Annotated in this window: 51 protein-coding genes (2 of these 51 cut by a window edge); 8 read left to right on the top strand and 43 right to left on the bottom strand. The window is 52.2% G+C overall.

The features are described from left to right. The 5 genes from AC0YNV_RS04320 to AC0YNV_RS04300 all read right to left on the bottom strand — a co-directional run. Nucleotides 1-291, bottom strand: the beginning of a protein-coding gene (locus AC0YNV_RS04320) for a carbohydrate ABC transporter permease (RefSeq protein ID WP_475766131.1). 591 nt of this gene lie to the left of the window's left edge; only the first 291 of its 882 coding nucleotides appear in the window; the start codon lies at nucleotides 289-291; the stop codon falls past the left edge of the window. A gap of 112 nt (nucleotides 292-403) precedes the next feature. Continuing rightward, a complete protein-coding gene (locus tag AC0YNV_RS04315; RefSeq protein WP_475766129.1) occupies nucleotides 404-1,834 on the bottom strand; it encodes an ABC transporter substrate-binding protein in 1,431 nt (476 codons plus the stop codon). A 254-nt stretch (nucleotides 1,835-2,088) separates the two neighbouring features. Beyond that, nucleotides 2,089-3,084, bottom strand: coding sequence for an acrylyl-CoA reductase family protein (locus AC0YNV_RS04310; RefSeq protein ID WP_475766127.1), 996 nt, complete (start codon nucleotides 3,082-3,084; stop codon nucleotides 2,089-2,091). Nucleotides 3,085-3,296: 212 nt separating this feature from the next. After that, nucleotides 3,297-4,145, bottom strand: coding sequence for an oxidoreductase (locus tag AC0YNV_RS04305; protein WP_475766125.1), 849 nt, complete (start codon nucleotides 4,143-4,145; stop codon nucleotides 3,297-3,299). Nucleotides 4,146-4,613: 468 nt separating this feature from the next. Continuing rightward, entirely contained in the window at nucleotides 4,614-4,976 is a 363-nt protein-coding gene (locus AC0YNV_RS04300; RefSeq protein WP_475766123.1) for a winged helix-turn-helix transcriptional regulator, read from the bottom strand. 220 nt (nucleotides 4,977-5,196) lie between these two features. Between AC0YNV_RS04300 and AC0YNV_RS04295 the strand changes: the two genes are divergently transcribed. The 3 genes from AC0YNV_RS04295 to AC0YNV_RS04285 are packed head-to-tail and all read left to right on the top strand — an operon-like array spanning nucleotide 5,197 to nucleotide 6,858. Further along, nucleotides 5,197-5,640 (top strand): MFS transporter, encoded by a 444-nt coding sequence (locus AC0YNV_RS04295; RefSeq protein WP_475766121.1) that lies wholly within the window; start codon nucleotides 5,197-5,199, stop codon nucleotides 5,638-5,640. Then, on the top strand, nucleotides 5,625-6,158 hold the full coding sequence (locus AC0YNV_RS04290) for an efflux MFS transporter permease (RefSeq protein WP_475766119.1): 534 nt from the start codon (nucleotides 5,625-5,627) through the stop codon (nucleotides 6,156-6,158). Before AC0YNV_RS04295 ends, AC0YNV_RS04290 begins: the two co-directional genes overlap by 16 nt. 37 nt (nucleotides 6,159-6,195) lie before the next feature. Continuing rightward, nucleotides 6,196-6,858 (top strand): NAD(P)H-dependent oxidoreductase, encoded by a 663-nt coding sequence (locus tag AC0YNV_RS04285; RefSeq protein WP_475766117.1) that lies wholly within the window; start codon nucleotides 6,196-6,198, stop codon nucleotides 6,856-6,858. A gap of 12 nt (nucleotides 6,859-6,870) precedes the next feature. Here the strand turns inward: AC0YNV_RS04285 and AC0YNV_RS04280 are convergent, their stop codons facing one another. From AC0YNV_RS04280 to AC0YNV_RS04255, 6 genes are all read right to left on the bottom strand, one after another. After that, nucleotides 6,871-7,071 carry a CLC_0170 family protein gene (locus AC0YNV_RS04280; protein ID WP_475766115.1) on the bottom strand — a complete coding sequence of 67 codons (201 nt, stop codon included), beginning with the start codon at nucleotides 7,069-7,071 and terminating at the stop codon, nucleotides 6,871-6,873. 10 nt (nucleotides 7,072-7,081) lie between these two features. Further along, a complete protein-coding gene (locus AC0YNV_RS04275) occupies nucleotides 7,082-8,320 on the bottom strand; it encodes a Ger(x)C family spore germination protein (RefSeq protein ID WP_475766113.1) in 1,239 nt (412 codons plus the stop codon). Then, the gene (locus AC0YNV_RS04270; RefSeq protein ID WP_475766111.1) at nucleotides 8,317-9,411 is read right to left on the bottom strand and encodes a GerAB/ArcD/ProY family transporter; all 1,095 of its coding nucleotides are present in this window, start codon (nucleotides 9,409-9,411) and stop codon (nucleotides 8,317-8,319) included. Before AC0YNV_RS04270 ends, AC0YNV_RS04275 begins: the two co-directional genes overlap by 4 nt. Further along, nucleotides 9,404-11,041, bottom strand: a complete 1,638-nt coding sequence (locus tag AC0YNV_RS04265; protein ID WP_475766109.1) for a spore germination protein — start codon at nucleotides 11,039-11,041, stop codon at nucleotides 9,404-9,406. Before AC0YNV_RS04265 ends, AC0YNV_RS04270 begins: the two co-directional genes overlap by 8 nt. 303 nt (nucleotides 11,042-11,344) lie before the next feature. Continuing rightward, complete coding sequence (locus AC0YNV_RS04260; RefSeq protein WP_475766107.1) at nucleotides 11,345-11,554, bottom strand: hypothetical protein; 210 nt, start codon at nucleotides 11,552-11,554, stop codon at nucleotides 11,345-11,347. Between the two features lie 46 nt (nucleotides 11,555-11,600). After that, entirely contained in the window at nucleotides 11,601-12,404 is an 804-nt protein-coding gene (locus AC0YNV_RS04255; RefSeq protein ID WP_475767294.1) for an SDR family oxidoreductase, read from the bottom strand. Between the two features lie 166 nt (nucleotides 12,405-12,570). Between AC0YNV_RS04255 and AC0YNV_RS04250 the strand changes: the two genes are divergently transcribed. Continuing rightward, complete coding sequence (locus AC0YNV_RS04250) at nucleotides 12,571-13,452, top strand: LysR family transcriptional regulator (protein ID WP_475766105.1); 882 nt, start codon at nucleotides 12,571-12,573, stop codon at nucleotides 13,450-13,452. 41 nt (nucleotides 13,453-13,493) lie between these two features. Here the strand turns inward: AC0YNV_RS04250 and AC0YNV_RS04245 are convergent, their stop codons facing one another. The 3 genes from AC0YNV_RS04245 to ilvB form a co-directional block, all read right to left on the bottom strand. After that, complete coding sequence (locus AC0YNV_RS04245) at nucleotides 13,494-14,726, bottom strand: MFS transporter (RefSeq protein ID WP_475766103.1); 1,233 nt, start codon at nucleotides 14,724-14,726, stop codon at nucleotides 13,494-13,496. A gap of 194 nt (nucleotides 14,727-14,920) precedes the next feature. Then, the gene (gene ilvN / locus AC0YNV_RS04240; RefSeq protein ID WP_475766101.1) at nucleotides 14,921-15,451 is read right to left on the bottom strand and encodes an acetolactate synthase small subunit; all 531 of its coding nucleotides are present in this window, start codon (nucleotides 15,449-15,451) and stop codon (nucleotides 14,921-14,923) included. Next, complete coding sequence (gene ilvB / locus AC0YNV_RS04235; RefSeq protein WP_475767292.1) at nucleotides 15,448-17,163, bottom strand: biosynthetic-type acetolactate synthase large subunit; 1,716 nt, start codon at nucleotides 17,161-17,163, stop codon at nucleotides 15,448-15,450. Before ilvB ends, ilvN begins: the two co-directional genes overlap by 4 nt. A 791-nt stretch (nucleotides 17,164-17,954) precedes the next feature. Between ilvB and AC0YNV_RS04230 the strand changes: the two genes are divergently transcribed. Beyond that, the gene (locus AC0YNV_RS04230; protein WP_475766099.1) at nucleotides 17,955-18,752 is read left to right on the top strand and encodes a polysaccharide deacetylase family protein; all 798 of its coding nucleotides are present in this window, start codon (nucleotides 17,955-17,957) and stop codon (nucleotides 18,750-18,752) included. Between the two features lie 117 nt (nucleotides 18,753-18,869). Here AC0YNV_RS04230 and AC0YNV_RS04225 read toward each other — a convergent pair whose 3' ends face one another. The 6 genes from AC0YNV_RS04225 to AC0YNV_RS04200 all read right to left on the bottom strand — a co-directional run bounded on the left by AC0YNV_RS04225 (nucleotide 18,870) and on the right by AC0YNV_RS04200 (nucleotide 23,165). Continuing rightward, entirely contained in the window at nucleotides 18,870-19,352 is a 483-nt protein-coding gene (locus tag AC0YNV_RS04225) for an SRPBCC family protein (protein WP_475766097.1), read from the bottom strand. Next, nucleotides 19,353-19,667, bottom strand: coding sequence for an ArsR/SmtB family transcription factor (locus tag AC0YNV_RS04220; RefSeq protein WP_475766095.1), 315 nt, complete (start codon nucleotides 19,665-19,667; stop codon nucleotides 19,353-19,355). A 111-nt stretch (nucleotides 19,668-19,778) separates the two neighbouring features. Continuing rightward, nucleotides 19,779-20,756: a peptide-methionine (S)-S-oxide reductase MsrA gene (gene msrA / locus AC0YNV_RS04215; RefSeq protein WP_475766093.1), complete on the bottom strand. Its 978-nt coding sequence runs from the start codon at nucleotides 20,754-20,756 to the stop codon at nucleotides 19,779-19,781. A gap of 253 nt (nucleotides 20,757-21,009) precedes the next feature. Next, nucleotides 21,010-21,822, bottom strand: coding sequence for a TolB family protein (locus tag AC0YNV_RS04210; protein ID WP_475766091.1), 813 nt, complete (start codon nucleotides 21,820-21,822; stop codon nucleotides 21,010-21,012). Between the two features lie 333 nt (nucleotides 21,823-22,155). Then, entirely contained in the window at nucleotides 22,156-22,728 is a 573-nt protein-coding gene (locus AC0YNV_RS04205; RefSeq protein ID WP_475766089.1) for an EamA family transporter, read from the bottom strand. Next, nucleotides 22,668-23,165, bottom strand: coding sequence for a DMT family transporter (locus AC0YNV_RS04200; protein ID WP_475766087.1), 498 nt, complete (start codon nucleotides 23,163-23,165; stop codon nucleotides 22,668-22,670). Before AC0YNV_RS04200 ends, AC0YNV_RS04205 begins: the two co-directional genes overlap by 61 nt. A gap of 78 nt (nucleotides 23,166-23,243) precedes the next feature. Here AC0YNV_RS04200 and AC0YNV_RS04195 point away from each other — a divergent pair, with 78 nt between their 5' ends. Next, entirely contained in the window at nucleotides 23,244-24,599 is a 1,356-nt protein-coding gene (locus tag AC0YNV_RS04195) for an aminotransferase-like domain-containing protein (RefSeq protein WP_475766084.1), read from the top strand. A 51-nt stretch (nucleotides 24,600-24,650) separates the two neighbouring features. Here the strand turns inward: AC0YNV_RS04195 and AC0YNV_RS04190 are convergent, their stop codons facing one another. The 20 genes from AC0YNV_RS04190 to AC0YNV_RS04095 all read right to left on the bottom strand — a co-directional run bounded on the left by AC0YNV_RS04190 (nucleotide 24,651) and on the right by AC0YNV_RS04095 (nucleotide 48,525). After that, the gene (locus AC0YNV_RS04190) at nucleotides 24,651-25,727 is read right to left on the bottom strand and encodes an NAD(P)H-dependent flavin oxidoreductase (protein ID WP_475766082.1); all 1,077 of its coding nucleotides are present in this window, start codon (nucleotides 25,725-25,727) and stop codon (nucleotides 24,651-24,653) included. 221 nt (nucleotides 25,728-25,948) lie between these two features. After that, complete coding sequence (gene nagA, locus AC0YNV_RS04185; protein ID WP_475766080.1) at nucleotides 25,949-27,154, bottom strand: N-acetylglucosamine-6-phosphate deacetylase; 1,206 nt, start codon at nucleotides 27,152-27,154, stop codon at nucleotides 25,949-25,951. A gap of 96 nt (nucleotides 27,155-27,250) precedes the next feature. After that, nucleotides 27,251-29,428 (bottom strand): Sip1-related alpha-galactosidase, encoded by a 2,178-nt coding sequence (locus tag AC0YNV_RS04180; RefSeq protein WP_475766077.1) that lies wholly within the window; start codon nucleotides 29,426-29,428, stop codon nucleotides 27,251-27,253. A 263-nt stretch (nucleotides 29,429-29,691) separates the two neighbouring features. Next, nucleotides 29,692-30,483, bottom strand: coding sequence for a DeoR/GlpR family DNA-binding transcription regulator (locus AC0YNV_RS04175; protein WP_210043946.1), 792 nt, complete (start codon nucleotides 30,481-30,483; stop codon nucleotides 29,692-29,694). 80 nt (nucleotides 30,484-30,563) lie between these two features. Further along, on the bottom strand, nucleotides 30,564-31,859 hold the full coding sequence (locus AC0YNV_RS04170) for a four-carbon acid sugar kinase family protein (RefSeq protein ID WP_475766074.1): 1,296 nt from the start codon (nucleotides 31,857-31,859) through the stop codon (nucleotides 30,564-30,566). After that, on the bottom strand, nucleotides 31,859-32,518 hold the full coding sequence (locus tag AC0YNV_RS04165; protein ID WP_475766072.1) for a class II aldolase/adducin family protein: 660 nt from the start codon (nucleotides 32,516-32,518) through the stop codon (nucleotides 31,859-31,861). The genes AC0YNV_RS04170 and AC0YNV_RS04165 overlap by 1 nt, the downstream gene beginning before the upstream one ends. Before the next feature lie 63 nt (nucleotides 32,519-32,581). Continuing rightward, nucleotides 32,582-35,020: an alpha-mannosidase gene (locus tag AC0YNV_RS04160; RefSeq protein WP_475766070.1), complete on the bottom strand. Its 2,439-nt coding sequence runs from the start codon at nucleotides 35,018-35,020 to the stop codon at nucleotides 32,582-32,584. 55 nt (nucleotides 35,021-35,075) lie between these two features. After that, nucleotides 35,076-36,008, bottom strand: a complete 933-nt coding sequence (locus AC0YNV_RS04155; protein WP_475766067.1) for a class II fructose-bisphosphate aldolase — start codon at nucleotides 36,006-36,008, stop codon at nucleotides 35,076-35,078. Then, on the bottom strand, nucleotides 35,986-37,566 hold the full coding sequence (locus AC0YNV_RS04150) for an FGGY-family carbohydrate kinase (protein ID WP_475766064.1): 1,581 nt from the start codon (nucleotides 37,564-37,566) through the stop codon (nucleotides 35,986-35,988). Before AC0YNV_RS04150 ends, AC0YNV_RS04155 begins: the two co-directional genes overlap by 23 nt. Further along, on the bottom strand, nucleotides 37,563-38,228 hold the full coding sequence (locus AC0YNV_RS04145; RefSeq protein WP_475766062.1) for an aspartate/glutamate racemase family protein: 666 nt from the start codon (nucleotides 38,226-38,228) through the stop codon (nucleotides 37,563-37,565). The genes AC0YNV_RS04150 and AC0YNV_RS04145 overlap by 4 nt, the downstream gene beginning before the upstream one ends. 78 nt (nucleotides 38,229-38,306) lie before the next feature. Then, on the bottom strand, nucleotides 38,307-39,185 hold the full coding sequence (locus AC0YNV_RS04140; protein WP_210043953.1) for a carbohydrate ABC transporter permease: 879 nt from the start codon (nucleotides 39,183-39,185) through the stop codon (nucleotides 38,307-38,309). Further along, on the bottom strand, nucleotides 39,182-40,123 hold the full coding sequence (locus AC0YNV_RS04135; protein WP_475766060.1) for a carbohydrate ABC transporter permease: 942 nt from the start codon (nucleotides 40,121-40,123) through the stop codon (nucleotides 39,182-39,184). Before AC0YNV_RS04135 ends, AC0YNV_RS04140 begins: the two co-directional genes overlap by 4 nt. Nucleotides 40,124-40,199: 76 nt before the next feature. Further along, nucleotides 40,200-41,534 (bottom strand): ABC transporter substrate-binding protein, encoded by a 1,335-nt coding sequence (locus AC0YNV_RS04130; RefSeq protein ID WP_475766058.1) that lies wholly within the window; start codon nucleotides 41,532-41,534, stop codon nucleotides 40,200-40,202. A 638-nt stretch (nucleotides 41,535-42,172) separates the two neighbouring features. Continuing rightward, nucleotides 42,173-43,270, bottom strand: coding sequence for an NlpC/P60 family protein (locus AC0YNV_RS04125; protein ID WP_475766055.1), 1,098 nt, complete (start codon nucleotides 43,268-43,270; stop codon nucleotides 42,173-42,175). 536 nt (nucleotides 43,271-43,806) lie between these two features. Then, nucleotides 43,807-44,589 carry a sugar phosphate isomerase/epimerase family protein gene (locus AC0YNV_RS04120; RefSeq protein WP_475766053.1) on the bottom strand — a complete coding sequence of 261 codons (783 nt, stop codon included), beginning with the start codon at nucleotides 44,587-44,589 and terminating at the stop codon, nucleotides 43,807-43,809. 177 nt (nucleotides 44,590-44,766) lie between these two features. Then, nucleotides 44,767-45,318, bottom strand: a complete 552-nt coding sequence (locus tag AC0YNV_RS04115) for an NAD(P)H-dependent oxidoreductase (protein ID WP_475766051.1) — start codon at nucleotides 45,316-45,318, stop codon at nucleotides 44,767-44,769. A 106-nt stretch (nucleotides 45,319-45,424) separates the two neighbouring features. Next, nucleotides 45,425-45,853 carry a MarR family winged helix-turn-helix transcriptional regulator gene (locus AC0YNV_RS04110; protein WP_475766048.1) on the bottom strand — a complete coding sequence of 143 codons (429 nt, stop codon included), beginning with the start codon at nucleotides 45,851-45,853 and terminating at the stop codon, nucleotides 45,425-45,427. A 289-nt stretch (nucleotides 45,854-46,142) separates the two neighbouring features. Then, on the bottom strand, nucleotides 46,143-47,129 hold the full coding sequence (locus AC0YNV_RS04105) for an aldo/keto reductase (RefSeq protein WP_475766046.1): 987 nt from the start codon (nucleotides 47,127-47,129) through the stop codon (nucleotides 46,143-46,145). 75 nt (nucleotides 47,130-47,204) lie between these two features. Beyond that, nucleotides 47,205-48,044: a phytanoyl-CoA dioxygenase family protein gene (locus AC0YNV_RS04100; protein ID WP_210043960.1), complete on the bottom strand. Its 840-nt coding sequence runs from the start codon at nucleotides 48,042-48,044 to the stop codon at nucleotides 47,205-47,207. Nucleotides 48,045-48,246: 202 nt separating this feature from the next. Continuing rightward, nucleotides 48,247-48,525: a hypothetical protein gene (locus AC0YNV_RS04095; protein WP_475766044.1), complete on the bottom strand. Its 279-nt coding sequence runs from the start codon at nucleotides 48,523-48,525 to the stop codon at nucleotides 48,247-48,249. A 68-nt stretch (nucleotides 48,526-48,593) separates the two neighbouring features. On the opposite strand from AC0YNV_RS04095, the gene AC0YNV_RS04090 reads away from it, so the two are divergent. Together AC0YNV_RS04090 and AC0YNV_RS04085 are read left to right on the top strand one after the other, a co-directional pair. Then, a complete protein-coding gene (locus tag AC0YNV_RS04090) occupies nucleotides 48,594-48,821 on the top strand; it encodes a hypothetical protein (protein ID WP_475766042.1) in 228 nt (75 codons plus the stop codon). Between the two features lie 38 nt (nucleotides 48,822-48,859). Next, nucleotides 48,860-49,471 (top strand): hypothetical protein, encoded by a 612-nt coding sequence (locus AC0YNV_RS04085; protein ID WP_475766040.1) that lies wholly within the window; start codon nucleotides 48,860-48,862, stop codon nucleotides 49,469-49,471. A 90-nt stretch (nucleotides 49,472-49,561) separates the two neighbouring features. Here the strand turns inward: AC0YNV_RS04085 and AC0YNV_RS04080 are convergent, their stop codons facing one another. The 3 genes from AC0YNV_RS04080 to AC0YNV_RS04070 all read right to left on the bottom strand — a co-directional run. Then, nucleotides 49,562-55,747 (bottom strand): X2-like carbohydrate binding domain-containing protein, encoded by a 6,186-nt coding sequence (locus AC0YNV_RS04080; protein ID WP_475766038.1) that lies wholly within the window; start codon nucleotides 55,745-55,747, stop codon nucleotides 49,562-49,564. Between the two features lie 518 nt (nucleotides 55,748-56,265). Then, the gene (locus AC0YNV_RS04075) at nucleotides 56,266-56,685 is read right to left on the bottom strand and encodes a PaaI family thioesterase (protein WP_475766036.1); all 420 of its coding nucleotides are present in this window, start codon (nucleotides 56,683-56,685) and stop codon (nucleotides 56,266-56,268) included. Nucleotides 56,686-56,741: 56 nt separating this feature from the next. After that, nucleotides 56,742-57,671, bottom strand: partial view of an AMP-binding protein gene (locus AC0YNV_RS04070; RefSeq protein ID WP_475766033.1) — the 3' portion only. 753 nt of this gene lie beyond the right edge of the window; the window shows 930 of its 1,683 coding nt (coding positions 754-1,683); its start codon lies beyond the right edge, outside the window; it ends in the stop codon at nucleotides 56,742-56,744.

Below are 57,671 nucleotides of genomic sequence, written 5' to 3'. Positions count from 1 at the left end.
GAGCAGCACAGCCAGAATCAGGGACAGCGCGAGGAGAAGCGGAACGCTCACGCCGGTGAATAGAAGCGTATTGCCCGCCGCTTTACGGAACGAGCCGCTGGCGAGCAGCTCTTTGTAGTTGTCGAAGCCGACAAAAGAACCGCCGATCGTCTGATCTGTGAACGAATAATAGATGCCAATGGCGAACGGGATCACGAAGAATACGGCAAACCCGGCCAGGCTGGGAGCCAGAAACAGAAGCGCGGCCATCCCGTCCCTGCGCAGCAAACGGGGAAGCCGAAGCCTATTCATCGGGCTCCCCATCCGACACCGCAGCCGCGCTGGCAGCAGTGATGAACTTCTTGATGCTCGCTTTCTTCATAGTGTAGCTTTCCTCCTTATTGTACATGTTGCAGCATGCAGCTTATTCATTCAGATACAGCATAACCTTGTGCTGAATCAGCTTGGCGACATCCTCCGCCGGCTTCTGACCGCTGAAGAAGGCTTGGCATTCTTCTGTGACAATCTCATCGATCCTGGATGGTTTGCCAAGGGAGTGAACCGCCTCCGTCACACTGGCTTTCAACTCATCAAGCTGATCAACCATCGTGCTGTCGGGCTTGATCGCAGAACTTTTCGCCGGGCCATTGTTGTAGGCTTGAATCCCCTCGTCCCGAAGCTGCTTGATTTGTTTGTCGTATGCGCTTTTGTTGATGGGGAAACCACTGCTGCCCGAGGCATTGCCGGAAATCGAATTGGCCTCCTCGGACAAGAGGAAATGGATGAAATCCCAGGCTTCCTTCTTGACGGGCGAGCTTCCGCTGATACCGAGAGTCTGGCGGGCCCCAAAATAGCCTCCATCTCCCATTTCCTGCGCATGCGGCTTGGTATAAAACTTCGCCTGTGAGGCATAGGCCTCCAATACGTACAGATAATCCACCGGTGACTGAATCTGAGCTTCTTCGAAGTATGTTTTTTTACTATTTTTACGGCCGCCGGCAAGCGCATCATAGACCACGCCTTCGTCGAACATGGCCTTGACCTGCTTCATCAATCCGGTAAACGATGCCGAATCGAAGCTCGCCCGGCCATTCGCTTCATCCACGAACAGACCGTAGTTCTCGGAAACCATCTCGGTCAGCATATAATCGTGGGAACTGCCGAATGCATGCTCATACCCGCCTTTTTGGGATAATTGCTTCGCCATTTCGGCAAATTCGCTCCATGACCAGTTCTGGTCGTTCACCTGCTCGCCGGCCTTCACCAGCGCGCCCTCATCCCCGATCAATCCGCTGAGATAGAAAGATAACGGCATGGCGTAAAGCCCTCCATTAATCTGCGAGTTATCGAGGATATTGGTGAAATAGTCTTCCTTCTTGAACGTTGGATCCTGCTGCATCAAGTCGCTCAGATTCACCAGTAGGTTCCGGTTCACATATTTCTCTGTGGGCAGCGAATCCATTTCAATCAGGTCAGGTCCTTTGCCGGCAAGCATGGCCGTGTTCGCAGCGGCAACGAATTTCTCTTGATCTGCCAGCTGCTTATCGGGATCATTGACATCGGTTTGGGCGACCTGCAGATCAATCTCGATATTGGGATGGAGCGCTTCATATTTCTTCACGGCTGTTTGGATCTGCTCATTCCGGCTGTAGGTTGAGATCACAAGCTTCGCCTTTCCACTGTGCTCCGCCATTGACGGATCGTCCGCTTCCCGCTTCGTCTGTTCGCTCACAACCGTCAGTGTCCCCGTTCCCTGAGGCGGAGTTGGCCCCTCTATACCGGAATTTCCGCTGCTGCAGGCAGCTGGAATGAATAGAACAAGGCAGCTTACGATCCATAATCCTTTTATGTTCATACGCCCCTCTCCTCCTTGTCCAGATCAAGGCTTTCTCTTGCGACCTGCTAAATGTAAAACATAGATGTTAAAATAACTTCTCCGATTTATGTACAAATTGTATCCAAACTCAAATGCTCAGGAATAAGGGAAGCCCGGGGTGGATTCTCCGCGGACAGCAAAAAATCCGAAAGACGCCACTTCACGAGCAAAGCGGCATTCTTCCGGATTCATGACGGATTTCGTTTGTAAATGAGTTTAGGAACAGCCAGGCATCAGGATATCCGAACGAGCACCCTTCCCCTGGTTTGCGATTTCAGAATATCCGTCAGCGCTTGAGGCAGCTCGTTCAGCGTTATTTCCCGGTCCACGAGCTGCTCGAGCACGGCGGGCTTCAAATCCGTCCCCATCCGCTCCCAGAGCTTCTCACGAATGTCCGCGGGGCACAATACCGAATCTATTCCGAGCAAATTCACGCCCCGCAGAATAAAAGGGAGCACAGTGGTCGGAACAGCCGTCCCTCCCGTCAGTCCGCTAGCGGCGACCGAACCACCGTAAGCAATATGGCTCAAAACAGCGGCCAGCGAACTTCCCCCCACCGGGTCTACGGCAGCCTGCCACAGCTGCTTGTCCATCGGCTTGATGCTGCCTCCGCTGTACACCGCATCCCTGTGAATAACCTCGCTTGCGCCAATGGATTTCAAATAATCCGTCTCGGCAGTCTTGCCGGAGCTTGCGGCAACCTGATAGCCCAAAGCGCTCAGCATGGCAATAGCCGAGCCGCCGACTCCGCCGGTCGCGCCGGTTACCAGCACCTTGCCCTTCTCCGGGGACATGCCATTCTCCTCCAGCCGCTGAATGGATAACGCCGCTGTGAAGCCGGCGGTCCCATAGATCATGGCCTCCCGTAAAGAAAGGCCCTCCGGCAGCGGAACGGCCCATTCTGCCGGGATACGCGCGTATTCGCTGAATCCGCCATAATGGGAAACGCCGATCCCGTAACCGGTTGCCAGCACAGGCTGTCCCTCATGAAACCTCTCATCACCAGAGGACACAACATGCCCAGCCAAATCAATGCCGGGAATAAAAGGATACGATTTTACGACTTTTCCATCCGGGGTACCGGCAAGGCCGTCTTTATAATTCACACTGGAATAAGATACCCTGATCAGAACATCCCCTGGAGGCAAATCCTCTATTGATACCTGCTTTACCGCGACTGTGAAGGCTGCCTCATACTCCACAAGCAGTGCCTGAAACCGTTCCGACATCCTAAAGCCCTCCTAGCTTGATCATGCGACCATGCAATCGCAATCATCCGTTATGGACCACAGGACCAGTATAGTCGATAAATGACATCTTTCACATGCTGTATGGCGCTTTCTTTTACCTTCTGCTCGAATACCCGTTCCACCTCATGAAGTTTTTGCCTGACCTAATTGAACAGGCCGCCGATCTTGCCGGCAGCCTGGTTCGTTCTGCGTTAGTTGGTTGGGAAGTCCGTACTGCGAGATATACTTTCCCATGCGCTGTACTCGGCCTTCATTGCATCGAGCTTCTGCACGAGCTGTTCATAGGCAGCATTGCCCAGGATAAGCCGATGAGGCTTGTCCTCCTGCTCGACCAGCTTGATTATCACCTGCGCTATTCGCTCTGGATCGCCAGTCAAAAATGATTCCCCTTGTTTTTCCAACAAATCCTTCACGGCGCCGGATGTTTTGTCATACGCCGGATTTCGGACGCTTTGACGATTTTTTTGCATGATTCCGGTTTTCATTCCACCTGGTTCTAAAAGTAAAACCTTAATACCAAGTGGCTCTACTTCTTGCCAGAGCGCTTCCGTCAATCCTACAAGAGCGTGCTTACTTGCGCTGTAATAGCCAAGCGACGGCATAGCGACTACTCCGTTGAGAGAAGAGACGTTCACGATCGTTCCTTGTTTTCTTTCGCGCATCCCCGGGAGGACGGCGCGTATGATCGAAGCAACTCCGAAAAAGTTCGTTTCGAATACGGACCGAATAGCATCGTCTTCTCCCTCTTCGATAGCGGAGCTGTATCCGATCCCTGCATTGTTTACGAGAACATCGATCTTCCCGTATTTTTTCTCTGCTTCCTCAACGACTTCCAGGACCTGTTTAGAGTTGGTAACATCAAGTGCAGCGACATGGGCTGTATTCGGAAAACGATCCGCAAGCTCCTTAAGAAATTCGGGATTCCGGGCCGTCATCACGACGCGATGGCCATGATTCAGAACGGCCTCCGCCAAAACCCTTCCAACGCCGCTCGAAGTACCCGTAATAAGCCAAACGGGATTGTTAGACTGTACCTGCATATTTGAACAACCTCTTTTCAATACGTTATATTGAGGTTCGAATGGCCTCGGTGTCCACTATAGCAGGTATGATTCCCTCCCAGAAGAAGGCTATTTTTTTAAATATGCTGTAGAAAAGTAAAGTCACGCATATTATGCCAACTCCGTATGATTGTTATTTCCTACCAATGGAGGATCTACAAATTCATTGGCACCTAATCATCAGTACGAAAAGAAAAACGCCATTCCTTTCGTGGAATAGGCGTTTTTTTGACGGCCGTTCTTCTGTTTCGGTTCAACAACTTTATACGGTTTGAGGCCAGGAGCATGACTTTACTTTTATAAAGCATATATAAAAAAATCGCGTCCTTATGAAAAAGTTTGATCCCTGATATAGTGGACTCCAAGGCAATCGAATCTTCGGTCGCCATCATAAACGAGAAGAGGTCATTCAGATATGTAGGAACAGGATTGCAAGCCGCTTCCCTATTATTGAACAGGAGAATCCCATTCCTTTTTCCAGCGATTTATTTCTAGAAAAACTTCCGAAAAAGCTTTTCCCTTTTCGGTAATCGAATATTCGACTGTTACTGGAACGGTAGGAAATACTTGACGATTAATAATTTGATGTTCTTCCAGATTTCGTAAAGTATCGGTTAAACCTTTTGTATTCAAGTTGCCTAAATTTCTTCGTAATTGATTAAAACGCTGAGGCTCCTTTAAAAGCTCTGTTATGACTAAAAAGGTCCATTTTCCCGAAAAAAATTGTAAAACTTCGGAAATCGATTCAACGCAATTAATATCGAACTTCGACATTTCCGATTTTATCGACTCGCATTCGTTTTTTTCCAATTTTATCAACTCGCATTCATTTTTATAATAATTAGACTGAAAAATAAAGTCAGTGATTGGAATTGCAGTATAGTAAATAACGTTCGAAATGTCACTGGAAGCACCAGGAAAATTTGGTCATTTCCGTAATCGAAGAACGAAGGACTTGTCGTGTACTCATTTTATATTACAGACTATGTTCTTGCTTATTATTGTCTGTTTTGCCCAATTTATCGAGGTCATGAACAGTACGACGGTCGTAGTCGCGCTGCCATCCATTCAAACGGCGTTTCACATGCAGACTAACGATTTGCAATGGATCGTGACTTCTTATGTCCTCACGTTTGCTTGCTTCCTGATGATCGGGGGACGAGCGAGCGACTTGCTTGGAAGAAAACGCGTATTAATGCTCGGTTTAACCGTCTTCGCGCTCGCTTCGTTGGCAGGCGCCTTGGCGATGAATCCGGTCTGGCTGATATCCAGCAGAGCCGTGCAAGGGAATCGGGGCGGCTCTCTCCATCCCGCGGCGATGTCGCTCATCAGCTATAATTTCGCGGCCGGACCGCAGCGCAACAAAGCATTGGGAATATTCGGCGCCTTAGGGTCCGGCGGGGCGGCTGCCGGATCGATCGTCGGCGGTCTGCTGACGGATTCCGCGGGCTGGAAATCATGTTGTTCTATCTGAACGTTCCGCTGGGATTATTGCTCATCATCGGATTGTTGTTCATTAAAGTTAGCCCGTCGGCCAAAGCGGAGAAACAATCCGTCGATTGGCTCGGATTGATTTTCGTATTGACGGGTATTTTCGTTTTGGTCTACGGCATTTCCATGCCGGATGTCGACGGTAGCTGGCCGGCGGCGAAAATCATCATGTTGATAATCGGGATATTGGTATTAGCCGTGTTTATTTTAATTGAAAGCTATACTAAAAATCCGTTGCTGCCGCTTCGTTTGTTCAAGTTTCGTTCGCTTTTTACTTCCAATATTATCGGGTTCTTGATGTTTTCCTATACGACCGGATTCATGTATTTCTCGACCTTATACTTCCACGAGCTGGGCTATTCGTCTTTAGCTGTCGGTTTGGCATTCCTGCCGCTGGGACTGACATCGATCATCGTAACGCAAATGTATAAAGTCGGAGAAGCGGACTTCATCCCGATAAATGGCCTCCTGCTCGTTGTATCATCCATTCAAGAAGCCTAACAACCAAAATCGACTCACGGGAGATGAATTTTAACAGATGGATATCGAGGCAAAAAAAACGGAGTTATTGTCCACATTTTATTTCAGGCATGCAACCAAAGAATTCGATCCGACGAAGAAAATATCCGATGGGGATTTCCGCTTCATTCTCGAGGCAGGACGTCTTTCTCCGAGCTCGGGAGGCAATGAACCTTGGAAATTCGTCGTCGTGCAAAGTCCGGAATTCAGACGGGAACTCGCACCGCTCGTATCCGGGGCAATGCGGTCGCTGCCTACGTCGAGCCACTTCGTTATTATTTTGGCCAGAAAAGGGCTTACTCATGATTCATCTTACGTCTTGGAACAGCAAACCCAAGTAAAGGGTATGCCTATAGAAGTTTATAAAAGCATGCAGCAAGCCTACGCGCAATTCTACGAAGACCTTCATCTGGATTCCGAGCGGGCGCTGCTGGACTGGTCTTCGAAGCAAACATACTTGGCGATGGGCAATATGATGACGGCGGCGGCGCATATCGGCGTCGATTCATGTCCGATCGAAGGCTTTGATATGGATGCCGTCAACGAGCTGCTCGACAAAAAAGAGCTGCTCGGAAACGACGAATTCGGCTTGAGCGTGATGACGGCGTTCGGCTATCGGTCCAGAGAACCGGGGCGCGCCAAATCGAGACGGCCGATGGAAGACCTCGTTCAGTTCGTGTAATACCGCGTACCCTTAGCGGGTTAAATAATAAATCAGATAACCAAGAAGCACCAGGGCAGCGACGATCAGATTGGACCACCCCATTACGCGGGATATCAGCTGTTCTCTCGCCAAGCCGTCCGATTGATAAATCTTCCGATCCACACCAAGCATGAATATTCCCGAAATCAAAAACAAACTGACGAAATAGGCAGCATGATGGATGTTCAGCATGTCGCAGCCCCTATTCTGATTTATTTTGTGCAACTAATCCAAATCTCCGCAGATCGACGTGGACATGGACATCAGCCGTAAGCTTGGCGTACAGGTTCTCCCAGTCCTTCTCGCTTTTGATATTCCGGTTCCAGAAGGAGCGTTCATGGGCGCGGATCTTCTCGCCGAAACCGAACACATCCGATTTTTTCAACTGGGTCTCCTTAATCAGTTGTATGGCGTTTTTTTTAACCTCCTGCTCAAAAACCCGTTCCACCTCATGAAGTTTTGCCTGGCTGTCGAAGGAACCCGCTTCTCCGATTTTCTCCTTCATGGTTGCTTCAAGCTGTATATCGATTTCCGCATGAGGTATGCCGTCGATAATTTTCACTTTAACCCGGGAAGAGCGTTTCAATGTGTTCACCATAACGACGCCGACACCAGGCACATCAAACAGCGCAGAGTAGCCTCCCGGATTTAAGCCCATGATGCCCATATAGACACCAATCTGGATCGGTGTTGTGTAACCGACCATCTTGTCCTCATTAAAATAAGCCATGCCTTTGAGCAAAATATTTTCCTTTTGCCGTATGGACACATAGGGAAGATAGCCGTCCTGCCCCAGCTTCGATTCGGCGCTCCAGAATTTTCCAATATAATCAGTCGGGAACTTGCCCATTTGATGCGATTTCTCGATCATGGCCAGCAAATATAAGGCCGGGACCCGCTCCAGAGGCGGCGCTACATCCATTAGACGGGATGCCTCCACGTCAGATACGAGCAGCCAGGTCGTGCGGCGCACCTGTGTTTCCCGCCGGAAATAATCGTTTAGATCCCGGAGGCCTCTCCTGGCAATGGCCTCGCTTATCACGACGATGCGAAGATGAATCAAGGTTCGGGGATCGGCAATCTGCTGCTGCAGGTTGTCCAGCGCATCATCTATGGTATAACCGACCACTTTGACGACCCAAACAGGAAGACTGAATGAACCTTCTCCTCCGCCGGAGTCTCCGCCAGGGCCGAGCGGCACTCTGCCGGGCACGGCAATCTGCGCCGTTATGCGGATCATTTTGTCTTTGAGCGACGGGGGAACTTTGGAGTGGGTTACCATCTCATCCTTCATGTCCTCCGGGGAAGCCTCGTCGATGGCCATGGCGAGAATCAAGGCCCGGTTCTCGATCTCGAGCCTGTCCCAGCATCCGGATAAAAGCACGGACAGGGCAGGCAGCACAAGGCACAGGACCAGCCAGCCTTTAACCGCTTTACTCATTGGCTGCTCTCCTTTACCCCGCGGATTAATGACAGCAGCAGAAGCAGCAAGGGATATCCTGTGGTTAATATCATGCCGTATACAAATACCAGATTTCCATAAACAAAAAATTGTCTCGTATCATGCGGAATCATAGCGATCACAAACACAATAGGGATTAGATAAGAAACAAACAGCCGGTGATCGCGGATCCGGAACAAGTCTTTGGCTGCGATGACAGAGAAATAGTAATTGGAGTATATCGTGGTGTACACGGAAACAACCCAGCCGATAATGAATATATCATCCAATCTCTCGAATGCCCCGCCGGGAATAACGGCAGATCTTGCAGCATCCAATGACGGATATGCCAGAAGTTTAGTCTCCTCAGAACCGAATAGAGCGATTGTGGTAATAATGATCATCAGATACACGATTCCGGATATAATCACTCCCCATATCGTAGATGCAAGGATTTTCCGTGGTCTGATCATATAGGGAACAAGCAGGGTCAATACGAATGCGGACTGAAACAAGGAAGCGATCGACAAGGCAGCGTACAGAACGCCAGATGGATGATTGCCAATCACCGGGAGCAGATTGACCATATCGTAATCTCTCAGCGATGTCAGGAATATCACCAAAGCAACAATAATGATGAATGGCAAATAAAAGGAATGAATAAACGAGAATTTCACGACGCTCCGCCTTGAAGAAGCGACCACCACAATCAACATGATGATGATGGACAATTCGATCGGCGTTTTGGGCAGCAGAACGGCAATGACCACTTCTCCAAAGTCCCTCGCAGACAGACCGGAACAGATAACGAAAAAAATAATAAGCAGCAAATTGAAAAACCGTGCCGGCCATTTGCCAATCAGGCGTTCGCTGAACTGAATAATATTTTCCCGGGGAAACTTCCGGACAAGCAATGCGAGGATAACCAGACTGAACATTGCCACTCCTATTGCTTCCAGCGTTAACAGGGGAGAACCGCTATCCACGGCTTTGGCTGCAAAATTCGGAAATGTTAATACGCCTACTCCGAGAATGGTGCTTATAATGACGGTGCAGGCCCGGATCACCGTGACCGGGTAGGCATTATTCATGCTCAGACTCCTCCTTGTCGATATAATGAAGGGCATGGCTGCCAGCTACCTTGGCATGATCGTTTGGCAGCCGGTCCCGATCACCTGGTTGAAGGTAGCTCGGACGTTTGTTCATCCACCACAAAGGACCCCTGATGAGCGTATCCTTCATTGCCTGCCAATTCCCGGGAACGATCGGATACATATAAGGCACACCGAACGATTCCAGGAACAGAAGATGGTTCATGATTAAGATCAGCCCTGCCATGACGCCGTACAATCCGAACGTTCCTGCCAGAATGAGTATAGGAAATCTCAGCATGCGCAGGGCAATCGCGGCATTGTAGGCAGGCGTGGCAAATGACCCTATCGTCGTCAGCGCAACGATAACAATCGTGATCGGACTTGAAAATCCAGCAGATACGGCTGCTTGTCCCACGACCAGCACGCCCACGATGGACAAGGCGCCGCCGATCAACTGGGGAAGACGTATGGTGGCTTCCCGCAGCACTTCCATGGAAAGCTCGATCAGCAGCACTTCAATGACCGCTGGAAAAGGCACTCCCGCCCGGCCGCCGGCGACAGCGACGGCAAAGTCGGTAGGCAGCAGCTCCGGATTATAAGAAATAACGGCGACATAGAGAGACGGAAAAACGAGCGAAAATATAAGGGCTAAAAGCCGGATCATCCTGACCAGGGTGCCCATTAGAAAACGCTCTGTATAATCATCTAAAGTCTGATAAAATTGGCTGAATATGGCTGGAACGATAAGCGCAAAAGGAGATCCGTCCACGAGTATGGCTACACGCCCTTCCAGCAGAGCCGCGGCCGTTTTATCGGGCCGTTCCGTATTTTGAATTTGCGGAAACGGCGACAGCGGATAATCCTCGATAAACTGCTCGATATATCCGGCATCCAGAATAGCGTCCATGCTGATCTTCGACAACCGGCTCATGGCTTCTTCGACCAATTTGGGATCTGCTACGCCTTCCAGATAACAGACAGCGACCTGGGATTTCGCCCTGTTGCCCGTAGCGGCAAGCTTGACCCGCATATCGACGGTCAGCAGCCGTCCTCTGAGCAGATTCAGGTTCGTATCCAGCACTTCAATATAGCCTTCCCGCGCCCCTCTGATCATCATCTCCGTTTGCGGCTGCTCGATGGCTCTCTTCTCAACCATCCTGCTCTCCAGCAGAAGCGCGTCGCTGCACCCGTCGATGCAAAGCAGTGTATTTCCCAGATTGACCCCTTCCAGCATGATGCCTATCGTGTCTTCCATGGAGCACTCTGCGACATACACATAATTTTTCCAGACGAACTTGATCAGATCACGGCCCTGCAAATCGATGTTTTGCCGGTCTGCTGCCGGATTCATCAACGGTTTCATAATGTCATCGTTGATGAGAGCGGTATCTACCATCGTTGAGAAAAAAACGATAGCTGCATCGATCTGACCGGAAATTCTGAATTCACGGATGACCAAATCGTCGCTCTCGCCGAAAACTTCCCGAAACATTTCCAGCTTTTTTTCCAGCTGCTTTGCGGGTTCCTGATCCTTATATTTTTCCTTGATGCGGTCAGGAGCCGCGGAAGATGAATCATTGTTTAACTTTTTCTTATAAGATCGGTAGTGCTGCTTCCAATTTCGCAAGCTCCTGCCTCCTTCCAGTAATCAGAAATTAACCTATATTTCTTCCTGCTTTGTTATTTTGTCCAACATTATGACGGTTATGTGCAAAATCTGTATGGCCGGACACTGCCTATCCCCAAATGGCCCGGGCCCAGCAAAAAAACACCTCTCATTCCTTATGGAATGAAAGGTGCAGGCTGATGAGCGGTTTGAGGATTCCTTAATTCTCCTTTATAGCTAATGAAGCGATTTTATCGCCATCCAAGGTAAAATAAAAGTTAAACGGAAAAGGTCCGCCCGGGAAATTCCCGTCGACCTTGCAATTTAATACGACTTCATGGCCGGTTTGCCTGACGTCAAGGATATCCAGACGAACCCGCGCACCGATATAATGGGTATCGCTCCATTCATTGATTTGCTCAATTCCCGCCCCTCGTCGGCAATAACCGCGCTTTCCGTGAAGCAGTCAAGCAAAGCGTTGATACTTTCATCATGGGTTGCCCGGATGAATGCGTCAATAGGTTTTGGCTGCATAATACCTCGTCTCCTTTTCATTATAGAGTCTGAGCATTCTGAACGGTTAGACCGTGGGAATCGTACCGCCGTCTATGACATGCTCGCTGCCGACAATGGACGCGGCTCGGTCGGAAACCAGAAAAGCGACCAGTTCGGCCACTTCCTCGGGTCTGCCCGGGCGCCCCAGCGGAATGCCTCCAAGCGAGTCCATCAGCGTTTGCCTGGCGCCGGCAATGTCAGTACCTGCTTCCTCGGCAATCCGTTCGATCAGCCTCTCAGCGGAAGTCGTCTCAATAAATCCGGGAGCGACGGTATTGACTCGTATCCCATGAGGCGCAACCTGGTTGGACAAGCCTTTGCTGTATGTGGTCAAGGCTGCCTTGGCCGCAGCATAAGCCAGAGTCGCATTATAGAGCGGCAGGCGGCGCTGGATGGACGTAATATGAACAATAGCGCCGTACCCCTGCTCCATCATGGAGGGGAGCAGCCCTCTGTCCAGACGGACAGCAGCGAAGAGATTATTGTTGATAGCCCGCTGCCATTCCTCGTCGCTCAGGGCAAGCGCTCCTCCTGCAGGCGCCGACGAACCGCCGATATTGTTGACAAGGATATCCACGCCTCCAAGACGGTCCATGACTTCCGCAACCACTTTCTCCACGCCTTCCGCCGTACTGAGATCGGCCTGAATGAACCTGTCCTTCAATCGCGGATCGCCCGGGATGGACCGGGCAGTGGTGAGAACCGTCCCTCCAGCCCGTGAAAGGCGGTTCACAATCGCTTCGCCCATTCCTTTGGTGCCGCCTGTGACCAATATGCGTTTGCCCTTGAATTCGTTATTTTCCACGGTATATTCTGTTGATGCTGTCATCATGATAGAGTCTCCTTTTCGGTTTAATACGTGTTTGCCGCACTTATACCCTCCGTTAAGTATGGGGTATTGTGCGGTTATTTATATCTTAGCTTTGAATATCAAACGCGTCTAATTTATAATAATAATAAAACGCATGAATAATAATAATGAATGAGGTGACAAGATGGAACTCACCCAGCTGGACTATTTTCTGACCGTGGCCAGACTTCAGCATATGACCAAGGCATCAGAAGCATTGTCCATTACTCAGCCTGCGCTCAGCCATGCCATATCCAAGCTCGAAACGGAATTGGGCGTTCCCTTGTTTGAGCGGAAAGGCCGGAATGTTCAGGTCAACCGGTACGGGAGCATGTTCGCCAAACGGGTGGAGCGGGCGATACAGGAAATAACAAAGGGGAAGCAGGAAATCGACGAGTGGTCCAACCCGGAGACAGGTGTGATCGGGATTGCTTATTTGAACATTCTCGGAGCAGATCTGCTGCCCAAGCTTGTCCGGGACTACCAACTTAAACACCCGCAGGTTCGGTTTGAGTTGACGCAGGGCAACTACGAATTAATATACAATCAGCTGGACAACGGTTATTCCGATTTGATGATCACGTCCGAGCGTCCAGCCACTGATATTTATGAATGGCGGCTCATTAAGAGTCTCCCTCTCTATGCGGTTGTTTCCAACTCCCACCGGTTCGCCGAACGCGCTTCACTCAGTCTGACTGAACTGACCGGTGAGCCTTTCGTCGGGCTCGATAAAAACTGTGGACTTAAAAGCTCCTTATTAACCCGGTTTCAGCATATGGGATTCACTCTGACTGCGACCTATGACGCGGAAGATTTGACCACCGTAGCCGGGTTTGTCGCCGCAGGTCTTGGAGTATCCGTTCTGCCGCGGTCTGAAGGGCTTGCGGTTAAGGGCATGGCATGGCTGCCTATCGAGGAGGAGGGGTGGATTTGGGAGGTTGGCTTATACTGGAGGAAAGACCGTTATCAATCCCCCGCGTCCAAACGTTTTATCGACTATATAGAACGTTCTTCTTTTCAAGCTTGATCCGCGCTTGTGTGCGGCAGGATAAAACCAACAGCCCGCGACTACTGAGCAGTCGCGGGCTGTTTTTTCGTTTTCCAGGCATAGATGGCAAAAGAGAGAAATCCCATCCAGCCAAATACAGAGGCGCCATAGAGCAGGTCGGCCACAGGCAGAGAATCGGACAGATAGGTGCTCAGAAGAGGACCGATGGTGCCCCGTATGCCAAACAGCATCAAGTGAAGGCCGAACACAACGGCTTCCCTGCCCGGTGCCAGCCGGAAGACATAGGCCAGAAAGCCGATATCCCAGATTGCATCCCCCACACCTTGAATTCCGCTGCCGACAAGAACGGCCGGATAATTCCCGAACAGGCCATATAACAGCGGCACCATTGAAAAAGCGGCAAACCCGAACGCCACCGTATGCTTCGCCGATAACCGGTCAATAACGACGCCGACCACGAAGTAAGTAATGAGCAGGCAGCTGAAATAGGTTACGCGGGCAAGTCCGATTTCCGTATTGGTCAGTTCAAGCTGCTTGACTTGAATGATCTGATAGAGCGGCATGGCCAGTATATTGCCAAACCCTGTGAAGGTGCAGGCCAGAAAGAACATGGCAAGCTCGCGGTTATGCCTGATCAGCTGCAGCTGATCCCTGAGCGAGGAGCGTTTGACGGACAACGCCTTGACAGGCGCCGTTTTCTTGGCCCGGACGCGGGTGAATACCAGAATGGAGACTACTCCGGCTGCGGCTGCAAATAACAAAGGCCCGCGCGGCCCGGACGCATCTGTCCAGCTCCCGACCACGAAAGCAAGCGGAATCATGAGAACCCCCATCGCTACCCGGACATTGCCCATCAGCTTCCCTCGATGCCGGGGAGGATACATCCGGACAATCAGCGAAGCGTAAGCGGGGGACTGTATGCCCATCATCAGCTGAAACAGCAGCGCTACCGCCACGTACACGACCGGAACCCCAAAAAAAGCAGGCAGTACGATCAGTGCTCTTCCGATTAAATTGGGAATGACCATAAAAGGCTTGGGATTGGACCGTTCAATCCATCCTGCCCATATCGGCGAGAACAGCAGACCGATCGCGGGCGAGGCTGACAGAAGCCCGACCTGAATATTGCTTGCGCCTTCTTGAATCGCCATAGGCACATAAAATTGGTTAAATACTACATTAAAGAAGCTGAACAGAACGGAAGCGCCGGCATCGTAACAGAAATTATGCCATGCACGGGGTCCTAATTGAAGTCTGAGGTTGTTGATGTATGATTTGAAACCCATGCCCATTGGTGGTCAACTTACCTTTCGTCTATCATAATCAATAATCAGCATAGCGGCGGCCATAAAGCAGCCAATACGGCTATTATACCACCTTGCAGGTGCGGGGATAGCGAACATTTTATACTCTTGCAGCCCGGCAAAAAAATAAATCCTACCCTTGCAAGGGATAGGATTTATGTTCCTCCGATAGATTGCGGACATCAGACTGCGTCTGCCGCTTGGCTGCTCCGGCTTAGCTGCGTCTCAACCGGGATTTCGCGCGTCATGGCGGTCGTGCCGGTACGCGATATTTCCATAATTCCATAGGGCTCGAGGAGCTTCAGGATTGCATTGATTTTGTCGGTTTCGCCTACAGCCTGAATGATCATGCTGTGATGTCCAATATCCACGACAGATGCCCGGAAAGCCGAGACAACACCCATAATCTCCGGACGCAGCGGCGGTTCCGCCTTGATCTGGATCAAGGCAAGCTCCCTGGCAACCATAGGACTTGCACTCAGAGGAACGACGCGAATCACGTCAATCAGCTTGTTCAGCTGTTTTTCCACCTGCTCGACCGTTCTTTCGTCGCCTGTTGTCCTGATAATCATCCGCGATAAGCCGCTCTCTTCGCTGCTCCCGACAGTGATGCTGTCGATGTTGAAGCCTCGTCGGCCGAACAACCCGCAAACGCGCTGCAGTACACCCGGCTGGTCATGAACCAGTATGGAAATTGTGTGCTGTTGATTCATTGGAATTCCCCCATTACCATTTGATCTAACGCCGTTCCGCTGAAAACCATGGGATAAACCTTCTCTTCCTTCGGAACCACAAATTCGACAAGTACCGGACCGGGCGTATCCAGCGCCTCCTGCCAGACGCGGGCGGCATCAGCCTTGGTCTCTGCCCTCAGCCCCTTGATTCCATAGGCTTCTGCCAGCTTGACAAAGTCCGGACTTCCCGCAAGCTCGATGTGGCTGAAGCGCTGTTCGTGAATCAGTTCCTGCCACTGCTTGACCATCCCGAGTACCTGGTTGTTGATAACCACGATTTTCACAGGGATCTGGTGGATTGCACAAACGGCCATCTCCTGCGCGCACATCTGCATTCCGCCGTCGCCGTTAATGGAAATGACCAGTCTGTCCGGATTGCCGATCTGCGCGCCCATTGCAGACGGAAAACCGAATCCCATGGTGCCGAGTCCCCCTGAAGTGAGCAGTGAACGCGGCTGCTTGAATTTGTAGAACTGTGCGGTCCACATCTGGTGCTGCCCGACATCCGTCGTAATGATGGCTTCGCCGTCCGTTGTGCCGCTGATCATTTCAATGACAAATTGCGGCTTCAATTCCGATCCGGAATCGTCGTAGCGCAGCGGATAAGCCGCTTTGTTATGCAGGATTTCCCTGATCCAGCTGTCTGACCGGGCGGGCTTGGCTTCCGGTATGGCATAAGTCAAAACAGCTTTAATGTCGCCGACACATGAAAGCTCCGTTCGGACGTTCTTGCCGATTTCGGCGGGATCGATATCGATATGGGCAATTTTTTTGGCATGAGGAGCGAAGCCGTCTATCTTCATCGTGATCCGGTCGTCGAACCGTGAACCGATAGAGATAATCAGGTCGGCCTGCTGGATCGCCATATTCGCCGTATAGGTGCCATGCATGCCCGGCATGCCCATACACAGCTCGTGGGAGCTTGGAAATCCGCCCAGTCCGAGCAGCGTGGCGGCTACCGGAATCCGCGTTTTCTCCGCAAATTCGAGCAGTTCCCTGGATGCATCGGAATAAATAACCCCGCCGCCCGCGATAATGACCGGCTTCTCGGATTCGGCGATAGCCTGAATAATGGAATGGATTTCCGCCGGATTCAGGGCTGGTTCTGGATGGTAACCGCGCAGATTGATGCGCTCAACCGGCTGTGCGGTTATTTTCTGATTTGACACGTCCTTCGGAATATCGATCAGCACCGGTCCCTTTCTTCCGGTGCCCGCCAGATAAAAGGCTTCATGGATGATGCGCGGCAGGTCGTTGGCGTCCCGGACCAGGTAACTGTGCTTGGTAATCGGCATCGTGATGCTTACGATATCCGCTTCCTGAAAAGCATCCGTACCCATCACGGTCGTGGGAACATTGCCTGTAAGGATAACGAGAGGAACCGAATCCATATAGGCGGTGGCGATTCCTGTCACCAGATTTGTCGCTCCCGGACCCGATGTAGCGATACACACCCCTATCTTCCCGGTTGACCGGGCATATCCGTCCGCAGCATGGATCGCCCCCTGCTCATGGCGGGTCAGCAGATGCTTAAAGTCCGGATTGCCGACCATCGCGTCATAGATATAAAGGACATTGCCGCCCGGATAGCCGAATACGCATTCCACACCTTCGCTCAGCAGGCCGCGCAAGAGAGCCTCCGATCCGGTTATCGGGTTCTCTGTTTGCTGCTCCGTGTGACTCGCGGACATTGTCGTCGCTAACGAATTTCCCATAGTGATCTCCTCCTCCGAATATAAAAACCCCTCTCATCCCAAGCCAGGCAGATCTGCTGCCGGTTTGAAGGGACGAAAGGGGTTGATTTTCGCGGTACCACCCTGATTTGCCGAAGATCTTGCGATTCTTCAGCCTCATGAGGCAAGGATCTCTTGCCTGCAGCACAGTAACGTGTGCCATTCCGTTCGAGCCTACTCACCGGTCCTATTGTGCTGGGCCTTCCGTTTTCGGTCAAAAAGCTCCAAGAGGACATCATACCAAGGATTATGGCAAAGGTCTCAGCTTTCCCTCTGCTCTCTGGACATAAGCGCCTTCGTACTTTTTTCTCTTCATCGCCTGCCTGAATATATAAAAACCCCTCTCATCCCACCCTGGCAGACCTGCTGCCGGATTAAAGGGACGAAAGGGGTTGATTTTCGCGGTACCACCCTGATTTGCCGAAGATCTTGCGATTCTTCAGCCTCATGAAGCAAGGAATCCTTGCCTTCAGCACGATATCGTGTGCCATTCCGTTCGAGTCTACACGCCTGAACCAACAGGGTCCCGGTTTTCGGTCAAAAGCTCTGAGAGGACATCATACCAAGGATTATGGCAAAGGTTTCAGCTTTCCCTCTGCTCTCTGGACATAAGCGCCTTCGTACTTTTTTCTCTTCAACGCCTGAAATATTTGATGTTTTTTATAATAACACAGAGACAAGAAGAATTTCAAACCAAATTTTTTCATGTTATAGTGATCCTATATGAGCATAATCGGAGGAATGCGACGGTGAGAATCACCATGGGAAGACTAACGCTTACTGCTGCCGTCTTTTTGTTTTCCTTTACCCTGTTTACGGTCAAGGATATGTTCTGGTTCACCGGGGGCCATGCCTTTGCATCCGGTCCGCTGTCCGATGAATTTACCATTCCGGTCCTGACTTATCATTCCATTGCGGATCATCCCCATAATGCCTATGTCACCACGCCTGCGAAATTTCAGGAGGAAATGAAATATCTGCATGATCACCATTACCAAACCATCAATCTGGCCCAGTTCTCTGTGCTAATGGAACAGAAGAAAGCCGTGAAGGCGAACCTTGTGCTGATCACATTTGACGACGGATATGCCAATGCTTACCAGACCGCCTTTCCGATTTTGCAGAAATACGGCTTCACGGCTGTGGCATTCGTCATAACCGATTGGCTCGGCGGCCATGATTTCATGAGCTGGCAGCAGGCCGGGGATCTTCAGCTGGCGGGTTGGGACATCATGCCCCATTCCCGTACTCACCCGCAGTTGCCTCTGCTGTCACCGCAGCGGCAGTTCGATGAGATCTCGGGCTCCCGGGCGACCATCGAAGAAAAGCTCGGGAGCACGGCGAACTCTTTTGCATACCCTTACGGGCACCGCAGCAAAACAACGATGGAGCTGCTGCAAAAAGCGGGATACTCCTATGCCTTTTCGTTCGATAACGGCCTGACGACATCGAATCAGAACCCGTTGTCCCTGAAACGTCTGGTCATCTCCAGAAGCGAAAGCATGCGGCAGTTCATCGATCAGCTTCATACCCGCCAAGCAGAATGAATGGATCAAAAGTCTGGTGAAAAACGGGCTGCACATGCGGAACCGTCTTCACAAAAACAAGGGAGGCTCCCGCAATGCTGGCAGCTTCCCTTGTTTTCGCTGCTATGCCACGGCGACTCACTGATGGGTCAGGTTCCCGATGGCAGCAGCATATTTCTCATACCATGTCTTCCAGTAGTCGTGTCTGTTCTCTACAGTGCGGCCTTCCAGAAGTGCTTCGATCACATCCAGACAGACATGCCAGCCGGCAAGATCCCTTGGCGTATGATCGGTCAGCTTGTTAATCTTCTCAATCATGACAAGCCGGCAGCCATCCGCTTCGGGATACAGCTCGAAGCGGACTTGGTCCTCTCCCCAGGTATACTCCAGCACGGAATGCATTTTCAGTTCAAGAATGCTCATTTCCTCGAACGTGCCGTCCTGCATGTCGAATTTAATGATCCCGCCCTCCCGCAAATCTTCAACACTCAGCTCGGAAAACCATTTGGCCAGCTTCTCATTCTCCGTTAAATAAGACCATACCTTCTGTGCGGAATGCTTGAGCCGGCGCTCATATCGGGCTGTGTAGCCATATTCGGTTTGCTGTATGACAGCTAACATTTACAACTCCTCCTCGTCCAATTGCCTTACCAGGTCGTCCAGTTTATTGGACCAAAACTGCCGGTACGGCTCCAGCCAATTGTCGATTTCCGCAAGGGGCTGCGCGCTCAGGATGTACAGATGCTTCCGCGCGTCTTTGCGTACGGACACGAGACCGGCGTCCCGCAAAATCCGCAAATGCTTGGATACGCCGGGTTGACTAAGGGATGACAAAGCAACCAGCTCTCCGACCGAGCGCTCCTTGACCCGCAGGTAGTCGAGAATCGTTCTCCGGTTCGGTTCGGCCAATATTTCAAACAGATTATCCGGTTTCATGTCTATATATTACTATACAGTTATATTTCCGTAAAGTTATATTTCTTATGAGTTATATTTCTTATGAGTTATATTTCAACACAGATATACCAGGGTTATTTCTCGCAGATATCAGGACTCGTTCGTAGTAAATAACGTTACATAACGGCCATACCCTTCCTGCTCCAGCATCTCTTTGGGAACGAAACGCAGAGAAGCGGAATTCAGGCGGTAATGCAATCTCGTGGGCCCCGGGCCGTCGTTGAACAGGTGGCCCAAATGGGAATTGGACAAGCGGCTTCGTACTGCCGTTCGGACCTGCCCGCTGCTTAAATCCCCCTCCCTGCGGATAAAGCCTTCTTCAATTGGCTTGGAGAAGCTGGGATATCCGGTCGCAGAATCGAATTTATCCAGTGAGCTGAACAGCGGGTCGCCGTTAATAATATCCACATACAGCCCTTCCCGGTCATTGTCCCAATATTCATTCCGGTAGGCGGGCTCGGCTGCCCCGTTCTGGGTGACATCGTATTGCAGCGCAGTCAGCTGCTTGCGCAGCTGCTTCTTATCCTTCGCGGTATTCCAGTTATGCAGGGCAAAATCATCCCGGCCCGAATATTTCCGGTACATATTATAATCCACATGATGGTATTTATAATAATCCTGATTGTACTCCTCAGCCGGGTAAAACGGTCCTGCGGCCACAATTTCCGTCACGATGGGACCTTTGAACCGGCCGCTTGCCTTCAGCGCCCGCTTGGTGGCTTCCGCCTTCTCCCGCTGCTCCTCATCATGGACAAATATCGCCGTCCGGTATGAATAACCGCGGTCATGAAATTGTCCGCCCTTGTCAGTAGGATCGATTTGCTGCCAGAACAGCTCCAACAGCCGTTCGTAGGGGAAAATATCCGGCTGAAACGTAATTTGCACCGCTTCGGCATGTCCTGTCGTTTCGGTGCATACTTCTTCGTAGGTCGGATTCACGGTATGACCGCCCGTATAGCCGGAAATAATCGAGACAATGCCCGGCAGCTCGTCAAACGGCTTCACCATGCACCAGAAGCAGCCGCCTGCGAATGTGGCGAGCTGCTCCTTCTTGTCTGTTACTTTCAATGGATTCACACCTTCAATCTTTCTGGGTTGTTTTGCGGCAATAGCCCGCAGTTCACTTTAGTATACCTTAAGAATAGATAGCGAATCATCACAAGCACAGAGAAGAACGCGTTGACGTACACCGCCTCCGATGCCGTCTTGGCACTCCTGTGGGGCAGTCCAATGCGCGGCACGATGCATCCCTGATATCGAACACAATAAAAAGGCCTCCGATAAACGGAAGCCTCTTTGTTGTTTATTGCTGTTTACATCTTTAGTCCTTCAGCCGGTAGCTTACAAATGCAAGTTGCTTGCTGTCGGGCGACCAGGAGTTGACATTGAGCGTGCCTTGTCCACCGAACAGGCTGACCAGCGTGCTGAATTCGCCGCCATCGCTTGACATCAGCCGGATCTCGACGTCCTTGTTCGCGGGGTGATCGCCTGGAGCGACGTCGCCCTTGCGGTAGGCTATAAAAGCAACCGATTTGCCATCGGGCGATACATGCGGGAACCAGTTGTTGCTTTCATCGAAGGTCATTTGCGTCTGCTCGCTGCCATCGGCTTTCATGCGCCATACCTGCATAAGTCCGGAACGTACCGAGTTGAACCAGATATGCTGGCCGTCCGGTGAATATTCCGGTCCGTCATCAAGTCCGGGAAGATCCGTCAGCTGCGTCTCAACGCCGCCAATCCGCGGAATGGTGAAGATGTCGTATTGACCGTTGCGTTCCGCGCAATAGGCCAATGTTTCGCCATCCGGCGACCAGCCGTGCAGGTAACTCGGTGCCATTGGAGTAATCAGCTCCGGAGCGCCGCCCGCAAGCGGGAACACGTAAATGCGGGATTGACCATCCTCGCGCGTATGGTGGCTGACCGCGATTTGGGAATCATCGGGAGAAAGCACATGATCATTATTGCAGTGCGAGGCGTAGCCCGATTCGATCTCCGTGCTTTCGCCAGAGGCGATGTCGTAAGAATGTATGCGTCCAAAACTGTTGTAAATAAGCCGCTTGTTGTCGCGTGTCCAGTTGGGGGCTTCGATGAGATAATCAAACTGAGCCAGGACCGTACGCTCGCCTGTCTGCACATTTATTGTCTCCAGGAGGCTGATGACATCACGGGAATAAAATTCGTTGGGCTTCTTTAATGTGTTAATGATAGTTCTCCCCTTCCGGTATTAGAAACAATACCAGTATAATACGAAATGCTGCGGAATTGAAATAGCAGCCAGGGGAGGGAAACACTTATCGCCTGCTGACGCTCTGTAAAGAAGGCCCCATTCAGTTTACAGCGGGCTTTCTTGAAGGTTTGGTAAAAAAGCAAGCCTGCAGAAGCTTCTTCAGCTTCCCGAAGCAGACATTATAGTATCGGAGCAGGGCAGACAAGCTTCCTCAATCAAAGCCTCCTGCTGCCGCTATTATCATCCTGCTTTGACTTCCGTCGTGTAATCCACTTTTTTTCGTTTCCGGTAATGAACTCCCAGGACGCCGCCAACGATCAGTACGGCACCAATCAGGTGATAATACGCCAGATGCTCATCAAGGAACAGCACCACGGCCAGCATGGAGATCAGATTGCCCAAATTGACGAACAGGCTCATTCTGTATGCCTCCATTCTGGACAGCACATAATTGGACAGTAACGACGAGACAAGTGAAGATAACAAGCCGATATACAAAATGGCAATTACAAACACCGGATGGGTCAAGGGCTCCGGCAGAACCCTCAAGTTACCGTTCAGTGCATGCCTGGTCAAGGCGATCGCGTCGAAGCCGGCGCATCCGGCCAGCATCATGACAAAGCTGATCTGAACCGCGGTGAAACCGTCTCTCAAGGCTCTTTCAAGCACGCTGTATAAAGCCAGCATCACGGAAGAAACCAGCAGCATGGCGATTCCGAAGGCGCTTGTATTCCCGACGGATGCTCCCCCCATTACCAGAATGTAGATGACACCGCCCCGACCGAGGACAGAACGGACAGCTTTTGCATCCACGAAGCTCTCTCTTTAAGAAACAGCACTGCCAGCGTCAGCGTAAATGCCGGTGTCGCAGCTTGGAAAATCCCTGCCTCGGAAGAGGAGGTTACGGCAAGTCCGAACGCCTGGAATCCGAAAAACAGGCTCGGATAAACCAGCCCGATCGGCAGCAGCCGCCAAACCATGCGCAAGCGCGGATCCAGCTTGATCCATCCTGCCAGAACAGGGATTCCAAGCGCAAGGAAGGAAAGTGTAAAACGGAAAGCAAGCGTGTCGATGGGGTTCGCGAATTGCAAAGCCAATTTTGTACACAAGAAGGAAAATCCGATGATGAACGCGTATAAGAATGCGAGCAGATAGGGCGTTTTTGTTCCGTGCATGTTATAATCTCTTCCTTCCCGATTGTCTGATTGCGTCTCACCAAGGCCGGCCGGCTTATGATTTCTTTCAAGCATAAGGCTGCCTCATACGGCTCATCAATCCAAACAAGGTCAAGCTGTACCGGTACAGCTAACGCCCAGGAAGGAGTTCCTATGAAAAAATATATTCAAATCATGAACGACATCGAGCGGCGGATTGAAGAAGGAGCAATTCGCGGAGGCGGGAAAATCCCCTCGATCCGCGAGCTTTCCGAACATTATTCCTGCAGCAAAAGTACGGTGATTCGGGCCTATACGGAGCTTGAGAAACGCCATATCGTGTATTCCATACCGCAGAGCGGCTATTATGCGGTTCAGAAGAAAACCGGACAGGAGCAGGCGCCGGGGCAGCCAGTCATCGATTTCTCCTCGGCGGCGCCCGATCCCGAGCTGTTCCCCTATCTGGATTTTCAGCATTGCCTCAACAAGGCAATCGACAGATACCGGACCGATTTGTTCACCTACGGAACCGCTCAAGGCCTCCCTTCGCTGCTTCATGTGCTGATCCGGCATCTGGCGGACTATCAGGTCTTTACCCGGCTGGAGCATCTCATGGTTACATCGGGCGTTCAGCAGGCGCTGGCCATTCTGACCACGATGCCCTTCCCGAGCGGCCGGGATACCGTGCTGCTTGAGCAGCCCAGCTACCATTTGTTCGTCCGGCTGCTGAATTGCTACGGCATCCCAGCCCGGGGGATTACCAGAACGGAGAAGGGCATAGATCTGAATGAACTGGAGCAATTGTTCCAAACCGGCAGCATCAAGTTGTTTTATACGATTCCCCGGTTTCATAATCCGCTGGGCACCTCATATACGGAGGATACCAAAAAAGCGATTGCCGGACTGGCCAAACGCTATGATGTCTATATTGTCGAAGACGATTATTTGGCGGATCTGGAGACAAACAGCAAATCCGATCCTATCTATGCTTATGGCCCGTCCCATGTCATCTATTTGAAAAGCTATTCGAAAATACTGTTTCCCGGGCTCAGGGTTGGCGTGGCTGTCCTTCCTCCCTCGCTTCATCACATATTCAGCTCGTATAAGCAGCTGTCCGATATCGACAGCGCGATGCTCTCGCAGGCCGCTCTGGAAATCTATATCCAAAGCGGCATGTTCGAGCGGCGCAAGCAACGGATCGTCGCTACCTACCACAACCGGATGCTGCAGCTGAACCGCGCGCTTGCCCTTTACAATGATATGGACGATATCCGCCCTGTCCCGGTTCAAACTGGCGTTCATACTCATGTTCTCCTGCCGGATGAGCTGCAGATTCCAACTCTGCTGAACCGGCTTGGCAAGCAGCAGATTATACTGAAGTCATTGGATGACTCTTACTTGGACAACTATGCGGTACGGCCAATGCTAAAGCTGAGTATAACTCGGGTCCTGGAGGAGCAGATCGAGGAAGGCGTGAGCCGGATTTTCGACGAAATCAAAAGAATGAGAGGCATGCGGACGAGGCGCTGATCCGCTCTCTGCCTGCTTGCCTCTCCAGTTGTGAAAGCTGTCCGTCTTGAATCAGGACAATATCGCCAGAGCCTGGCGGACCGTCTCAGCCACAATGTCCGCCGCTTTCTGCCCCGAGGTCAGCATTCTGGTCCCCTGACCGGCCCACAGGGACATATACTGCGCATTGCTCCCACGCTGAGCGGCATTTCTGATATCCCGCGTCGCCGTATTTTGCGTTGGGAATGGAAGAGGCTCCAACCCGCCCGCATCCCATTGAGCGATAAAGTCATTGCGAATGCCCCTTGCCGGACGCCCTGAGAACACCTTCGTGATAACGGTGCTCTCCTCCGTGCTTGCCAGCAGAGCCTGCTGGTAGGAGGCATGTGCTCCCGATTCAACCGCCGTCAGAAACCGCGTACCCATCTGCACGCCCTGCGCGCCAAGCGCAAGGGCGGCGGCCACTCCCCGGCCGTCCATGATGCCGCCGGCGGCAATGACCGGAACCCCTACGCGGTCCACAATCTGCGGAACCAGAGCAAATGTTCCAATATTCGCTCCTGAAGGATGCTGCGAGACGTCAAATGTCCCCCGATGCCCGCCCGCTTCGCTCCCTTGGGCAACAACGGCATCGCAGCCTGACTGTTCAGCCAGGGCAGCTTCCTCTACAGTCGTCACCATTGTGATCACCCGGAGACCTGCCGATTTGGCCTGCCGCATGTATTCCGGAGGCAGAACGCCAAACGCCGTGCTGATGACAGGCACTTTCTCTTCCAGCAGCACGGCCAGCTGTTCCCGGAACAGATTCGGTGTGAGCACCGGCCCATTCTCTGCATGGGGAATGCCAAGCTTGTCCCGCAGCAAATTGAGCTGCTGCTGGGCTTCTCCAATTCTCGTATTATCATCACGGGCCTCAATGGCAAACAAATTGACAGCAAACGGCAAATCCGTCAGCTCACGAATTTCCTGAACCGCCTTGCGGATTGCAGCAGGCTCCATATAAGCGGCTCCAAGCGTTCCCAGTCCCCCCGCGGCAGATACGGCGGCCGTTAATTTCACAGTTGACGGTCCCCCTGCCATGCCTGCCAGAAAAATCGGATAACGGATTTGAAACAGCCCGCAAACAGATGTTTCCAGTTGAATGCCCATCCTCTTTCACCTCATTCTCTCTTGGCTCGTTGCAGAACCGGATATTGACAGAATTATTATAGCATCAGACATGTCCTGCGATCCAAAAGCCGGCCGGCGAAGTCAGCCTGCCGCTTGAGAATTCCGGTGATTAGCAGGCGGAGCATGGGAACCGGTTATTCACAGGCCTGCCGTGAAAAAGAAAACAGCCGCCTTCCGTAGCGGCTGTTCCCCTGTTTCCGTTATTCCGGCACTTCGCTGCTGCCGGTCTCCTTCAGAGCCGTATCGCCGCCCTTTGAACGGCGATATACGATTTTTCCGTCAATAATGGTCCACAGGACCTCGAATTGTTCATTCAGCAGGACGAGGTCCGCATCCATGCCTGGCGCAATCCTCCCTTTCCGGGACAAGCCAAGCACGTTCGCCGGCGTCTCTGTCGCCATGAGAACAGCGTCGTTCAAAGGAATCCCGGCACGCACGGTTTTGGCCAAAGCCATATTCATCGTCACTGTACTGGATGCAAGCGTCCCGTCCTCCAGCTTGGCGACGCCCTGCGTGACTGTCACCTTATGGCCGCCGAACAAGTAAGTTCCGTCTCCCATTCCCATCGCCTGCAGGGCATCGGTAATCAGAACCATCTTATCCGCCCCCTTCTCACGGTAAAGCATGCGTACAATAGCCGGATGAAGATGCACATCATCGACTATGGCCTGGACGCTGACATGATTTTCTTCAAAAGCCGCGACGATCATTCCGGGATCCCGGTGATGAATCGGGCGCATGCCGTTGAAGCAATGCGTCACATGGCTGGCTCCGCTTTGAAACGCCTGTTTCGCCTCCTCATAGGTTGCGTCCGAATGCGCCACAGATACGATAATGCCGCGAGCTTTGAGAAAAGCGACCATTTCAAGTCCTCCTGGAAGCTCTGGAGCCAGGGTCACCATACGTATTAAGGATCCCGCGTTCTGCAGAATCGCCTTCATTTCATCCAGATCCGGATGGCGCAAAAACTGTTCATTTTGCATGCCTTTGCGCTTCACGTTCAGAAAGGGCCCTTCAATATGCATGCCTGCGATTCTCGCTCCGCTCTCGCGTCCCTTGACCCTGGAAACACTGGAGATCATGCCAAAGAGGCTCTCCAGAGACGAGGATACGGAGGTAGCAAGGAAGGAGGTGCAGCCCGTTCTGGCGCAAGCCTCAGACACCGCCTCGACGCTTCGGATTGTACCATCCATCATATCGAAGCCATCGGCTCCGTGGATATGCACATCAATCATTCCCGGGATAAGCAGCTGGCCATTACCGTCAATTTCCACATCCGCTTTGTAACCGCCAGGTACCATATCTCTATCAACAGCTGTTATTTGCCCATCGCGAATAAGAACATTTCCGGGCGTCGGCTCATCACTGCCTGCCAAACGCACGTTCCGAATCAAAGTAACCGTCATCTCTTGGCTCCTTAGAACATTATTTTATAATCGCATCACGGCGCATCTTATCCCGGGATACTTTCCATCTTATCAAATAATGCCAATGGGCACACTTCATCTTCCATGCATAATTTCTACCGTGACTTTCCCCGTAGCCTCTCCGGCAATGACTTCATACAAGAAATCGCCGACCTTCGCGAATGGCTGCGGGCTTCCTTGAACGTAAACCTCCACCGGAGGCTTCCCGGCGGCAAAAACAAAGACACCGCCCTCCCGCAGCGCAATTCCCGTTGACTTCCCGTCCGAGAATACATCCGTAACGGCATGAGACGATATATACTTCCCGGCTAACCCGATCGGAACGATTCCTCCGCTGCTCCCAGCATCGTCACTGCCATACAGGACTGGAATAATCGTATAAAGGGCATACTCTTCTGCCTTCAGCTTGAATGAATGCCGTTCGCCGCGCGTCAGGAACAAGCATTCGCGGGAGAAATGCTCGTACAGGGCAAAACGGTCACCTTCAAGCCCCGGAACATCCTGCGGTCCGACTGTTCCTTCTACCGGATTGTCGTATTTGCCGATATGAAAAGCTGCGATCACCCCTGCCCCGCCCGCTGTATTCCACAGCTTGAGCGGCACGTGTTGAACGGTCGGATCAAGAAACAAACAATCCTCCGTCGGGCTGGGCGTCCGGTCGCAGCGAATGATTTTACCATCCTGGTAGATCAGCGGCCACAGTCTGGAAGGATCGGTATTGCCCGGGGCATCGCTGAAATACACGGGACCCCCGCTGATGGAACGAAGAACCGCATTCTGGATATCATCATGATTTTTCGTCCAGTACATATCCCAGTCGCCCCAATAGAACGCCCCGTGATAATACGAATTATAAGCGTTTTGCAGCGCATGCTCGGCGAAGCCGTATCGCTCCTGAGGAACAAAATCATCGCTGTTCCGCGATACGGCGGATTTGGGCCTGTGCCAAACATTCTCGGCCGCCATGCCCATGCAGTTAATCATCGTATGGTCAAAATGCAGCGCAACGGATGCCTCTAGCGCCGTATGGGCAGCTGATGCCGCTTCGCCGATAGAACGCTGGCCTCTCCAAAAATTCGTAACTGCGCTCTGGCTGTCCACTTTCACGAAATCAACGCCTTGACGCTCCAGAAAAGAATGCCAGCCATGCCAGAAACCAAAGCCTTGTCCGCCGTCCGGCGACGGCAGAAGATCACCCCGGACATTCTCCCGCAAATATTCGGCATATTGTCCGGCCAGTTCGCCTGCAGGGTGGATTCCTCCCCAATAGCCGGCAATCGTGTGCCAGACGCCTACCCAGCGGACGCCGGAACGATCCTTTAAGTCATCTACCGCAGCGCCCAGACCCCGGGGGAATTTCACGGGATCAGCTTCAAAAGCGGATAATTTGCCATCGTGAACGGAAGACCAGCCATCGTCAATCATCACCCAATTGACCGGCAGGCCGAACCTGCGGAACTCCTCCGCCTTGGTCAACAATCCTTCTTCATTCACTTGATGGTAAAAGGCGTCCCAGCTGCACCACCCGAGATAATCGAGAATCTCGGGGTATTTTTTTTGCTCCCGCGGCAGAACCTGGCCATCCAATTGCTTGGCTGCGGCCTCGACATGGTCCTCGATGATCCGGTAAGGGTCAGTTCCGCTCCCCATGACAAAACACAGCGTATCATATCTCGTCCTGCCGGATTGATGAGAGGAAAGGCGAAACAGCAGGCTTTCTCTCTCACCGCCGCACAGCTCTGTTCGGATGAGCGGTCCGCAAACCGGGAGAATATGAATATAATCCGGGAGTGACGAACGCCAGAGCAGAGATTGCGTCCGGGCGGGAAGCGTGGACATGCGGGTATCGAAGTGGGGCCTTGTCCACCAATCCTTGTGCTGATAATTGGCCATCAACCCGTCAACCTGCCGGATCGGCCCTGTCTGAATGACGATCCCGTAATCGGCGGCAAAACAGCTCTGTTTGCCGAAGGCATTCGCATTTCTGATCTCCCCGTTTACCCAGCAAAGCGCATAGCGCCCGTAACTGCGGAATTTAAGCTCCACTCCGATTGTTTGCTCCTCATTCTGAAACAGGTGGAGGAATTCCTGGTAAGCACCATGCTGGTCTTTCCCTGCGCTCTTTGTCACTCCCGTTTTCGCAAGCACCTGCGGCTGTGGGTCGGAATCCAGCCTAACCTGTATACCAAAATCTCCAATAGCCACTCTCTCTTCGCTGACTTCAACCAGACCTGCTTCATTGAAATGGAACATGCCGAGCCCTCCTTCAAAAATGGCTTAATCTTTTTTGGGAACGTTCCCAAATTGCATGAAATAAAAAATCGCCACCCCTTCCTAAGCCCCCACCCATATTGCTTTTCGGATTTCCAATCATTTCGTAATCGCCGAGCCGACAACCCGCGCTGTCCCTGCCTTCCGCCAATCGTATTCGTGGAGCATTGGGCTTAAGCGTTCGCTCCATAGTGGTCTTATTCCAGCAGGCAACCCTGGTATGCGGCCAGGATCAAGGATTTTCTTCAGTGGTCTTGTCCAACCGGAACGGCGATAACCTTGACGCCATGGGATTCAATCGCTTTAAGTATGGCCGGTTCCACGAGGTCGCTGGTTATGAGAATATCGACTTGGCTGAAGCTGCTGAAGGAAAGAAGGGCCTGACGGTTGAATTTGCTGTGATCGGCAACAATTACGACTTTCTGGGCGGTTTCAATCATGGCCCGCTTGATTTCCGCTTCATACAGGTCAGAGCTTGTAAATCCCTTCTTGAGTGAAATGCCGGATGTGCCAAGGAAGACATAATGGGCGTTATATTTTTGCATTTCCGCTTCCGCCTGGGGACCGACAAGGCTCATCGATTTCTTAATGAGTTTGCCGCCAAGCAGGAAAATATCCGCTTCTTCCGAATTAGCGCATTCCTCCGCAATATTCACCCCATTGGTCACAATCGTCAATTGTTTCAGATGCTTCATGTGGCGGGCAACGCACCATGTTGTGGAGCCGGAATCGAGAATAACGATCTGCTCATCCTCAACAAGCGACGCAGCGGCGGCGCCAATCGCGTCCTTCTCCTCGAACAGCTCGAATTTCCGCTGCTGCACCGGAGGAATTTGATTGAAGGCCACCTGCAAATCGTCCGAGAGTATCGCGCCGCCGTAATTTTTGACGATGAGGCCTTCCTGCTCCAGTTGATTCAAATCACGCCGGATCGTTTCCTCGGATACATTGAATTCACGCACAAGATCGGCCACCTTGACGCTTCTTTCTTTTATGAGCAGCTCTTTGATTCGGTTGCGCCTCTCGACGACGATCATTGTCATTCCCCCTTGCGATTGAATCGGACATACCGGTTTAGTGACAGACAGTATCCCTGTCCGGCTGGTAATTTACCCCATTATAACCGATCCTGTCGGCTCTTCATATGTTCAATTGCCTTTTCAAAAAAATCAGGTCCGCCGAAGCTGCCGGATTTGAGCACGAGCATGAGCGGGCGTTTCCGTGACAATGACAGGCTCGATGGGAGACCCGGCTCGATTTCCCGGTAAATCCGCATTCCGCCTACACCCAGGCGCGAGCATATGGCCGCTGATGTATCGCCTCCGGCAGCAAGGATGCGGGTCTGCCCCGTGCCTCGCAGCACCCGGTCGGCGATTTCGGCTATCGTCCCGGATACAAGCCTGGATACCTGCGTATTGGACATTCCGAATTCAGCGGCAAGCCGCTTGGCGTGTGCTACCTTGCCCGGCCGATTCTCCGAATACAGCAGGACATCTTCTCCGGAAAGAATCGTCCGCTCAATTGCATCCGACAAGCGTCCGGTTTCTTCCTGGCGTCCGCCTTCCTCAAGCAGCTGCACCGGGTCCAGGCGGAATGCCGGCCTTCCTGAGCTCAAGTAGGCTTCAACCTGTGCCGCTGTCTGCGGTGTCAGGCTGCCTGCAGCGATTAGTATGCCAAGATCCGGCCGGTAAGGAACCGGCAGCAAATCCGCTCCGCCGCTCTCGCGTTCTTTCATCAACAAGGCAAGTTCCTCCGCTATCGCGGAAGCGCCGCAAATAATGCGTTCATCCCTGATGGCTTCCGCAATTACGGCAAGCATGCGTTGTTCGGCAACGTCGAGAATAACATAGCCTCCTGCAGCACGGCGCCTGCCGATTTCTTCCCGAAGCGCTTCTGCTCCTAGTCCGATTACCTCAAAATCAATCACGCTCACCCTTCGCTTCGTCTGACTCTGCAGGATGCTGACCAGATCCGATTCCAGCATGGGATGAACGGGATCATGCCGAAAATGGGATTCTTCCAGCTTCATACCGTTGACATAATGGATGCCCCCCAATGTCGTGCGTCCATTCTTGGGGAAGCCCAGCACGACCACCGCAAAATCCGCTTCCAGCTCATCGAGCATCGCATCGAATTCCGCGCCGATATTGCCGCGGAACACGGAGCAGGTTTTATTGAAAAAGGCGGTGCAGCCAAGTTTCCGAAGCTGAGCTGTGGCAAGCTTCACTTTAGCATAAGCGGCATCACAGCCATCGAAACGGGAATCCGTATCGAGAATGTACACATCCGCCTCGGCTTCGGGCTGCAGCACGGCTGCGTCATAGGCGTAAACATCTGCCCGGAGACCTGACTTGGCGAACATGATGCCGATGTCGCCGGCACCTGTTATATCGTCTGCCACAACACCGATCATCAGGGCCACTCCCTTACCGGCTTGTAACCGGAGCTTGCAATAAAATCCTGTACCGTTTCCGCAGTGAGCGGTTTTAGCGGAATTCCCGCACTGCGGGCCGTAATAACCATACGGCAAGCCATCTCCAGGGTGTGAAGCGACATCCTCGCTTCCCTGACACTTGTATCGTATACGAGAATGCCGTGGTTTTCCAGCAGCAGAACATTCGCTTTGGATACCTGCTCCAGCACCGCCTCTCCCAGCTCTCTGGAACCGGGATGGCAATAGGGTACCCTTGCGATTCGCTCCAAATAATACATCGTCTCGACGAACAGATCGCCGGGAGGATCAACATCCGCGCATGCTATCAATGTGCTGTGGAAGGGCGATGCATGCAGGACGGCATTGATCTCCGGCCTCGTCTGGTAGACAGCCTCATGCATCGGCATTTCTTTGGACGGTTTTTTGCCCATGGGATCGACGGGCTTGCCTCCCAGGTCGACCTCTACCAGATCGTCATCCGCAAGCTCGCCCAGGTACGTTCCGCTGGCGGAGATCAGGTAACGGTCGGGAGCGGTTCTGACGCTGATATTGCCGGCATTGCCCCAGGCCAGCTCATAATTCATCAGATAGCGGCCGACTTCCTGCAGCTCCTTTACTCCGTCTGCTTTCGCAATCATATTCATTCCTCCCCTTCAATCGCATCTAAGTCCGGACATCTGATCCTGCTATGTCTTCGACTCTTACCATTCGATCAGATTGGTCTCCGTGACCGGCTGGCCCGCATCCTTCGGAATACGGAAGGTCTTGATTTCGCATGGACCGAAAACCGCTTCAATGGTCCGATTCCATTTCGGCAGCGAAATGACAGCCCTTGTACCCGTTCTGGTCGTTTCATACGCGCGGACAATGAGATCGTCGTTATCCTCGGACTTCTTCACAACGCTGACCAGCACATTATCCTTGTCAACCGACAGGAACGAATCCTTTTGCGGCAAATCGCCTTGATGATACGTTTCGATCACCGTGACCGGACGCTGATTCAGCTCCGCGGCGCGCTTGACGGTTCCTGCCGTTTCCCAATTGCCTTCATGCGGCAGAATCGAATAATGCACGGTCTGAATGCCCTGGTCGATAAACGAGTAATGTCCCGTCTCCGATGGAACAAGCGGATCGTGATGGGCATATATCGGGCTGCGCAGCATCGTAATCGCCATCTCTTTGTTATGAATGCTGTAGCTGTATTTGGAATCATTCATCAGGCTGACGCCGTACAGCTTGTTGTTCTCTCTCGCAATGCCCGAGTAGTCAATCCACGTTTGACCCGGCTCCTCCTCGCCATTGTGCTCCCGCTCGATAAAGCTGTACGGCTGCTCATACGTCTGGCGGGTAAAGATGAGGTTGACCGGAAATACAAGCTTGAGCATCTTGAACTGCTCGCGCCAATCAATCGTCGCCTTCACGTCAATCTGGTCAAGCTCCCTGTACATCGTGAAGTCCTGCACCAGATGGGAGCTGCCGTACCTGCTCGTGACGCGGATCACGGATTTGACCGGACCATGCTCTACGAGCTGAACGCGGGCGGCGCCAAACGCACCGATTGCCTTGTTGAAATGGAACACGTTATGACTCCATGTATCCGTCTTGTCCTCGATGACGACGGGCCTGGCCGCTGCTCCCCGGAACACTTCAACCCCGCTGCGCTTGTCGCGGAGCGAGACGATGTACCCGGTTGCCGGGTCGAATTCGAGCCGGAAACGGTCATTCTCCATCGAATAATCATTCGCCTTGATCGATGCTGCCGCTGCCCTCGGTGCTGACGGATTCGTTGTAAATTTATAGACCCGGTAACCAAGCGCCGGAAGCTGCGCGATAAAGCTCAGACGGAAGCGCCCGTTGCTGGTGGCTGCCGGTTGAACCTTCTGAAACGCAACCGGACGTCCCTCGTCATCCACGAGCACATGCTCGTCCTTGAAGCTGCCGACTTCAACTTCAACATGAACGCGGCTCTCCCAGGCATGAGGATTAAAGACGACGACCGGCTTCATGTTCTCCTCTTCCTCGATATTGATATTCCAGGACAACGATTGAACGGCATAATTCAAGCCTCGTGCAGCAATAGCAAGAGATTCGCCGTATTCGTTGCGCGCATCGTCGTAAGCCGATTCGATGCTCGTCCCTGCCAGAATGTCGTGGAACTGGTTGAACAGGATGTTTTTCCAGGCGCGGTCAAAATTCTTCGGATAAGGCTGCCCTGTCGTCCAGGCGGCGATCGAGGACAGCTTCTCCGCTGTCACCATCAGATTCTCCGCTCTCCGGTTCCAGTGCTTCACCCCGGAATGGGCCGCATAGCAGCCGCTTGCATGATGCTGCAGGTCGTCGTGGACGACAGGAAAGGGCAGATTCTGCTTCTCCATATCTTCGAAGAAATCATTAGGCGAGCTGAATACAAGCTCCAGACCGTCGTCCTCCTTCTGCAGCCGCTTGATGCTGTCGATGTTTTCCCTTGTCGGGCCGCCGCCGTGGTTGCCGACTCCATAGAAGCTCATCAGCTGGTCGAACGGGGCCTTGAGCTCGCTCTCGCAGCGCCGGATGTGGTTCTCCAGATCCTTCCCCCAGGAGCAGTATTCGAACAGGATGCGGAAGGCCAGCACAGACGAACCGTCATCCGCTTCCCATTTGAACAACCGGCCGGGCAGCCCTTTCTCATTGGGCATAGGGCGCATCATCACATAATAATCCATGCCGCTCTTCTTGAGGATTTGCGGCATCATGCCGAAATGGCCGAAGCTGTCCACATTGTATCCGACTTTGGCGGTAACGCCGAACTTCTCCTTGAAATACCGCTGGCCGTACAAGCCCTGCCGGACGAATGATTCACCGCCGGGAATATTGCAATCCGGCTGAACCCACCAGCCGCCGACAATAACCCAGCGCCCTTCGGCGACACGGCCTTGAATCTCCCGGAACATGGCCGGATCGTTCTCTTCCACCCATTCGTAATTTTGTGCGGAGCTGGATGTGAAGACGAAATCGTCATACTCCTTCATCCGGTCAAGCGCCGAACGGAACGTCGCTTTCGTTTCCTGGAACCCTTCCTGCCATGGCCAGAGCCAGACAGGGTCCAAGTGGGCGTTGCCGATCATATACAGCTTCTTCTCATTCTGCTTCATACGGTTCATTCACACTCCTGGAAGGAAATATAGGGATAGAGCCTGCACATAACTGCCGGATCATTTATTGCTGGTTTGTCTGACAGTCGAACGATTCCGCTTTTCCGGCGCAGCCAAGGAAATTCAACATTTTATCCGTAACGGCTGCTTCGACCGCTGCGCGACCTTTTTCCAGATCCTCAAGCGAGAGATTTCTGCACGCCTCATTCGTCATGCGCTCTTCGCGCCCCAGCGCGCCCAGGAACGCAAGCTCCAGATCCGTAGCAATATTCACCTTGCTGACGCCGCCGCCGGGAAGGGTAATCGCCTTATTCATCATTTCTGCCGGCACTCCCGATCCGCCGTGCAGCACAAGATGAACCGGGGTCAGCTTGCGGATCGCCTGCAGCCGGTTGTAGTCGATACTCGGCTGCTTCACCATATAGACGCCATGCGCAGTGCCGCATGAGACCGCAAGAGCGTCAACCTTGGTCTCATTGACGAACCGCAGCGCTTCCTGGGGATCCGTGTAGAGTTCCTCGTCATGATCCGTCTCGACAAAATCGGTCGTTCCGATCATCCCAAGCTCCGCCTCGACGGAAACTCCGTTTCGGTGAGCGTACTCTGCCGCTTCCTTGGAGTCGGCGATATTGCCCTCCAGCGGTTTCTCCGATGCATCGATCATGACCGATGTGAAGCCTGCGGCAATCGCGTCATGTATGACTGCCATATCCTTCGTATGATCAAGATGAAGCACAACGGGAACGGTAATCTGCTCGGATTCCATGCAGGCGTAAAATTCATCTGCAAACTCTTTGGGCGTGATGCTGTAGCGCACCAGCTCCTTGCTCGAAATTTGAACAATAAGCGGCGACTGTGTTTTTTGGCCTGCCCGCAGGACGGCAGCAATCATCGGGGTATACCGGGGCGAGAATGAACCCAGTGCGTAGCCCCCCTTCTCTGCCTGTTCCATCCCTTGTTTCAGCACAATAACATTAATTGGTTTCTCTCTCTTCATCTTTCTCCAGCTCCTTCGTCAATTGTCTATATATATCCCTCAGCGGCTGCTGAATGGCTAGATATCCATGTTCAAAAATCCGGCAGTACGCCTCGCGGTGCCTATTGTCCGGCTTATATACCCGTGCCGGCCTGCCGTTCACTGCGCAGCGGACGGCATCCGCTGCATCCCGGTAGATGCCGGCGCCGATGGCGGCTGTCAAAGCCGCGCCCAGGAGCGTCGCTTCATCCAGATCGGGCACGTCGATGCGGCACCCGGATATATCCGCTTTAATGCGCATCCATGCCTCGTTTCGGGTGCCCCCGCCAACAGCGACAATACGTCCGCCGGCTGTGCCCGAAGCACGCGCCGCCGCTCTGCGGATCGCTTCCATCTGGAATGCCGCGCCTTCCAGCACAGCCTTCAGCAGATGAGGCTGACCGTGGTCTGCGGTTAATCCGATGAAAGCGCCGCGGGCATTCGCGTCCGGCATCGGCGCACCGCAGCCGGACAAGTATGGGAAATACATAATATTCGTCGGTCCATCCGGCGCCTTATCCACCAGACGGATAACGTCCTCATAAGAAAGGGGAACTTGTTCTCCCAGAATGCCTCTCATCCATTCAATGGACCCGCCCGAAGCGGAAATGCCGCCCATCCAAAAGGACAAGCCGGGCACGATATGAAGTCCATAGGAAAGACCCGAGGCAAAATCCTCCTTCGTCAGAGGCCGGTCCGTCTCCATGCCGACAAGCGTCTCCGCTGTCCCGATGGAATCGTAGGTATCGCCCTCGTTCACAGCGCCGACAGCGATCGACGCCGCAGCATGATCATGGCCGGCAACCGCCACCGGAATGCCGCCTGGAAGTCCCGCTTGTGAAGCGCCCGGTCCGTTTGTATGCCCTATCGCGGTTCCAGCCGGAAGCGGCTGCGGAAAAAGCGACGGGCTCATGCCAAAGTGTCTGATCCAGTCCTCATCCCAGCATTTGCTCCGAATATCGAAGGCAAATGTGCGCCCGGCAAGCGAATAATCCGTCGCCATAACGCCTGTCAGCCGGTACGCGATATAATCCGCGGCTGACAGCCATACCGAATTTTGAAGAACTGCCGACTGGTTCCGGCGCAGCCATAGCAGCTTGGCCAGACCATACTTGAAGCTGGACGTCAGACCGGTTGACTGGAACCGAGCGAAGGCGTCATCCTCTGAGGCGATATCCTCCGCTTCCTTCGCAGAGCGGCGGTCGAACCAGGGGATGAACATGGTTTTCGGCTCACCCGTGCCGGCATCCACCAGTATGCCGCTTTCCGCCATGCTGGCGATGCCGATCGCTGCAATCGGCAGCTCGTTATTGAGCCCTCGCCCCCCGTTGCCGCTTCGTCCTCCTTCAAAAGCTCCGGCGACCTCGCGTATGCAAGCGGCAATCGTCTGCCACAGCTCCTGCGGATCAAAGAACGGCATGCCATTCCGGTCGCGGCCGGTAATCGTTGGCCTGCCTGCGATCCGAATAACGGATCCGTCCTCGCGGAACAGGCCCGCCTTGCAGTTGGTGGTGCCTATATCGATGCCGAGCAGGCTCATTTCCCGTCTCCGGCCAGCAGCTTCTTCACGCATTCCATGCCGGACCGGGGGCTTGACAGAAACTTGCTCCGCGCGGCATCCGGCAGCTTCGCCACAACCCGCGCCATTGAAGCCTGGGCCAGCACAACGACATCGGTCCGGCCAGCGAGATCCATGAGCGTCTTCGCCAGCTCTTCGTCATGCCCCTCGCGGTCTCCCTGCATGAGCTTCCCGTATGCCCGATCGGCAAGACCCGGAACCAGCTCCACCTCTTTGCCCGCCTGCGCCGCTTTCTCTCTGATCAGCTGCATCGTAGGGCCGAGAGTGGTCGACAGCGTGGCCGCCACTCCGATCCGGTCTGCGCGCCGTACAGCCTCACTGCCCATCGCCTCATCGATCCGGAGGACCGGCACACTCATTCGGGAGTCAGCCCGCTCGGCCAGCTGACCTACAGACGAGCAGGCACTCAGAATGACGTCGGCCCCGGCCTGCTCAGCGAACTGCGCGTAATGCATCCAGCGGTATTCAACCGCCGAGAGATCCCCGCCATTGCCGGCAAGCTGCGGCAGAATCGAATCATCCACGAAATTGAAGATTTCAATTTCACCGATCACCTGACGGGCCAGCTCCTTGAGCGGCTCCACTGTCACGGGCGTCGTATGAATAATGGCAAGCTTTTTCACATCAACAGCTCCTATCCTGTATCCCGCCAGATTGCTATGCGATGTCCGGCAGAAATTTCTTTTTTGCAAAAAGCTTTGCTACCCCTTGGTTCCGGACGATATATTCATCCCTTCGATGAAATAACGCTGGAAGAAAAAGAATAACGCGATCACCGGCAGCATGACCATGAGCGAGCCCGCCATCAGATAATGCCACTGCGTCGTTTCCTGCCCTTTGAACGATTGCAGACCGATTTGCAGATTGAACATCGATTCCTGGTTAATGTAAATGAGCGGTCCGAGGAAATCGTTCCACGCGCCCTGGAAAGTCATAATTGCAATAACGACAACCGCCGGTTTGGCGAGCGGTATCATAATTTTCCACCAAATATAATAATGGTTTGCACCGTCGATCTTGGCAGCCTCGATCAATTCATTCGGAATCGACATAAAGAATTGGCGGATCAGGAATATCTGATAAGCCGCCCCGAAAAAACCGGGAACCGTCAGCGGCAGATAGGTCCCGACCCAATGAAACTTGGAGAACATGATATATTGCGGAATCAGGGTTACGAAGCTTGGAATCATCATGGTTCCCAGCATGACCGAGAACAACCAGCCCCGCCCGGGGAACTTGATCTTCGCAAAGCCATAGGCGATGAACGTGTTGGACAATACATGCGATATAACGCCGACAGCGGCCAAAAACAGGGTATTGAGCGTATAACGGGCAAAATTGCCTTTGCTCCAGGCGAGCTCGTAATTCTCCCAATGAATCACCTTCGGAAGCCAGGTCGGCGGGAACGACATAATCTCGGTCAGCGATTTAAGCGAGGTCGAGATCATCCACCATAGAGGCAGGAGAATGATGATGGAAAAACCGATCAGTACGAGCAGCAGAATGGTCCTCCCTATTCTTTGCTTTGTCCTGCGGCTTTGAAAGTAACGGGTATCGGGAGCAGCGGTTCTGACGCTCATCGGTTATCCCCCCCTTCGTAATGAACCCAATATTTCGACAGCAGCATATTGATGATCGTCATTACGATAACCACCACAAACAGGAACCAGGCCATTGCCATTGCATAGCCCATGTCATACACCTTGAATGCTTTCAGGAACATATGCAGGTTGAAGAATAACAGCGAGTTCACGGGAGATCCCGGAGCGTTCATATCATTGGACATCACATAACCTTCCTGGAAAATTTGAAAGGCTCCGATCAGGTGGGTGATGAGCTCAAATAAAAGCACGGGCGTGATCATGGGAACTGTAATATGCCAGAAGCGCCGGATCGTACCCGCACCGTCGATCTCGGATGCTTCGTACAGCTGCTCGGGCACATTTTGGAGACTTGCCAGATAGAGCAGCATCCCGCCGCCGACGCTCCACAGCTTCATGAGAATAATCGCCGGCTTCGTCCAGACCGGATCCACCAGCCAGGCAGGGCCGTCCACGCCGAACCATCCGATCATGACGTTAATCAGACCTGTCCCCGGGGTCAGAAGCATTTGCCACAGGATATATAAAGCGACGCCAGAGAGGATGGAAGGCAAATAAAAGACCGTCCGGAATACCTTCATGCCGGGAATCTTCTGATTCAGCATAACGGCCAGCAAAAGCGAGCCGAGCGTGGTAAGCGGCACACTGATGACGACATAATATAAGGTGTTGTACAGCGACTTCCAGAACAAGGGATCATGGAAGAACATATTGGTGTAATTTTGCGTTCCGATCCATTCCTGCCGCGAGGTGATATCGTAATTGGTAAAGCTCGCATATAGCGAGAAAATCAGCGGACCGGCCGTGAACACCAGAAAACCGATGATCCACGGAGATACAAATATGAAGCCCTGTTTTGCTTCCTTGCGCTGCTGCAAGCCCATTCTATTCTTATTGGCGGCTGAGGCCATGGTCATTCCCCTTTCTGCCTGAGTCGGGAGGCAATGAATGAGGAGAGCGATTGTTTGGCAACCACTCCCCTCAAGAGTATGGCTATTGATTTTGTTCCAACAGATTTTCAACGTCCTTCTGAGCTTTATCCAGCGCTTCCTGCGGAGGCACCTGGCCCAGAATGGCCGCATCCCGATTCGGATTGATAAGGTTCAGGAAGTCTGGCGCATTGACCGGCGTCGGAAATATTTTGGTGACTTCCATATTGTCGACAGCCGCTTTATATACCGGATTCTTCATCAGCTCCGGATCGTTAGCCGCTTCCTTGTTCGCTACACTATCAAAGTTCTTTTCCGCCCAGTAGGTTTGAGCCGATTTATCGGTGAGATACTTCATGAACTCCCATGCTTCGTCCGGGTGCTTCGCGCCCTTGGGAATTTCCACGACGAAGCCGCCGCCGACGCTGTAATGCCCGGAGCCCTCCTCCACCTCAGGGATCGGAGCAACCCCATAGTTCATGTTCTGGCCGTAATCGCGGATCTGCGTATAGAACGTTGTGGCCTCTGGCCAAATCGATACCTGACCGGCGATAAAAGGATTCGCCTGTTTGCTGCCGAATGACGCTTTGAAATTATCCAGGTTCTTCTGTCCGATCCGCTTGGCGTTATCCAGCACATAATTCATCGCATCCAGATGCGCCTTGTCGTTGATGACCGGCTTGCCGTCCTGATCAAACCAGTTGATGCCCTTGTCAAAATTCATCGCGATACTGCCCCAATCGAAGCCTCCATACTGCGGCGAGAAACCGATCCGGGTGTATTTGTCGCCATCCTTCTTATCGAGCTTCGTCGCTGCTTCTTCAAGCTCGGCCCATGTATTCGGAAACTTCTCCGGATCAAGGCCCGCTTCCTTGAACTGGTCCTTGTTGTAGAACATCATTCTCGTGTCTGTCGTAAAAGGAAGTGCGTAAGCTTCGTCTTTATAAATAACGGTATCCCATAATTGCGGGAAGAAGCGGTCTTTAATATCGTCTTTCTTCAAATATTCACTCAAATTCGTATTCTGGTTTTTATCCGCGCGCTGGCTTGTGGCGTTGATGTCATTCACGATCACATCCGGCGGATTCCCCGCGGCCACGGCTGCCAGCTCTTTGGTCCAAATGTCGCCAAACGGATAATAAGTATGTTTGACTGTGATGCGGTCCTGCGATTTGTTGAAATCGTCAATAATTTTCTCGATGATTGGCTTGCGCGTCTCTGATCCCCAAAATGTCCAGAAGTCGATTGTGACCTTGTCCTTCGAAGATCCGGTTGAATCCGCAGAGGTGTTGGTGTTGCCTGTGCCGGTATTGCTTGTGTTGCTGCCGCACGCCGACAAGAATATACTGGCGCCGAGCATGGTCGCGAGAAGAACAAACATTGATTTTTTCAGCTTCATTTACAGCTTCCTCCCCTTTTTCCAAGCCATCCGGCAACAATATTGACGGATTATGACGCTTTACCTCGCTCATATTGTTGTTTTACGTGGCTTTAGAATTAAGATAACCATTTTACAGCTTATTGTCAACGCTTTCTTTTCTCTAAAACCATATAATCCACCACTTTGTCGAAGGATCATGACGCCTTTGAGCTGCCCTGCCTGTTTTTCAACTGCAAAAGAACCATCCGCAGTTTGCGGATGGTTCTTTTGCAGTTATTTCCTGTATTTCCAGCATCGGCAAGCCTTGAACGGTAAGCTCAGCATTAAAAAGCGGTGCAAAAAATCCCACCCAACTACGAGATCGGCAGGATTTTTCATATGCAGCGAATATAAACCTTCGTTACAAGGCCACATCAACCTTTAGCCTGGCTGTGGTCGCTCCCAAGTCATTACGTTCTCTGCCGATGACTTCAATCCGCCGATTATACCACAATTGACGTATACGGCCTTTGTTACTTCCAACTTGCTGGGCACGATCAGAGTTGGACCTGAGAACTTTGATGGTATTTTGCCAGCGGGGTATAGTTATATCAGAATGCTTTGCATCATTTTTGACACGGATGGGATTGTCGTTATCATGATCAGAAATTTTTTCCTTATTTCGTTCTTATTAACGTACTCTTTTTGGCTTTTTCACGTTGGGTATGATTGATATGCGGTTTTGACGGAGGTTTGGGATACATCAGATTTTTTTTATCCGAGTCATGTGACGTTTCTTTGGGGTCCATTGTTCGGCTAGGATTAATAGATCTGCCCGTAACGGGATTTACAAACAAAGCATGACCTAATTCATGCGCCAGCATCTGCGCCCGTTCTCTGGAATTCGTAGCAAGCAGGATTGTTGCAGCTCTTGGACCTGCTTTTTTGCCAAAAAAATAAATTGCTCCGGTTGTTGTTCTCTTCGCCTCAACATCCTTAAATGATTTGGCATTCATATAAATGACTACCACATCATTTCGAGTGCTGCCTTTTGGGCTATACCTTATTAATTTTTGCACTTTTTTGGGCTGCTTATTCAAGAGAACGCCACCTGAAAATTCACCGTTTTTAAATTTATAGGATTCATCTGTATGTCTGGTTATGGATTTTAAACGGAAGGTGATTCTGCTTAATTCCCATATCTTACTCGCCCGGTTTAAATCCCTTTTGATTATTGAATCCTTGATTGGATTGCCGGTACTTGTCACGACGTGTACATTTACTATTAAAGGGCTGTTTTTGGTAGATGAAGCTTTATTATTCACCATTTTCAGCTTCCCCATCTCACTTTTTGATAAGTTTAATATTCTTCTTATATGCATAAATTTATTTTTCCAAAATCCGTTAAGGTAGCCTCTCTCTCTGCAGCCTCCTCTTGATTGAAGGCCGATAAAATAACCGGGTTTTGTAACAATTCCGACATGGGATACAGCTTTTCTGTACGTATTTTTAAAAAAAATGATATCGCCGGTACGTGCCTCGTTTTTCGGAATTTTTTTACCTTGCTTTATCTGGAGCGAAGTTTTGTCACCAATATCGATTCCAGTGGTCTTACTGAATACATAATTGCAAAAGCCTGAGCAATCGCCATAACCGATATTAATTTCCTTTTCTCCAAAGATATACATCAGTTTACCTTTATAAGATCGCGCGAAATTGATTACTTTCCTTCGAACTTTTTTGTTATTCTTATCTCCATTCTTATATTCAGGCATAAGAGGACCTCCGAGGCTTGTTCACAGAACAAAAATATAATAGCCGTTTAATCATTTCACAGTTTATTATGGGGGGAGCCGAACTGCTGAAAATCACTTATAATCCTGCTCCATAGGTTCTTTTATTAAGCTATATGCCCTACTCCCAAGTATATGGAAATACTAATTTAAGTGTCTGGACCAATGTACCCTGTCAATTCGTACAATTTTGGGAGACAGCCTATAATTTATTGGCTATGATAAACGTCTGCCAGCTAAGCTCCGACACTACTGATCGTATGAGCATATGAAAATTGGACCTCATGGGTATTGACCCCAAAGCCCAATGGTCCCCGCTCGTTGGCTATGATACGCTGAAAATCTATTTGCACATCACTGAGACGATGCAAAAGAACGCATCAGGAAAGAAGAATGTTCATTTCTCAGGTCTTCTAAAAGGCGCTTTTTTGCAAGGAATGCGACCTTTTCGTGATCTTTATACAAAAACGGGACCCAAAAAGGTCCCGTTTCCTTGATTAATCAGGTTTCTTTCCTTTTCAGAACATCATGGATCTCATATAGCCTATCGTAAATTTCACGCCCTTGTCGCCAAGCTCGCCGTGCCACACCTTGGAATGCGGCTCGATGCTAAGACCGCCCTCATAGCCGCTTGCATACAGAACAGCCATGAACGTGCCCCAGTCCGTCTGGTCCAGCCCGGCAGGAGGATCGTCAAAGCGCATGCCGTCAATGATGACGGAGCCTTTGATATGAACATGGCGGAACCGGCTGCCCCATTTGCCCGCCTCCACCAGATAATCGCGGCCCGCGTAGCGGGAATGCGACGGATCGAATTTGATGCCGAGCTCAGGCAGATGGCCGTGGATGATCGTCCATGCCATATCATTATCGACAAAATTATTCCATTTGCAGTTGTATGAGGATATGACGACGCCTTTTGGCGTCCCGTATTCAATCAGTTTCCGGAAATAGTCGATGGCAAGCGTCACGTTCTCGTAATAGGACAATTCTTCCACATAGTTGACGCCGCATACGAAATTCCGGCAGCCAAGCTCTGCCACCGCATCGATCAGCGCATAGGATGCCTGAAGCTCTTCTTCCACAATGCCTTCTTTGGCAATCCTGTCGGTTCCCCATCTCCCGACAGAACCCACCTGCACCCCCGTCTGCCCGCTTGCCTCTTTTAATACAGGTACGCTGGCGATGAATGCGTCCAGGTCAGACCCGATATTGATGCAGAATTCCAGAAATTCAAGGCCGGTTTCCTTCGCCTGATGAAAGCTGGCTGCCTCAGGAGAGGCAATGATGCCCAATTTCATGGTTAATCCTCCCGTATTTGGATGATCGGCGGAGCATGTCCGCCGTTATCATCCACTTTACCTCTGACGGTCCCGCAAAGATATGCTGGATATAGCCATATTTTTATCCCTTGTTAACTTTTTCCCTCCAGCTGCGAAGAATTTCACCCTCATCCGCAGTATCGTAATGCCGCTGGATTACTTCTCGTTTGTATCAATCGGACGCTCAATGTATTCAGCATACTCCAATGCGAACTGTTCCAGCTGGCTATCGCTGACGCCCCTTATGCCGCTGACAATGTGAGGAGTCCTGTAGAGCATACCCACCAGATTGGCCGTTGCCTGGAAAGGCCGCAGCAGCTCACTATAGGAATAATGGTGGAACCCTCCCGCCTGATAAGAGGCGCTCCCCCCTCCCGAGGAAATGGCAATAACAAGCTCCTTCCCATGCAGCTTATCCCCGCCTGTTCCGTAAGCCCATCCTCGCTGCAGCACAGCATCCATCCATTTCTTCAGCAAGGAAGGCGAGCTGTACCAGTAGAAGGGAAACTGGAGCACGATTCGCTCATGAGACTCCAGAAGCTCCTGTTCCTGTTCAACATCAATAATCTCATCCGGGTATGCCTCATACAACCGGTGCACCGTGACATTTCCCCTTGCCTCCAGCTCTTCCGCCAGTCGTTTGTTGATTCTGGACTGGCCCAGATTGGGATGAGTGATGATTGCGAGAACTTTTCCTATGGTCGTCATTTTTAAAAAAACTCCTTTAATTAAGTTTATTTTGTTATTTACAAAAAACTGGAATCATACTCGCCTCTTCATATGTGTATGTACATACATCATATAAATAAAAAAATTAATGTTCTTCCAACTGCACACTCATGGCCTCAATTTCTTTGGTCATTTGCCTGGAGTTCTCCAGACCGATTAAAGCCTCATAACGCATATGCATGTTTTTCGATGCCTGGCGGATTGTACCCTCGAGCTCTTTGGCTTTTACCGTTGGATACAGAAATACATTCTTCCCCTGCACATTCCGTTCTACCAGCTGCTTGCTCTCTAATTTGTCTATGAAGCGGGTAAGCGTGGAAGATGTGACGGACAGCTTCTCTGACAATTCCTTATGAGAGATGCCGGGTGTGCCAATTACAAGGCGGATGAGATACCCGTACATCGGTGTCAAGCCCGTCATCGCGAATTCGTCCTCCGCCAGTTTGGTAATGGCGCGGCTAAGGCGGTTAGCCGTGAAAAACAAGCAATCGTGAAGGAAACTATCGTCTGCCATGTTTCAGTGCCCTCCTTTCGCTCTAACCATCATTGTATGTACAACGAATATAGATGAATTCCTGCATCTTGTCAATAGGATCTGCCGCTCCTCCGGTTTGGCATAAAAAAGGAAGAAACCTGCCTCGCCGACATTGACGGCTGAGCAGATTTCTTCCTGAATTTTAGCAAAATCCACCTGTTAGGATGCTTCTAACATGGATATGTTTTCATATCCGAAGCGAGGTATACCCTTTCTGGACCAGCAACCGTCTTGCTCTCCTGGGCCGCAAGCGGGTCATGATTTCTTGTCAGGACTTCCCGCCTGCCTGCAATTCCTCGCTCCGGTCAGTCGCCGGAGGCGGGGCAATGGACAAAGCGGAGATCTCCGCCCGACGCTCGGGAGTCATGACGATATCGGCGGCGCCAAGCAGCGGACTCAACTGCTCCATATTGCGTGCGCCGATGATCGGAGCGGTAATGCCGGGATGCGCCATGACCCAGGCAATAGCCAAAGCTGCGGCATGCTCTCCGTGCTCCGCAGCGTACTTGTTGAAATCTGCGGCTGTATCAAAATAAGCCTGCCCTTCATATCTTTTTTGTGTGCCGACCTGCTCGATGAACCTTCCCTGCACCGGCTTTTGGCCGCTGTTATATTTTCCTGTCAGCAGTCCCGCGGCCAGCGGGCTGTAGCTGATAACGCCCAGCTGCTCGGACTGCGCCAGAGGCAGAATTTCCACCTCGGCCTGACGCTTCACCAGATTGTACATCGGCTGGATGCATTCAAAACAGGCCAGCTCCTTCTGGGCCGAGATGCCAAGCGCCTTGGCTATTTGCCAGGCGGCCCAGTTGCTCACAGCCGGATAGAGGATTTTGCCCTGCCTCTGCAAATCGTCCAAAGCGCGCAGCGTCTCTTCCATAGCTGTACGCGAATCAAAATGATGCACGAAGTATATATCGAGCCAGTCGGTCCCCAGCCGCTTGAGGCTTCCTTCGATCGACAGCATCATATGACGCCGCGACATCCCCCCGGCGTTCACATCCTTTCCCGTCGGGAAATAGAATTTCGAGGTAAGGACAAGATCGTTCCGGCTCCCCGCTATGCATTTGCCCAATATCTCCTCCGAGCGGCCACCGGCGTAAGCATCCGCGCAGTCGAAGAAATTGATTCCCGCCTCCCGGCAGCTCTTGAACATATCTATCGACGTTGCTTCATCCGCAATGCTGCCGAAGGACATCGTTCCAAAACAAAGGCTCGACACCTGAATGCCTGTTCTGCCTAAAGTGCGGTAATCCATGAGTTCACCTTCCAGAAATTATATTTGTTAGTTCCGCGAGGTTTGCACAGACCATTCGAACAGTACCGCCGTTCCCTATTTCTCAAAATTCGGATCATTCTCGCTCAGCCAGACGCGAAGCGGGGCATCCTCATCTGTAGGCGTAAAATAGCCGTTGCAGTTCACTCCATCCCCGAGCATCTGACGGCGGATAGGATCGCTTTGGGCAAGGAGACTTGCGACCGTCATATTGTCTTTCGTGCGAATCCATCTGTAAGCGTAGCCATAGAAAAGCACCTTGCGGGTAATCTCCGACCAGTTCGGACTTGCCGAATGCCACAGACGCCGGTCAAAAAACACCGCCGTTCCCGGCTTCACCCGCACCGGTATTGCACCTTCGGGCTGTCCGTCGCCATTCTGCGGGAGAGGCATCTCGTCCTTCAGATGACTGTTCGGGATGATCCAGAAGTTCCCCCGATCCGGCTCCGACATATCCGACAGGAAGTAAGCGACCTTGAGCGAGAGCCGCGGACGCGGGTGAGTCTCGATATCCTTGTTCACCCTGCCGCTGTCCTGATGCCAGCCGAAGGTTTTATTGTTTTTCGGTTGACCGGTTGGCGGGGTGACGATCAGGTGGCAGTGGTACAAATAAATATTCCAGCCCAGTAATCCCCATACCTTGGGCAAAATTTTCTCATAATCAACGAGATCCAGAAATAATGGATGATCCGGAATAAAATCAGGATGGAACATGGCCTTGTTCGGTTCCAGCCCCTTCTCCAGACTATCTGCGTGAATGCGGTCAACTTGTTCGGTCAAAGCTGCGATTTGATCTTCCGAGAGAACGTTTTCAATTATCAGGTAACCGGTTTCATTAAATGTCTGGCGTTCTTCCTCCGTCAGCGAATACTGGAGCGAGCTTGAATCCATTGGCATTTTAAACAACCTCCTAATAAATTTGTAATCCATCCATACTCTGCCTATTATTTCACAGAACGATGTGTATTGCCATGAATAATATTCTTTTCCTTCGGATTCGCAAGAGGCAAACCATCATAATTTCATGCTTAAAACCACCGCACTCATGCAATGAGCGGTGGCTGCTGTTCGTGTATAAACATCCAGTATTGATCAATATTTATAGATTCTTACTATCATCAGGAGCAGAACCGCCGGCATCAGGCTTCTTCCTCGGGACGACCCGGGCAGGCCGTTCCACCCAGTTCTCGCGGTTCATCCGCATGACGCGGTTTCCCCGTGTATCCGGAACTTCGCTGACCCCTTCGGCTGCGCCCGCCTGGATGCCCGAAACGGCATTTGCCTCCGTGGAGGCTGCCGGGGCTATGCTGCCGCTCCTGTCTGACTTCCCGCCTCCGCCATTATGTTTGCCTTTATTCCATACTCGTCCTTTACTCATAGAGACACTCCATTCAACACGGATTAATTCCTTCATCCTAACATATCGGTCATACCGGAGGAAAGACATTGGACAGGGAAAGATTTCAATACAGCAAAGGAGTCCTGGAAACCTATCAGTATTCCTTTGCTGTTTACAGCAAAGTATTCCTGGAATCCAATCAGGTCTCCTTTGCTGTTTACAGCAAAGTATTCCTGGAATCCAATCAGGTCTCCTTTGCTGTTTACAGCAAAGTATTCCTGGAATCCAATCAGGTCTCCTTTGCTGTTTACCGCAAAGGTATTGGAAACAAATAGGATCTCTCTGCCGTCTATAGGCTTTAGGGGTGATGATTTTGTTCAAGAAATGCGTAGTTATTGTCCTTGGCTTGGTTATCATGCTGAGCGCTGCTATTACTGCAAGACCGGAAGCCGTCTTTGCCTGCTCCTGCGCCTTTTCACCCGCTGATCAGCAGGTAGAGGATGAGCTGGAACGCAAATCAGCAATTTTTGCAGGCAAAGTGACGAAGGTTACTCCGCCAAAGCAAAAACGAATGATGTCTTCAGCAGATCTGGTCGAGATCGTGTTCGAGGTAACCAAAGCGTGGAAGGGCATGGTTGGCAGCCGCACAGCCGTCTACACTGCAATGAGCTCGGCGAGCTGCGGATATGAGGGTTTTCAGGTCGGCAGCGAGTACCTCATTTCCGGTTACGAGAAATCGGGGCATCTGGAAACCACAATATGCGACATGACTCTCCCCTTATCATCGGCAACCAAGCAACTGGCGGTTCTGGGAACCGGATATCCACCGTCTCCAGTAAGCGCGCCAGAATCCGCAATACTTGGACAAGAGGGCGATCAAACGGAGATAGCTGGTAACCTCTCCTCCACATTGATAATCCTGACAGCGGCTGTGATATTGATTGGCGGCACAATGCTAATATTATTGAGAAAGAGACGCCGCTAGATCACTTTCAGATGTTCATGCGAAGATGCAAAAAGGCAAAAAGGCACCAATCCCTTCGGATCGGTGCTTTTTGTCTTCGTCAATGCCACTTTAAATAAACGATAATTTATCCAGCATTCTGTACAGTATCAAAGCTGTCTCCGCTCTGGTGGATAAGGCATCCGGCTTGAAGGCCCCGTCCTCATCCCCTTGAATAATGCCAAGGCCTGTGGCTTCATTGACAGCCTCCTGTGCCCAGGCGGAGATTTTGCCGGAATCGTTATAGGTTCCCGGCTGTGCCGGATTGACTGCCGGAGTTCCGGCGTAATCAACGGCGCGCATCAGAATAGCCGCCAGTTCTTCACGCGTGATCGGGGCATCCGGTTTGAACGATCCGTCCGCGTAGCCCTGTATAAGCCCTGCCTGATAGGCGGCAAGCACGCTGGAGTCGTACCACTGGCCCGAAACATCCGGGAATACGGAGTCACCCTGCTGATTTTCAAGGCCTAATGCTCTGACCAGCAGCGCGGAAACCTCCGCACGGGTGATGGCTCCCTTGGGGTCGAAGCCCTCTGCATCCCGGCCTTGGACGACCATCTTGGATGCCAGGAGATTTACAGCCTGCTCTGCCCAATGCTGATCCATATCCGGGAAGCTGACTGGATGCTGGATCAGAGCAAACGTCCCCGTTCCCTTGCTCTTGATCGTGACGGTTGTTTGTCCGTTAGCGGCCTCAAAGGTCGCTGGCGCAAAGCGGTATTCTCCCTGTTCATCGAACCAAACCGCCGATGCCGAATCGGGGATATCCGTTTTGTCCACAGTGATTGTTCTTTCCACATAGCTATCAAAGGCAGTCACAGGAACGGACTTGCCTTCTCCATCGGCAATAAATAATTGGAAACGAACGGGCTGAGACAGTTTATCCGTCTGGAATCCGCTGTTCAATCCGGCTTCGTCCGAAGAGTCCAGCTGCTCGGCAACGACCTCCAAATGCCACTGCGATCCTTCCAGACCGGCTGCGGCAAGCCGCTTCTGCAAATCAAGCTCGCCAAGCGGAAGCTTGAATGCGGCGGCTGGAAGCTGGAATTCCACGATGCTGTCCGGATTTGCCGTTCGGATTGCGTTCAGAAGCTCTGCGGTCAGCTGGAATCTTCCCCCGCCCTCTCCTGCCGCCAGGGTCACGATGCCTTCCTTGACCCGCTCCATGTTGACTTTGACGGTTTGTTTATTGCCCTCTGGATCAATCAGATCCAGCGTGTAATCGGATGCAGAATCATCCGTGTCCGTGTCCGGCAAGACAGAGCCGTTCCCTCCGGAGCCCGGATTACCGGACTGGATTACGACAATACTGGCCTCGGCGGCAAGTCCGCCATAGGCGGCGGTCACAACGGTTTTGCCGCCGGCCGTTCCTGTCAGCTTGCCGCCCGTCTCTGCGCGGGCAACCGACGGATCCGCTATTTGATACTGCGCATATTCAGAAATATTGAACTCGGTCCCGTCATCGTAGACAGCCGCCACCTGCGCTTTCAGCGATCCACCGTTAATGATGGTATACTCCGGCTTCGAGAAGCTTAAGCCTGACAGCTGCGGGGCTTCCGGAGTGTCTCCTGCCGTTACATGAATCGCCGCCTGAGCAGCGAATCCATTGTACACGGCAGAAATGACCGTTTCCCCTTGCGAAACGCCGCTTATGCTGCCGTCTGCGCTCACTTGTGCAATCGCTGGATCAGCCATCGTATACACGATGCCGTCCGCAATCACAACCTGACTGCCGCCCTCATAGGTCGCCGTTACAACGGTCGGCTTCGTTTGTCCGGCCTGCAGCGAATAATCATTCTCGGTGAACGCGATCCCCAGCTGCGCGGAATCGGAACGGGGAACGGTCAGCTCAAAGGTCCTGCTTGCTGCCGCTGCTCCTTTCTTGATCAACGCCTCCAAAGTGACAACAGCATCCTCTTCCGTTCTGGACGGCCGGGTAATGTTCCCCGTCTGCGGATTGATAATATCCGGCTGGGTTGAAGTCCAGGTGATCTCGGAGCCGGCGGCTCCCAGAGCAGGAAGCGTGACCGGCCGGGTGACGCGATCGGCCTGATCACCTTCTGCCAGCCCAACCGCAAGCTCCGTCTTATCCTGCTCCACTGCCGCCAAATCCTCATCTTCGACCGTGGTTACGCTGAACCTCAAGCCATCCACCAGCATGTAGGCTCCTGATTTCTTCACGCCCTTGATCGTATGTGGACCATTGGTCAATCCGGAAATACTGAACAATGCTTGCTGGGTCTGACGGCTGTCGCTGTGCGCACTCACCGTCTGCTTGAATTCATTGTCCACATAAATATCGATGTCCCCGAGTGAAGAGTCTTTGGCCGAGATAAAATCAATTCCCGTACCGGTAAAGGGATATTCAAAATAGTCGCCATTCGCTTCGGTGGCATGCACATCATTCTGGTAATCTCCGCGCAGGGAGAAGCTCAGGTAAGTGGTGCCCACCGGCTGTGAAGCCAGGTATTCTTTCTTGATCGTGACCTGATTGCCGGATGCCGTGTAGTCCTCTCCCGGTACCAGCGCCTCATTGCCATTGGATATGCCAAGCAGGCCGCTTCCGTCGATGGCAAGCGCCGCCGTCACATCCGCTTGTGCCGGTCCCGACTTGTCGAAGCCGGCCGTATCCGGACTGATCAGGTCTGAGACCCGTACCCGCAGCTGATCCAGCAGCATATAGTAGCCGTTTTTCTTCACTGCCTTGATGGTGTGAGGACCATCGGCAAGGCCCGCAATGCTGAACACGGGCTGCTGAACCTGCCTACTCGGGCTGTAGGCGCTGACGGTTTGCTGCAGCTCGCCATCCACATAAATATCCATATCGCCCTGTGAAGAATCCTTCTCGGTAATGATTTCAATACCGGTTCCCTTGAAGGCATATTCGAAGGAATCGCCGGTAACCTCGGTGTACTGCACATCATCCTTGTAATCGCCGAGACCTCTGTTGCGGCCAAGCTGCCACGCGCCGTCGTAGAATATGTCCGGATCATCATTGTTAACCGGAATATAACGGCCGCGCGCCGTATCTCTAACCGTTACCGCCAGGGTATGAGGCTGGCCCGTACTGAAGGAGAAGGTCAAATTCGCCATTCCGATCGGCTGGACGGCCAGATATTCCTTCTTGATCGTAACCACGCTGCCGGAGACCGTGTAATCAGTGCCATCTATCAACGGCGTTCCCGCATTGTCTATTCCGCTAAAGCTGTTCGCTCCCAGTGTCAGCGTCGTCGTGATATCGGACTGTGCCGGCTGCTTCTGATCGAAGCTCGCGGCTGCCGGGCTGATCGTGCTGTTCTGGGCAGTCGTATCGCTGATGGAGATGGACAGCGTTTGCGATGCGCCTCTGCTGAAGGAGAAGATCAGCTTGGCTGCTCCCACCGGTCTTGCTGCAAGATATCCCTTCTTGATCGTGACCAGATTGCCGTCTGTCGTGTAGTCGGTTCCCTGCACCAGCGGAGTTCCGCTGCTCGTAATGCCAGCCAGCGCATTGCCAGCCAGTGTCAGCGTTGTTGTGACATCAGCCTGTTCCGCCGTGTTCTTGTCGAAGCTCGCTTCAGCCGGGCTGATCGTGCTGTTCTGAGCTTCAGAATCCGCTACTTCGATGGCAAGAACCTGCTCGGCTCCGCCACTGAAGGAGAAGATGAGATTGGCGGTTCCGACCGGCCTGGCAGCCAGATACCCTTTCTTGATCGTGACCTGATCGTCCGTCACAGCGTAGTCAGTGCCAGCTGCTAATGGAGTCCCGTTACCGGAGATGCCGCTTAACGTTCTGCCAGCCGCGATGGCAGCTGTAACATCAGCCTGTTCCGAAGCGGCCTTGTCAAAATTAGCGGATTGCGGGGTAATCAGATCAGGCAATGTGACCTTCAGCTGATCCACAAGCATAAAGACACCCGATTTCTTCACCGCCTTGAGCGTATGCGGCCCGTCGGTGAGCCCCGCAATATGATAGACGCTTTGATTGGCCAACCTGCCCGCGTTTGAAGTGCTGACGGTTTGCTTGAAGTCCCCGTCCACGTAGATATCGATATCGCCCTGGGATGGATCCAATTCCGAATATAATTCGATTCCGGTTCCCGTAAACGGATATTCCATATATTCACCGTTGTTTTCCAGGAAATGCACATCGTCCTTGTAATCCCCGAGTCCCCTGTTGTAGCTGCGGTTCCAGGCTCCTTCATAACGGATTCCCGCATCGTCATCGTTGACGGATATGGAGCCGCCTGCGGAAGAATCTTTTATAACAAGGGTTACGTTCTTGTCAGCTCCCTTGTCGAAGCTGAAGGCCAGGCTGGTCGTTCCTTCCGGCAAGCTTGCCAGGAATGCTTTCTGGAAGGTGACCACGCCGCCGGCAACCGTATAATCGGTGCCTTCCTCCAGCGCAGATTCGTTAATAGCGATACTGTCCAGTTGATTCCCCCTGAGCTCCATCGTCGTTGACACATCAGCCTGAGCCGATTGTTTCTTGTCAAAGCTGATTGTCGGCGGGTTGACGGCGCTGTTCCGGGTCGTCGTATCCTTGATTGTGACAGCGAGCGTCCTTGCTGCTCCGCCGCTGAAGGAGAAGGTCAGATTGGTTGTTCCAAGCGGCTGCGCTGCCAGATACTCCTTCTTGATCGCAACCTCATTATCCGCAATCGTATAGTCGGTGCCGGCCGTTAATGCCGCAGCGCCATTCGTAATACGGATCAATTCATTTCCGTTCAAGGCGACCGTTGTCGTCACATCGGACTGCTCCGATTCCTTCTTGTCAAAGTCGGCCGCAGACGGATTAATGGTGCTGTTCGGAGCATTGGGGTCACCAACCTCAACCGCCAGATTCTGGGAGGCTGCCGCCAGTTCGCTGCCGCCATTGCGCTGCCAGGAGCCAGTATACGAAATTCCGGTATCATCGTCATTGACCAGCGATGTACCGCCTCCGGCAGTCACTTTAAACAAACGTGAGCCGTGCGACGGCAAATCGACGGAGCTGTAGCCGGTATCAAACGATCCCAGCTCGGTATGGCTCCATAAATCGCGTACGGAGGCCGGACCTGTAAGGCCGATATCGTTCCAGTTCACAGTTACCGTTGCGCTGGAGCTTCCAAGATTGAACAGCCCCACCGTGTAAGTTCCATCACCGTTATTGGCATACCATACCTGCTGGTCGGTTGCCGTCGAAACAGGATGCGCCGGTTTGCCGGCCTGATCAACCGCGATGACTTCCTCATTGGTCAATAGCTCAATGCCGTAGCTGTCCAGATTCGTCATGTCATTGCCGATATAAAGCGGCGCTGAAGACATCGCCCATAACGACATGGCTGTCCTCCGTTCATCCGGGGTGATGCCATCCATCGCTCCATTCCCGATATTCAGGGAGTCAAAGTCATTCCAGCCTCCCGCTCCTGCATGCCGCCACCACTGCTCCGCCTTCGGGAACAGACGGGCAATACTAGGCCATGCGGTCAATCCGCCGGTTCCGCAGTAGCATTCAATATCCCAGTCTACCCGCCATCCGTTCGCGTATTTTTTCCAGGTATCCGCATATTTGATATCGAGCGCCCATGACAGCTCAAGCCAAATGTGATGCGGAGCCAGCGCCTCTGACCACGCCTTGACGTCATCGCGGGCATCAAGGGTTAGATCGGAGATGCCCGATCCCGGCGTAACGCTGTCGAATTTCAGGAAATCAACGCCCCACGAGCCGAGCAAATCGGCTATGGAAGTAATATAGCTCTGCGCACAGGACTGAGAGAAATCGATTTTATAGCCCAGGCCCCAATAATCCGCCTTTTCGAGCGGCATTTTCACAATGTCCTGCATGTGGCAGGCGGTGCCGTAAATCGGCAGATTATCGTCCAGCGCTTGGGGAGACAAGCCCGGAATCATATAAAGACCGAATTTTTGACCGTTATTATGAACATGATCAATTACATCCTGAAGCCCGTCCGGATATAAGGTCGTACTGGGAACAGGCCGGCCATAGCCGTCCATGCCCCCATTCCAGCCTGCATCAACATTTATGTAGTTGTAGCCATAGGGTTGAAGCTTCTCGTGCATGGCATCGGATTGCGCTTTGATATTGGCAGCGGTAATCCATGAGCCCGTCGTATAGACCTGCATGCTGTAGCTGCTCCAGCCCATATAAGGCTTCGCGCCAAGTCCGTTGTCAGCGGCCTCGACGGGGCGGGGCTGCGGCGTCAAGACGCCAATCTGGACAATAACAATGATCAGGGCGAGTAACACCAAACGGGTTCTTTTCTTCCAACTCTGCATTATTCTACTCCTTTAGCTTGTGGAATGGGTGGCGCTCTTCATTTATTGGATGCTCTGATGCTCTGCGTTTCAAAGCGGCTTCTTTTTCGCCGCACCTCGGGTCCCCCTCTCCTGTCACGCGGCATCAAGCCATCCATTTGAGAGCGCTTTCTTCAGGTCCAATCATAATGGGTTTCTCTTCCATGAGGTAGGTACAATTACGTCATTTAGGTACAACTTTCCCCATTTCACAGGGTTCAATCTCTCGCGCAGCGACCAATTTTCCTGATTGTGCCAGATTGGACGAGAAAGAAATACGCTCCCGCCGCTCATCGCGGCAAAGTTAGCTGCTGCACCCTCTAAAAGTCCGGCGAAAAAGACAGGCAGCGCTTGCGAAACACTTCTTTCGATTGTTTCAGACCGTGAAAAAGGTTCAACCGCCGCTGCGGCCATGATCAGGTTGAATGCCCTGACAAAAAAACTCCACAGGCTTAAAGTCAGCCCGTGGAGTTTTGAATGCGGCAGCCCGCGTCGCCTTTTTAGTTGGATTTTCTCTCGATGACGCGGAAGGATGCCGTCGCCATGGAACAAAGCACATCCGCCGCACTTCGGATGGTACCCTGCGCTGTGATCATTTTACCCGACATATGCACGATTTCCGCCTCAGCCGTCACAATTCCCGGCCCGGCCGGCGAGGTGAAATGAATATTCAGATTTGAAGTGACCATATCCTCCTCCGGTCTTGCGGCCATAGCCACAAGTCCCATCGCCGAATCGAGCAGCGCGGTATGCACACCGCCATGAAGGATGCCGATCAAATTCAAATGATGTTCCTTGACATCCAGGCTGACAATAACCTTGTTCTCGTCCATATAAGCCAGCTCGCAGCCCAGGTAGCCCCAGAAGGTATGCCGGGCCTGCTCCGACAACTTTTCCAACCGATCATTCATCATGCTCATCGAATTCCTCCCCGGCCGCGGCTTACTCCATATGCAGCGCTCTATCACCCAGATTGTCAGTCTCTCTTATCCTGCCGCACCTCATCTTCCTCGATCAATTTGCGGCGCAGCACCTTGCCTGCCAATGTTTTGGGCAGACTTGCAGGGAATTCAACCAGATGAGGAACCTTGTAGGCCGCAAGCCGCTGCCTGCACCATTCCTTCAAGTCCTTTTCATCCAACCTGGCCCCCGGCTTCAATACAACGAAAGCCTTGACCGTTTCTCCCCGGTAGTTGTCCGGGATGCCCAGTACCGCCGCCTCTTCAATATCAGGATGCTCGAACAGGACCTCTTCGATCTCCCGGGGGTAAATATTATAGCCGCTGGCGATAATGATGTCTTTAATGCGGTCCATCATATAGAAGAACCCGTCTTCATCCATACGCGCCATATCCCCGGTGTGAAGCCAACCGCCCCTGAGTACTTTCGCAGTCTCGTCGGGCGCATTCCAATAGCCCTTCATCACCTGCGGACCGCTGACTGCAAGCTCGCCGATTTCACCGGCAGGGAGCTCATCCCCAGTTTTGGGATCAATGATTTTGGACAGCGTGTCGGGAAACGGAATACCGACCGAGCCTGTCTTGCGCTTCTCCCACACATTGTTGGCATGCGTCACCGGGGAAGCTTCCGTCAGCCCGTAGCCTTCAATGAGACGCCCGCCGGACATCTCCTCAAAGCGCTGCTGGACCTCATGCGGCAGGGAAGCCGCGCCGCTGATGCACATATTGATCGAGGATAGATCGTAATTATGAATCCGGCTGTGATTAATAAGCGCAATATACATGGTAGGCGCTCCCGGAAATACGGTTGGCTTCATCCTGGAAATCAGCGGCAGAAGCTGGTTCACATCGAAACGCGGCACGAGAATCAGACTGCCTCCAAGCAGAACGGACTGGTTGAGCAGAACCGTCAGGCCAAATACATGAAAGAATGGAAGCGCTGCCAG

It is taken from the genome of Paenibacillus sp. JT31N11 (assembly GCF_056269285.1).
This window is presented reverse-complemented; position numbering and strand designations above follow the sequence as displayed.

What these genes read in the sequence shown, in the direction of transcription:
- AC0YNV_RS04295 (WP_475766121.1), top strand. Translation starts at nt 5,197, where the DNA reads ATGAACAGTACGACGGTCGTAGTCGCGCTGCCATCCATTCAAACGGCG.
- AC0YNV_RS04140 (WP_210043953.1), bottom strand. Translation starts at nt 39,185, where the DNA reads ATGAGCGTCAGAACCGCTGCTCCCGATACCCGTTACTTTCAAAGCCGC.
- AC0YNV_RS04250 (WP_475766105.1), top strand. Translation starts at nt 12,571, where the DNA reads ATGGAACTCACCCAGCTGGACTATTTTCTGACCGTGGCCAGACTTCAG.
- AC0YNV_RS04160 (WP_475766070.1), bottom strand. Translation starts at nt 35,020, where the DNA reads ATGAACCGTATGAAGCAGAATGAGAAGAAGCTGTATATGATCGGCAAC.
- AC0YNV_RS04305 (WP_475766125.1), bottom strand. Translation starts at nt 4,145, where the DNA reads ATGCAGGTACAGTCTAACAATCCCGTTTGGCTTATTACGGGTACTTCG.
- AC0YNV_RS04180 (WP_475766077.1), bottom strand. Translation starts at nt 29,428, where the DNA reads ATGTTCCATTTCAATGAAGCAGGTCTGGTTGAAGTCAGCGAAGAGAGA.
- AC0YNV_RS04190 (WP_475766082.1), bottom strand. Translation starts at nt 25,727, where the DNA reads ATGGGCATTCAACTGGAAACATCTGTTTGCGGGCTGTTTCAAATCCGT.
- AC0YNV_RS04245 (WP_475766103.1), bottom strand. Translation starts at nt 14,726, where the DNA reads ATGGGCATGGGTTTCAAATCATACATCAACAACCTCAGACTTCAATTA.
- AC0YNV_RS04315 (WP_475766129.1), bottom strand. Translation starts at nt 1,834, where the DNA reads ATGAACATAAAAGGATTATGGATCGTAAGCTGCCTTGTTCTATTCATT.
- AC0YNV_RS04220 (WP_475766095.1), bottom strand. Translation starts at nt 19,667, where the DNA reads ATGAAACCGGATAATCTGTTTGAAATATTGGCCGAACCGAACCGGAGA.
- AC0YNV_RS04310 (WP_475766127.1), bottom strand. Translation starts at nt 3,084, where the DNA reads ATGTCGGAACGGTTTCAGGCACTGCTTGTGGAGTATGAGGCAGCCTTC.
- AC0YNV_RS04100 (WP_210043960.1), bottom strand. Translation starts at nt 48,044, where the DNA reads ATGCCAATGGATTCAAGCTCGCTCCAGTATTCGCTGACGGAGGAAGAA.
- AC0YNV_RS04275 (WP_475766113.1), bottom strand. Translation starts at nt 8,320, where the DNA reads ATGAGTAAAGCGGTTAAAGGCTGGCTGGTCCTGTGCCTTGTGCTGCCT.
- AC0YNV_RS04115 (WP_475766051.1), bottom strand. Translation starts at nt 45,318, where the DNA reads ATGACGACCATAGGAAAAGTTCTCGCAATCATCACTCATCCCAATCTG.
- AC0YNV_RS04170 (WP_475766074.1), bottom strand. Translation starts at nt 31,859, where the DNA reads ATGATCGGTGTTGTGGCAGACGATATAACAGGTGCCGGCGACATCGGC.
- AC0YNV_RS04195 (WP_475766084.1), top strand. Translation starts at nt 23,244, where the DNA reads ATGAAAAAATATATTCAAATCATGAACGACATCGAGCGGCGGATTGAA.
- AC0YNV_RS04125 (WP_475766055.1), bottom strand. Translation starts at nt 43,270, where the DNA reads ATGCCTGAATATAAGAATGGAGATAAGAATAACAAAAAAGTTCGAAGG.
- AC0YNV_RS04225 (WP_475766097.1), bottom strand. Translation starts at nt 19,352, where the DNA reads ATGTTAGCTGTCATACAGCAAACCGAATATGGCTACACAGCCCGATAT.
- ilvN (WP_475766101.1), bottom strand. Translation starts at nt 15,451, where the DNA reads ATGAATCAACAGCACACAATTTCCATACTGGTTCATGACCAGCCGGGT.
- AC0YNV_RS04075 (WP_475766036.1), bottom strand. Translation starts at nt 56,685, where the DNA reads ATGAGCATGATGAATGATCGGTTGGAAAAGTTGTCGGAGCAGGCCCGG.
- AC0YNV_RS04105 (WP_475766046.1), bottom strand. Translation starts at nt 47,129, where the DNA reads ATGGATTACCGCACTTTAGGCAGAACAGGCATTCAGGTGTCGAGCCTT.
- AC0YNV_RS04255 (WP_475767294.1), bottom strand. Translation starts at nt 12,404, where the DNA reads ATGACAGCATCAACAGAATATACCGTGGAAAATAACGAATTCAAGGGC.
- AC0YNV_RS04155 (WP_475766067.1), bottom strand. Translation starts at nt 36,008, where the DNA reads ATGAAGAGAGAGAAACCAATTAATGTTATTGTGCTGAAACAAGGGATG.
- AC0YNV_RS04280 (WP_475766115.1), bottom strand. Translation starts at nt 7,071, where the DNA reads ATGCTGAACATCCATCATGCTGCCTATTTCGTCAGTTTGTTTTTGATT.
- AC0YNV_RS04110 (WP_475766048.1), bottom strand. Translation starts at nt 45,853, where the DNA reads ATGGCAGACGATAGTTTCCTTCACGATTGCTTGTTTTTCACGGCTAAC.
- AC0YNV_RS04095 (WP_475766044.1), bottom strand. Translation starts at nt 48,525, where the DNA reads ATGAGTAAAGGACGAGTATGGAATAAAGGCAAACATAATGGCGGAGGC.
- AC0YNV_RS04130 (WP_475766058.1), bottom strand. Translation starts at nt 41,534, where the DNA reads ATGAAGCTGAAAAAATCAATGTTTGTTCTTCTCGCGACCATGCTCGGC.
- AC0YNV_RS04080 (WP_475766038.1), bottom strand. Translation starts at nt 55,747, where the DNA reads ATGCAGAGTTGGAAGAAAAGAACCCGTTTGGTGTTACTCGCCCTGATC.
- AC0YNV_RS04150 (WP_475766064.1), bottom strand. Translation starts at nt 37,566, where the DNA reads ATGAGCCTGCTCGGCATCGATATAGGCACCACCAACTGCAAGGCGGGC.
- AC0YNV_RS04260 (WP_475766107.1), bottom strand. Translation starts at nt 11,554, where the DNA reads ATGCAGCCAAAACCTATTGACGCATTCATCCGGGCAACCCATGATGAA.
- nagA (WP_475766080.1), bottom strand. Translation starts at nt 27,154, where the DNA reads ATGACGGTTACTTTGATTCGGAACGTGCGTTTGGCAGGCAGTGATGAG.
- AC0YNV_RS04165 (WP_475766072.1), bottom strand. Translation starts at nt 32,518, where the DNA reads ATGATTGCGAAAGCAGACGGAGTAAAGGAGCTGCAGGAAGTCGGCCGC.
- AC0YNV_RS04200 (WP_475766087.1), bottom strand. Translation starts at nt 23,165, where the DNA reads ATGCTTGAAAGAAATCATAAGCCGGCCGGCCTTGGTGAGACGCAATCA.
- AC0YNV_RS04270 (WP_475766111.1), bottom strand. Translation starts at nt 9,411, where the DNA reads ATGAATAATGCCTACCCGGTCACGGTGATCCGGGCCTGCACCGTCATT.
- AC0YNV_RS04290 (WP_475766119.1), top strand. Translation starts at nt 5,625, where the DNA reads ATGTTGTTCTATCTGAACGTTCCGCTGGGATTATTGCTCATCATCGGA.
- AC0YNV_RS04120 (WP_475766053.1), bottom strand. Translation starts at nt 44,589, where the DNA reads ATGAAATTGGGCATCATTGCCTCTCCTGAGGCAGCCAGCTTTCATCAG.
- AC0YNV_RS04175 (WP_210043946.1), bottom strand. Translation starts at nt 30,483, where the DNA reads ATGATCGTCGTCGAGAGGCGCAACCGAATCAAAGAGCTGCTCATAAAA.
- AC0YNV_RS04285 (WP_475766117.1), top strand. Translation starts at nt 6,196, where the DNA reads ATGGATATCGAGGCAAAAAAAACGGAGTTATTGTCCACATTTTATTTC.
- AC0YNV_RS04135 (WP_475766060.1), bottom strand. Translation starts at nt 40,123, where the DNA reads ATGACCATGGCCTCAGCCGCCAATAAGAATAGAATGGGCTTGCAGCAG.
- ilvB (WP_475767292.1), bottom strand. Translation starts at nt 17,163, where the DNA reads ATGTCCGCGAGTCACACGGAGCAGCAAACAGAGAACCCGATAACCGGA.